Raw genomic sequence first — 57,671 nt, 5'->3', positions numbered from 1 at the left:
AGGAATTATGTCTGCATTGGTGTTGTCTGCTTTGTTAAATACGTCGCATATTGTCCTTGGATATTATAATAATTATCCGATACATATGTATAATCATAACAGACTAAAAAAGTATAGTGAGATAAGCGTCTATCAAGATGTAACAAATATTGATCTTAAAAAATTTGATGACAGATTTATAGACTGCGCACCATGGGTTTGTGATTATCAACAATGGTGGATAAAGAAATATTATTTACTGCCGATGCAGGTTGAAATTAAATATGAATAGTCATTTCTCTATTTTGGGATATGAGGCAGGGATACAAATTAAAGAAAGTAGTATAAAATACTTTTTAAAAACCTATTAACAAGGATAGCAGATTTTATGCCTGACCAATCCATTGTTCTATCCGTCGTCTGCCCCTTTTTTAACGAGGAAGAGGTGGTTGATTTTTTTATGGAAAAGATCCATCAGGTCCTTAATACCCTGGATTTGACTTATGAGATCGTTTGCGTTAATGACGGAAGCCTTGACCGAACTCTGGAAAAGCTGATTCTGGCAAAAAAATCTTATCCAAATCTGCGCATTCTTGATTTTTCCCGAAATTTTGGAAAAGAGGCGGCCCTGACTGCTGGGCTTGATCACGCAAGGGGAAAGGTGATTGTTCCCATTGATGCGGATCTACAGGATCCCCCGGAACTGATTATTGATTTCATTGAAAAGTGGCGGGAGGGGTATGAGGTCGTTGTGGGCAAAAGGGTGGACCGTTCCACTGACGGATTGTTGAAACGGATGACAGCCCAGCTTTATTATCGGTTTCACAACAAAATATCCAACCAGAAGATACCCGAGAATGTGGGTGACTTTCGACTCATCACTCGAAGGGTAGTGGAAGCCATTCAACAGATGCCCGAAAACCAACGGTTTATGAAGGGCATTTTTGCCTGGGTGGGCTTCAACACCTGTGTTGTGGCGTATAAACGCCAGAAACGAAGGGCCGGCAAAACAAGTTTCCATGGATGGGGACTCTGGAATTTTGCCCTTGACGGGATTACAAGTTTCAGTACGGTTCCCCTGCGGGTCTGGCTCTACATTGGTTCCCTGATCGCCCTGATTTCCCTTGTTTACGGTTCATACATCATTTTGCGGACCCTGGTGTTCGGGGTCGATCTTCCCGGTTACGCCTCTTTGCTGGTTTCCATTCTCTTTCTCGGCGGGGTTCAGCTCATGGGCATCGGCGTTCTGGGTGAATATCTTGGCCGGATTTACCTTGAGACAAAACATCGTCCCCAATATATTGTTGATAAAGAGTATTGATCCCATGGCAGTGTCCCTGTTTGCACCCTGTTTTAAAATTAAGCTTGTCAGGTATGGAGTCGTGGGTCTTGTTTCAACCGGAATCCACGTGTTGGTGGCTTCTCTCTTTATACGGTTTATCAACCCGTCCCTGTTGGTTTCCAACCTGGTTGGTTTTTTTGTGGCCTACCATTTTTCCTACTATTTCCAGTCAAAGTGGGTATTCAAAAGCAATATCTCCCTTGTGAAATCCCTGAGATACTTAGTCGTTCAGCTGTCGTCACTTCTTGTGGCGGTTTTATTTTCCCATCTGCTGGGAGATTTCAGCCTCTACCTGAAAGTTGTCCTTACGGCTTTTTTACTTCCCCTGATAACCTTTATTATACATCGGGCCTGGACATTTGCCGATCAAAAAGAGTCGGGGGTGAGATGAGTTGTTTAAAGTTTTTTTGAACTCCTAAAAAATGTACCAGCTTGAATTTAAGAATATGAGGTTTAGATCAGCTATCAGTTTCCTGAGAACATCGAAGTTCCTCAAGAGTTCAATTTGATAATGCAAAGGAATCATAATTATGTCTATTCGACAAAAAATAAGTAAAAAACACATCATATCTTTTTTAGGAGTCGGATTAATAATTTTTTTACAAAATTATTTTATAGTCATGTCACACGATGATTTTGGGTATGGTTCATTGTCGTATGGAGCAGAACATCCTGGGTTCCCCCATTTCAATTTTGAACATAATCAATATTCCCTTTTTGATATTTTAACCTATCTGAAATGGCACTATTTTGGATGGGGAGGAAGAGTAATATCCTATTTCTTTTTAATATCATTTTTAAAATTTGATTTAATTTTTTTTAAAATCACACAATCGATAATAGTATTTTCAGTATTAATTATGTTGGCCAGAATAAATAAGAAAGAAAAAGAACCTTTTGACGTTAAAATCTTAATCATATCAAGTTCAATGTATGGGTTAATCTCATTAGAGATAATGAGAGAAAGTGTCTTTTGGCCGTCCGCATCCGTAGGATATTTATGGACTAGCGTGTTAGCGATTTTTTTAATTCATTTCTGGCTCAAAGATGAGCCAGTCACTGTTATTAAAAAAGCAATATTTATTATATTGTTTTTCATCGGCGGATGCTCACAAGAACAGGTAGGTTTAGCTATAGTCAGTTTTATGTTAATGTCTACGATAGTTCAGTTGTTTATTAAAAAAAAAATACGTCTTGAAAATATTTTTTATGTTTTGTCGTCGATCATAGGATTTGTAATATTAATAATCTCACCAGGGAATAAACTTAGAATAAGCCACTCCTCATCTGGAGATTTTTTCAAAACACCATTTGTTGAAAGAACTATTACCCGATTAGGTCAACAGATAGATTTGTTATTTAATGAAAAAATGATATTGTTTATAGCAATATTTTTATTTTCATTGATGTTGATCTCACTAAAAAATACTAAATCACGTCAGGGGAACTCCCTCCTGAATTTAACAATGCCATTCGCTTATATGTTTTCAATAATAATGTATAGCTATGTTGTTTTACGTACAAATAGTGATATCCAAAAAGCTTTATTCTGTTTTTTGATAATAATGACAAGTTATACACTGTTTGTTGATTTGTTAGAAAACAAAAATCCCTGTTATATCTCATTGTTCGTTGGAATTTTGGCATCACATTTTAGTTTGATTGTAGCATTGCCAACCGGAAACAGAACATTATTTCCAACGATCATATTAATAATTGTATTTAGCATTTATGTATTACGGTTAGTTAACTATAACTTAAATAAAGGAATTATATCTGTATTGCTGTTGGCTGCTTTGCTAAATACTTCGTATATTGTACTTGGATACTATAATAATTATTCGATACATATGTATAATCATAATAAATTAAAAAAGTATAGTGAGATAAGTATCGATCAAGATATCATAAATATTAATCTGAAAAAATTTGATGTCAGATTTAGTGACAGCGCCCCATGGGTTTTTGTTTATCAAAAATGGTGGATAAAGAAATATTATTTACTGCCGTTGCAGGTTGAAATTAAATATGAATAGTCATTTTAGACAATCCCATAGTAGCGGTAAATGCTGCGAACATTGCCCTGCTTGACATTGCAGGGGGGATAACGTATAGAGGCCGCTATGGTTTTCAGTTCAATCACATTTATTTTTTATTTTTTACCGGTTTTTCTGCTGGGCTATTTTTTTACCCGGTACCGGAATGCTTTTCTGCTTCTGATCAGTCTTTTTTTTTACGCCTGGGGTGAAGTGGGGTATGTTTTTCTCATCCTGGGTTCAAGCATTGTCAACTACGGATTTGGCAGATGGATCGCAGCATCCCGGGACGGGCAGAAGAAGCGATTTCTCTTTGCGGGCATTTTTTTAAACCTGCTGGTGATTTGCGGATTTAAATACCTCACCTTTCTTACAACGACCCTCAATGCCCTGACCGGAATGATTGGATTTACCGGTATGCCCGTCTATTCAATTCATCTGCCCCTGGGTATTTCGTTTTTCACCTTCCAGGCCATGTCCTATCTGGTGGATGTCTACAGGGGGGATGCACCTGTGGAAAAAAATCCCTTTAACCTTATGCTCTATATTGCCATGTTCCCCCAACTGGTTGCAGGTCCCATCGTACGCTTCCAGAGTATTTATGCCAAGATTCATAAACGGGTTGTGACCCTTGACGCCTTTGTGGAGGGGATTGGTTATTTCATCATCGGCCTGGGGCAGAAGGTTTTGATTGCCAATACGGTTGCCTCCACAGCCGACAAAATTTTTGCTCTTCCCATGATCCAGCTTGATCAACCCCTTGCCTGGTTGGGGGCTGTCACCTATACCCTTCAAATTTACTATGATTTTGCGGGATACTCCAATATGGCCATCGGGCTGGGACTCATGGTTGGTTTCCGTTTTCCAGAGAATTTCAACTTTCCCTACGTTTCACGTTCCATCACCGAATTCTGGCGGCGTTGGCACATGACCCTTTCCCGCTGGTTCCGTGATTATCTTTATATCCCTCTTGGCGGCAACCAGAGGGGCGCAGCAAGAACCTATTTTAACCTTTTTGTTGTTTTTTTCCTCTGCGGCCTGTGGCATGGGGCCAGCTGGACATTTGTTGCCTGGGGTGTTTACCATGGTTGTTTTCTGATTGTTGAACGTATGGGGCTGTCCCGAATCCTGGGGCGAATGCCAAGGGGCCTGACCCACCTCTATGCCATGCTTGTGGTGGTGTTTGGTTGGGTCCTTTTCCGGGCGGAGAGTTTTTCCCAGGCAGGGATATTCATGCAGCGTATGGTGGGAATGGGAGCGCCTTCCCAGCATCAGTTCACCCTTGAATATTATTTGCAGACCGACGTTCTTCTGGCCCTTTTTATGGGGGTGGTCTTTTCCCTGCCCATCAAGGAGCTGATTCCTTTTTTCAGATTCGGTACAGCCGGGGAGTGCCATCGTGCTTTTTTCCTTTTGCGTTCCCTTTGTATGGTAACCTTTCAGGCGTTTCTGCTCTTTTTTTCCATTATGAGTCTTTCCTCCGGTTCGTATAACCCGTTTATTTATTTCAGGTTTTAATTCAAGGCATGGAAAAAATTCTCCACAGATATCTTAATATAACCGTTGTCCTTTTGTTCATGGCTGGAATTTGCCTGCCTCTTTTCACCCATCTTTATGGCCTGTTTGATACGGGTTATATTGAAACCGTTGAGAACAGGTACCCCCAGGTCAAGCCGTCCCTGCCCAGGAGTCTTGAGGCCCTTCACACCTATCCCCGGAAGATGACCGACTACATTAATGATCATTTCGGGTTCAGGGAGATGTTTATTCGCTGCCAGGGACTTTTTAACCATTTTTTGGGAATCACTTCGTCTGACCGGGTGATGATAGGCAAAGACGGCTGGCTTTTTTTAACGGATGAAGACATGGTTCCCCAGTATACCGGTGCCATGAATTTTTCCAGGGAGGATTTGGATAACTGGATCACAAAAATGGAAGAGAGGGGGGCCTGGCTCAAATTCAAGGGAATCCCCTTTTACGTGGTTATCCCTCCAAACAAGATGACGGTTTACCCGGAATTTCTACCGGATTATATCAATAAACTGCCGGTATTGACCCGCCTGGAACAGCTTGAAACCCAAGCCCCGGGATTTAAGAATTTTGTCTTTTGCAGCCTGCGGACCGGGATGATCCATGCCAGGAAAAATATGTCTGTTTATTATAAAACCGATTCCCACTGGAACTTTCACGGGGCTTTTTTTGCTTATCAGCAGATCATGGCTCTTTTAAAAAAGGATTTTCCCGATTTACATCCCCTGGGAGAGACGGATGTCGTATTGACGCCTGAGAAAAGCTTTGAGCAGGACCTTTCCAGAATTCTTCATCTGCCCGGAGCGTTTCCCGATACCAATGCAGATGGTTTTATTTTGAAGCAGCCGACCCGGGTAAAGAATCAAACCGTTCTGGACAAGGAAAAATCCTTTCCCAAAATTGTCCAAACCGGGCAAACGGGAAAACCAGTGGCCCTGGTTTTCAGGGATTCATACACCGATGCCATGGAACCTTTTTTGAACGAAACCTTTGGAACGGTGATCTATGCGGAATACCAGTGGATGGTTTTTGATAAACGACTTATTGAGGCTTATAAGCCGGATGTTGTGATTCACATCATGGTGGAACGTATGCTTCGATACAAACCTGACAATGCCTCCCTGGAGTCAACTGAAACAGGTTTTTCCATTAAAAAATGGGGGCCCCATCAGGTCAAGCAGGGTGAGCGATTCAACGTACAGTCAAACGGTCTTTCCGCCCTCTGGATGATCTGTGATGAGCTATCAGAAGACACGGTTATTGTTTGGAATAATACGCCTTTAAAGACCGATATCGATTTAACTGCCTTTTCCCTTGCTGCTGTTGTGCCGGATCAGTATTATGCAGCGCCCGGAAAATATCCGGTTTATCTGAAGAATACGCAAACCGGAGAGGTGACAGAACCGGTTTATTTTTATGTGACGCAATAAACTTGTCACACCAGGAAAAAAGTTCTGCGGAATGTGGCGATTCGGCCCGATTTCTATATAAAATAAGTCCGAATTTTATTTAAAACATTTCTTAAAAAATAAAAGGTCATGTACCGCACCTTGAAAAAGCGCGGGGATAGTATTTTCTTTTCAACCCCGCCGCTTCTGATGCGTGAGCCTGCCAGCCAGTGGCCTGTCAGATTCTTGGATTTATTTCCCCTTATAAACAAGAGCTTAATCGCCTGCACTTTATTGAACTTCGGCGCCAGGTCCTTACGGAAGGATTCCACCTGATCCGTGCAATAGGGAAATCGTCCCAGGTATTCGGCTTCTCCAGCGGTTGGATCGGTATAAAGGGTGTCCATCACCAGGGCGAGCCTGTGTTTGAGTGCGTACCTGTTTTCAATAGTGGCCCTGTGCAATTCCGGGTCCAGGTTTGAAAGGAATCTGAAAATCCCCTGGCGTAACGCATTTATCCAGGTCAACGTCTCTTGGCTGTAATTGAGAGTGTTAAAGACGGGTTTATACACGTCTTTTGACTCTGAAAAGGATACCGTTGATGCATGGTCGGCAGCCGTGAGAACCTCGAGTATGCAAAGCAGATTCAGCCCGATTTTGGTAAAGGGTGTTTCCCCCTTGTGATCAAAGAAATAGCAATCGGTTTTGCCGTACCTGGGTTTGAGTTTGCGGGTTAATCCAAAGTAAAAACCCGTGGGATCAGGCCGGTAACCGGTGCTGGAAATTATTTTTACCAATGACTCCTGGAGCCGTCCTGCCCACCCCATATCCACAATCCCGTAGGGGGTGTCTACTTCTAAAAGCCCTTCCTGCCTGAAGTATGCAAGGGTTTTTTTACGTGCGGATTCGGCCTGATGGCGTATGATATCTGAAAGCTCTGACGAGAGGATCAACTCTTTGAGCAAACGAATTTCCCTTGGCTTAAGCGGTCTTTCCAGGGGGACGGTCTTGCCGGTATAGCCCTGATAAATCAATTGAAGGATCTTGCCATCCAGACGTATGCGTTTTGAAAAGGCTTTTAAGGTTAGGAACGGCTGTTGATCGAGCAGCCACCCAAGCTCACGCTTGCCCAAGGCTGTTATGGAGGGAAGATGCCAGGATTGCCTGGAACCGTAGATGTATTTCAGTTCCAGGTCTGGAAAAAAAAATGGTTTTATCCGGGTGGCTATTTTAAACAGGACCTGGCCGTCCCGGGCGATAAAGTATAACCGTTTGAGCTTGTTTTGCTTTGCCTTGACCAGTATCTGGCTGACAAAGGCGTAGAGCAAGGGGCCTGCCACATTTGATCCGATATCGGCATACACCTTTTCACCCGGGGTAAGCCCTGGGGTTTGTAGGCGTGCCAGCCGGGTGGCACCGGCAAATTGTTGAAAGAAATACGAGGTGATTCCGGGATGAAAGCCACCACCACCCAGGGTCTCTTCATACCGGGTGTTGTCTGTCTGATTATAATAAAGGGTGGCCAGGCCGCATTGTTCGGCAGGAATAATATCAATGGCGTAGTTGTTGCCGATGTGGAGGATTTCCCCTGGTTTGCAATTTTCCCTTTCAAGGATGTATTTGAATAACTGGCCGCTGGCTTTAGTTCTGTTCAGATCGCTCGAGGCATAGATGGTGTCTTGGTCTTGGTAGACATTGATATGGCCTAGCAGCTTTTGGATATATTCGGAATTCAGGTACATATCCGTGGTAAAAATTATTTTTTTGGTCCTGGTTCTGGCTTTTTTAAGAAGCTCGACCATGGGGGCAATGGGCCGAATGGCATCCAGTTCCAGGGTAAACTCCATGGCCATCAAGGTGTCCTGGTCTGCGTCTGTCAGGGCGTTGTCGTCGCATATCACCTGGTAAATTTCCTTAAAATTTGCCTGGTTTTTTTGAAATCGTTTTTTGGCCGTTGCTTCTGCATTCATCCGAATTTGAACAAAACGGTTGATGAATTCCGGCCTAAAGGGTGACGTTTTCAACAGGTTTTTCTGTACCCCATAAAAAATGCCAAGGGGATGGACCACCCGTCGTGTTAAAAGTGTGTCAAAAATGTCAAAACTGATGATTTTGAATCCGTTCAAACGGGTATCCGGTATATTCATGTGATATCCAGCGCTTTCTTTTTGGGGTGTCTGTCTATTCCTCTTTTATAAAGATCAAGGTGGTTGTTAAAAAAACGGTCATAGCTGAATTTTTTTTCCACCTCTTTTCTGGCATTGGCACCCCATGTCTGGGAAACCTGTTTCTCCATTGCACGCTTCAGCCCGGAAGCCAGACCGTCCACATCCCTTTGTTCTACCATGAAACCGCTTTTTTCATGCTGAATCATCTCTGGAACCCCGCCGGTTCTAAACCCTACGGTGGGTGTGGCCGTGGCCATGGTTTCAAGGATCACAAGGGGCATGTTGTCTGCCAAAGAGCTGAATAAAAAAACATCAGCAGCGGAAAAAAGAATTGATTTCTCTGTGTCGCCCCTGACGTATCCAGTCACCATGCAACTAAAATCCTTAAATAATGCCTTTACTTCATCGTTGACGTTTCCCATCAAAATGAGAAAGGGGTTTGACTCTTTGATTTTTAACAGAGCCGCAAGGGCGTACTTGATTCCCTTGCGTGCATCCTCGAGAAAGGTGGCGATAATAATCACCACAAACCGGTCCGTTGGAATATTCAGTTTGGTCCTGGCAGCTATCTTATTAAACGGTTTATAGGCATTGGTGTTAATGCCGTTGGGTATGACAACGGGGTATTGGCCATTCAAGGAGGATTTGTCAACCATTCCGGCCATCCACCTGGAAGGGGTCACAATGGAAAGGTTGGAATTCCGGACCACCTTTTGTTTGATGGCCTGCATTGTGCCGGTCAGGTCGATGGGGGTATTGATGGGCCAGTTCCCAAGTTGGGGACAATGGGTACACCTGGATTTGAATCGCTCGCATCCCATGGGATAGAGGCATCCCCCGGTAAAGGGGGAGCAATCATGGAAAGTCCAGACGGTTGGCCTGAGCTTGGATATGATGGCCACGGTCAAGGGGGAGATGGCACCGCACAAATCATGAAAATGGACCAGGTCGTATTCAAGTATCCGTTTTTTGAACAAGAGGAATGTCAACTCCACCGGAACAATTTCCGGTAGGCCCATGTATCTGGACAGGGTGTGTATTCTTCTAAGGAGGAGGGCCGGAAGGGCCCGAGCCCCGTATAGCGGAAGTTTATTCCTGCCATCATGGGCGCCAATGGCAAAATAATGGTGGGCCTGGTGGCCTTTTTCATTAAAAAGAGTTGTTAATTCTTCTGCAACCAGGCTTGCTCCTCCACCGGCTCGATCTGCTTTGCTGATGTATGCTATTTTCAATGGTCTCTACTTTCGGGAATCTCAATGCGTTTTTTATAGTTAAAAAAGAACCCTTGAAGCCCGGAATAAAGAATTTTGAACTGCTGGGCAAAGGATTTTTTTAGCCGGTTCATGAGGATGATCCGCCGGACCAAAAACAGGAGGGCATCAAAAATGCCCAGGCCACTCTGGTAGGTTAAGTAGGCCACCTGGTTTCTGGCTTCATACAGAAATTTCCAGAGGTTCTGGTCGGTGATATCGGCATAATCAACCCCCTTGTTCTCAGGAAGTTGGTGAATGACCTGGCTGTCAGGTATGTAAAAGCCTGGAAAATGGGCCGTGATCCTGCCGCTGTATTCCCAGTCATCCAGCCAGATGAAAAATTCCTTGACCGGGTATCCCAGTCTCTGGATTGCTTTCCGGTTGATGAGCATGGAGACAAAAGAACAGCGGTCTATTTGAAAGCACCCATTGTGATCGGTCAGATACCAGTCCCAATAGACCTGGTTGGGCAGGGGGCTGTTCATGATGCATTTGTTGCCGTCTGTCCAGTTTACTCGGCTGGCCAGAAAACCGATCTCCTGTTCTTTTGCTTTGAATACCGGACAGGTGATGAGCCGTTCCAGGGCATCATCCTTTGGCAGGCTGTCATCGTCCATGATCCATATCCAATCGGCACCTTCTTCAAATGCCTGTTTGATGCCATGGTAGAATCCGCCTGCACCACCTGAATTTTCATCCAGAAGTCTGGGTCGGATGCGGTCGTTTTCCAGGTTTTTGAGGTAGGCCCGGGTTCCGTCCTTGCTCAGATTGTCCACCACGATGATTTCATCAACGGGCCGGGTCTGATTCAATACTGCCTGGATGGCCGTTTTTAATAATAAAAGTCGATTGTAGGTAACAATGACACAAATGATTTTCATGATATTTAAAAAAATCCTTTTCAGTTTCAATACCCTGCCTGGGGTATTGTCAAAAATGGGTTTGATTATCTTTGAAGTGGCCGAAACGGTTATAAAAGCCGAAAAAGTCGCCCTGTGTCATAATGGGAATCAATGGGGCGTCCTGAGGCGCATGTCACAATGGTTTAAAGAAAGATTCTGATTATAATGCGGGTCGTTTGTATTCAATCGTTTCTGCCATTTTTTTTTGTAAAGACGCACATCTTCCGGATAAATATCAGTTTGTTTTCTTTTTTCTGTCCGGTATTGGGTTTGGGGCACAAATAGATTTCTATACCCCTTTTCAAGGCATCCCATGGCAAAATCAAAGAGGGTATATATCCCCCCGTAGGCGTTGTCAAACCCCCCAAGCGCCTCCCAGATTTCTTTAGAAATGGCACAGCACCAGGGGTGGGTAAGGGATGTGTTCCGCATGATTGAAGCCGAGGCCAACAGGCCGGGCGTCTCAGACGGGAAGTCCATATAAAGACCCAGAGGAATGCCTTCCGGCCGGTTGATGAGGCCGGCATGGACAATTTTGTTATTCGATACAATTTTGCCGGTGATGCAGCCAATACCGGGAATTTGAAAGAAAGAGACCAGGGTGCTGTCCGTCTCTTCTTCCTCCCCTTGTATCCCCTCTCTTTTAATAAGAAAATAGGCTTTTCCTGAAGATTTGATCCGGTGGTTTAAAAATTCTGCAAGGTTTGGATGGCGGTTATAAATGATGGTGTCATGGGCTAATCTGTTTTTTAATCTTATCCCATAATTGCCCCGCCATGCATGTTCAAGTTCGTAGGCTTTCCCATTTATACCCCTGCGATCCAATGCATCCTGGACAGCCTTTACCCCTTTTTCAAAAATAAATGATTTTGCCTCCATGTCATAGGCGCATGAGGTTTCAGCCTGCCTGAAATTATAGAGCACCTTGGGGATATGAACCACACGATGGGTGACCTCGGCCAGGCGAAGCACAAAATCAAGGTCCTGGGAGCCTTCAAAATCTTTGCGGTAACCGCCAAGTTCCAGGAACAGGCTTCTTTTTGCCACCATCAGGTGAAACAGGTAATTTCCGGAAAGCAGGGTTTCGGGTGACCATGCAGGTTTGCTGATTCGGTCGTGCCTTTTGCCAGACGGTGAGATCAAATCCCTGTCGGAATAGATCAGATCCGGTCGGTCATGACCTGAAATTGTCCGGGCCGTTTCAAAAAGGGCATTCGGAGTGATACGGTCATCGTGGTCAAGGAAGGCGATATACTCTCCCGATGCCCGGCGGACACCCCTGTTGGTGGATTGACAGGTCCCCCTGTTCTTTCTATTTGTTAATACTTTGATCCGGGGGTCTTTTATTCGAGCGATTCGGGATAGACAGTTAAGGGTGCTCCGGTCATTGCTTGCATCGTCGACGAGTATCAATTCCCACTGTTGATAGGACTGGAACAGGGCGGATTCCACACATTCAATTAAAAGATTGCTGGGGGTGTTGTAAAGGGGGGTTACGATGGATATGAGCGGTTGATCTGGCCATTTTTTCGACAATCTATACTGTTCTTTCCAAGTAATGCTGGAGTTCTTCTCAAAATGTTCAAGCCAGTGACCGTAGTCAGGGTGTTGCGTTAGATGAAATCGTTCGAAATAGGCACTTCCAGGGACAGAGACCAATGGATAGAAAATTAGATTCCAGAGGCGCGCCATTCGTGGTTTGAACAGCGCTGCAACACGACGGACTTTGGGGACTCTTTGGACCAGTGTATGAAGAAGGCAAACAAGGTGATGATAAATCTTCCGGCTTCCTCTTGGTTGTCCCATCCATATCTTGGGGGCGGCACCTTTTATATTGTTTTCAGCTGCTAATTTAACTCTCACATTCCGCTCTTTGACTCTTGGGATTGATTTTCAATTCTCACTTCAATAATCTGCTGGGCGTTTTTAGTCAATGATATTGTCAGAATATCCCTTATTTATGTGGATTCTGGATTTACCTGGGGGCTTTTTTTAATGATCCCAGGGCTTAGGGCCATGGAAACAATAAAAGGTACCATCCAACTTGTCTTTTTACCTGTTTTCTGCGTTACGTCAATGCGCACATATTTCAATATGCTCCCATTGACGCGCCTTGAAACCAGGCAAAAATCCGGCGTTGGTCTGGCATATTTTAAAATTTCCATGACCCTTAAATCAATCATCAGTGTAAAATCCGGAGGGATACTTGGAAACATTGCTTGACCTGGTGTGGTTGGGGGAGTGGTCAAATATAAAAACCTTGATATTTTGTTGGGTGGTATACTATAAAGTGGCAGTTGTCAGTGAATTCAATCGTCCATCTGTGCTCACAGTGGGATGAAGAATATCAATCCGGGTGGGTGTTCAGGGTGGAGAGCTTTAGGCGTATGAAAATTTTAATTTTGGGGGGAGGACCCTGTGGACTCGGGGCTGCCTGGCGACTAAATGAAACCTGCCATGGGGATTATCTTCTTTGTGAGGCAAAGGAACAAATCGGTGGGCTTTCTGCTTCATTTCGGGATGATGAAGGCTTTGTCTGGGATATCGGCGGCCATGTATTGTTCAGCCACTATGGCTACTTTGATGCCGTCATGGATTCCCTTTTGGAAGAATCAGGCGGTTGGCTTGAGCACAACCGGGAAGCCTGGATCTGGATGCAGGATCGTTTTGTCTCCTATCCGTTGCAGAACAATATTCATCAACTTCCCCGAGACATTTATTGGGATTGCCTGAAGGGGATCATTGATATTCAAAACAGCGCCTTGGCTGAAAAACCCGATAATTTCGGGGCGTGGATTGATGCAACCTTTGGCAAGGGCCTGGCCCGATGGTTTTTGAATCCCTATAATTTTAAGGTCTGGGCGTGCACCCCGGATCAAATGGGCGTTTCATGGGTGGGAGAACGGGTTGCCCCTGTTGATTTGAAGCAGGTCCTCAAAAGTGCCCTGTTTCAGAATGAGGATACCACATGGGGACCCAATTCAAGGTTTAAGTTTCCCAGGTCCGGAGGAACGGGCGCCATTTGGAAGCGTTTGATGGAAAAACTGCCTAAAGATAAAATTCATTTGAATAAAAAAGCGATTGGGATTGATCCAAAAAAGAGACGTGTTCGATTCGAAAATGGTGAAAGTGAATCCTACGATATTTTAATAAATACAATGGCTTTGACTGATCTTTTAAAACTGATCGACCTTGACCAGCCCTTTGAAAAACCGTCTGAATTGCGTTATTCTTCCACCCATGTTGTGGGGCTTGCCCTTAAAGGATCACCTCCGGATGCGCTTGCTACCAAATGCTGGATCTATTTTCCCGAGGATAACAGTCCCTTTTACCGGGTAACCGTTTTCAGTAATTATTCGCCGAATAATGTTCCAGACAGTGACAACCAATGGTCGTTGATGTGCGAAGTGAGTGAAAGCCGTGACAAAAAGGTTGATCCTTCAACCATTGTGGCGGATGTCATTCAAGGCGCCTTAAATACAAAACTGATACCGGACCGTTCAATTCTTGATCATACCTGGTATCACCATGAAAAAAAGGGTTATCCGACCCCCACGCCAGGCAGGGACCCTGCGGTTACGCCCCTGCTCGTGCATCTCGAAGAGATGGGGATTTATTCCCGGGGCAGATTTGGTGCCTGGAAATATGAGGTCGGGAATATGGATCATTCTTTTATGCAGGGGGTCGAATGTGTCAATCATCTCACCTGTTCCGCAGAAGAGATGACCTTGTGGTATCCGAATGCTGTAAACAGCGCCCACCCTTCTGGAAGAAAGGTATGATGACATGATGTCGCCCCGGTTAAGTATTGTTTTTTTAAATTTTAATCGATTGGAAGAAACACGGCATACCCTGGAGCGGATCTGGCAGTTTTGTGAAAATCGGGATGATATCGAAATAATCGGTGTTGATAATGCTTCCAGCGATGGCACCCGGGAATATCTCAGGTCATGGTCCGATCGAATCCAGGTGATTGAACTCGAAGAGAATACTGGCATTGTCGGCCTGAATAAAGGGTTTGAACAGGCATGTGGGGACTATATTTTTGTTCTGGACGACGATTCCTACCCCGTGGACAGTGCTTGCCTGGACCGATTGATTGATTGTCTGGATACACACAAAGATATCGGGCTTGTGGCATGCCGAATTGAAACCCCCCTGGAAGTTCCTGTTCGTTCATGGCATCTTCCGTTGACAGACATTCCCCAGGAGTCAATGGCTTTTGTGGGGTGTGGGTTTGCCGTGCGAAGGGTGTTGTTTAAACGTGTTGGCTGGTTCCCAGAAAGTTTTTTCCTCTATCAGAATGAAATGGAAGTGGCGTTTCAAGTTGCAGGTTCGGGATGGCACATCCACTATGCTCCTGGATGCCGGGTGGTGCATCGTGAGGCGCCTAAGGGACGTACAGGCTGGCGCCAGGTTTTTTTTCCCACTCGAAATACGATTTGGCTGATACGAAAATATGCATCCCCTCCCTTTTCCGTTTATTTTATTCTTTCCCGCATGGCTATTGGACTGTTCCGCGCTTTGCAGGCAGGGGAATTCGCCTGTTTGGTTAAGGCCGTGAATCAAGGTCTTAAGGCAAATATCGTTCGGGAAAAACCGTCTTCTGACATGGATAAACGGTTTAAGACGTTTTGGCTGCAGAACAGTTTAATTCACCAGCTGTTTTACCTGTTTAAGGATCCACAAAAAAGTGTAAAAAAATATGATTGATCTCTCAGTTTCCATTGTGTCCCACAACAGCAGGAGTGACCTGGAATTGCTGATGCCCTCTTTGAAAAAGGCTTTAACAGGAATTTCCAGTGAGGTTCTTCTGGTGGATAATTGTTCCAGCGACGGTGCTGCTGATTTTGTTCGGTCGAACTATCCAGAGGTGATTCTTACGGAGAATTCAGTTCCCTGTGGATATGGGGCGAATCACAACAAGAATTTGAAACAGGTACGGGGGAAATATGTTCTTTTCATGAATTCAGACATGGTTATAATGCCCCCAGCGCTGACCTTGCTGTGTGATTTCATGGACAGGAACACGCATGTGGGACTATGCTGTCCCAATGTGTTGAACCCGGATGGCTCCTTGCAATACCTTAACAAGAATTATCCCAATCTCTTTGACCTGATGATTCGCCGGTTTGTTCCCGGGGCAGCGAAGTCGGTTTTTAAGAGGCGAATGGATGCCTATGAATTAAGGGAATCAGGATACAGGCGGTCTGTTCTGGTGCCATTTGTTTCAGGGTGCTTCATGTTTTGCAGAACAGGGGTGATACAACAGGTCAATGGATTTGACGAACGGTATTTCCTTTATTTTGAAGATGTGGACCTGTGCCGGAAAGTCCAGAAAATTGCCTTGACCATGAGTTGCCCCCAGGCACGGGTTGTTCACCGCTGGGAGCGTTCAGCCCATAAGGAGTTAAAGTGGTTTATTGTTTTTGTTCAGAGCGCTGTGCGGTATTTTAATAAATGGGGGTACCAATTCTTTTGAAGCAGGTGCTTGTCACAGGGGCAACAGGAATGGTTGGTCGATCCCTTGTCAATGCCCTTCTGAAAAAAGGGTATTGTGTCCGGGCACTGGTACGGAAAAAAGTGGATGAAGACATTCTGCCCGCCCGGGTTGAACAGGTTACAGGGGATATCACAGATGCTGCAAGTGTCTGTTCTGCAATGGCAGGGGTCTGTTTTGTATTTCATCTTGCCGCCCGCCTCCACGTGAATAATCCATCGCCAGATCAGAAGGAGCAGTACCAGGGTGTTAATGTGACTGGTACGTTAAATGTGATTGAGGCCGCAAGTTCTGCAAGGGTTGACCGCATTATCTTTTTCAGCACCATTTCAGTCTATGGGGCTGGTAAAAACAACCAGGCTGTGGATGAAGGATCGGAAACAATGCCAGATACCCTGTATGCCCGTACAAAATTAAAGGCAGAACAACTGATTGATCAGTTCTGTGCAGACCGTTCAGGTGCGCCCGAGGTGACTATTCTGCGCCTTGCCTCTGTCTATGGTGCAGGGGTGAAAGGCAATTACAGGTTGATGATCAACGCCGTGCAAAAGGGGGGATTCATCTTCTTGGGTAATGGGAATAATTGCCGAACCCTTGTCCATGAAGAGGATGTTGCCGCGGCAGCAATTCTTGCTGCCGAACACCCGATGGCTAGAGGCAAAATCTACAATGTGACGGATGGCACCACACATACGGTCAAAGCCATTGTAGGGGCCATTGCACGAGCCCTTGAAAGACAACCTCTGGAACTCCATGTCCATGAAACAATTATCCGGGCAATATTAAACCTGCTGGAATTGTCGTTGTTTCAAGGGTTGCCAGGGGTCGAAAAAATAGGATATATGATTAATAAAATGAATGAGCATGTTGCCGTCCGAGGAGAAAAAATCCAGCAGGATCTCGGGTTTGTTCCCCAATGGGGGCTGGACCGTGGAATGAAGCAAGCGTTGAAAGAGGGTCGGAGTAAACCGTGATATTCCTGTATGTGCTATCTTTATTATTCGGAGTCGCAGGTGCAGCTCTTTTTTTTCATAAAGGGGCTGCCGGGGGATTCCTGGACAACCCGAACCATCGTAGTTCCCATCGGGTTACCACCCCCAAGGGGGCCGGTCTGGGCTTTCTTGTTTCATTTGTTGCAGTCGCCTGGTGGCTGGAAACGGATCCGCTCTTCTGGCTTCCTTTGGCCCTGGTTTCGTTCATGGGGTTTGTTGATGACAGGATGGGGTTGCCTGCGCTGCCCAGGCTGGTCATCCAATTGATCGCAGGATCTGTCCTTGTTTTTGGTGTCTGTACTTGCTATATAACCTGGTGGAGTATACCGGCATGGGCTCTTTTTATGGCTGGAACAGCCAATTGCTATAATTTCATGGACGGGATAGACGGCATAGCCGCTTTGACCGCTGTTGCTGGGTTTTCAATGGTTGCATATTATCTTCACCTTGTGGGGGCTTTTGATGATTATGTCAGGGTAAGTCTTTGTACAGGGGCCGCATGCCTGGGGTTCCTTCCCTATAACCTCCCAAAGGCAAGGGTGTTTATGGGAGATACTGGAAGTCTTTTAATTGGTTTTTTATTTGGAGCGATCGTGTGCAGATTTTCTTTAAACGTCCATGAGTTTTTGATTCTGGTTTCGTTTATATTCCCCTTTTACTGTGATGAGTTGATTACAATGGCTTTGAGGCTGAAACAAAGAGAAAATTTGCTTGAACCCCACCGGCAGCACATCTATCAGATCCTTGCAAATGAAGGCGGTTTTTCCCACCTTAGCGTGGCAATCTTTTATGTGACAATTCAGATAATTGTTGGCTTTTTGATGATAATTATGCATAAGCAACCTGCAGTGGTTCTCTTTTTTTTGTTAACCCTGTTGTTTTTGTTTTTTGGGGTTTTGAGTTATTCGATTCGAAAAAAATATTATGAAAAATTCTGAATCTCCCAGCTTTCATAGAAATCTGATTATCGTTTTTTTGGTGGACGCCTTCCTTGCTGTTTGCGCAATCGTTCTGGCCTACATGATTCGGTTTGAATTCAACGTACCCGATATCATGAAGTCAGGGTTGGTACAGAGTGTCGCCCTGGTACTCGTGGTGAAGATGCCTGTTTTTTATGCCTTTAACATGTACCGGGGGATGTGGCGGTATACCAGCGGTTCCGATGTTGTCAACGTTATCAAAGCCTCTATTTTATCCTCCCTTCTGATAATGGCATTAGTCTTATTTGTTAAAAATTTCGGAGGGTTTTCCCGGTCTGTATTTGCCATAGATCTTTGCCTGACGATTTTTCTGCTGTCCGGGTTCAGGCTCTGCGTTAAAAAATATTTCGAGATAAGCGCTGGCAATCGGTTTTCCATGCTGACCACCATTGGAACCATTATCAAAGATATCTTTTTCCGGGAGAATGGCGCAACCAAATTATTAATCATTGGCGCTGGAAGTTGTGGTGAGAGAATTGTTCGGGAAATTATTAAAAATTCCATGCTTAAATATAAAGTCGTTGGTTTCCTAGATGATAATCCTAAAAAAATAGGAAAAACAATCCATGGGATTACCGTTCTGAATGTCATAGACTCCCTGGAAAAAGTGGCAAAAAAAGTTGAAGCAACTGAAGTTCTCATCGCCATCCCAACTGCCGAAGCATTTCATATGAGAAGAATTATTGACATCTGTAAGGACAGTGGCCTGAAATTTAAGATTATTCCGGACATGGGTGAATTAATTAACGGGAATGTGTCTGTGAGTGCCATAAGAGATCTTTCATTCAGGGATCTTCTGGGCAGGGAACCCGTGCGATTGGATCAAGGTCGAATTGGCGAGTACCTTGAAAACCAGGTTATACTTATAACGGGTGCCGGTGGTTCGATTGGGTCGGAACTTTGCAGGCAGATATGCCGATTTAACCCTGCAACGTTGGTCCTTTACGATAATGCCGAAACCCCGCTTTATGAAATTGACCATGAATTAAAAAATTATTTCAAACAGGTTAACATTGTTCCCGTACTGGGAGATATACGGGATCGATTTCAGTTTTCAAAGGCTTTGGAGGCCTATTCACCGGTTTCTGTTTTCCATGCTGCAGCCTATAAGCATGTTCCCATGTTGGAGATCCACCCATGGGAGGCTGTATTGAATAATATCATGGGAACAGTAAATGTGGCTGAATGCTGCAAAAGGTTGAATGTGCAGAGGTTTGTTCTCATGTCAACGGATAAAGCAGTCCGACCTTCAAGTGTCATGGGGGCCTCGAAACGCATTTCTGAGATTTTCGTTCAGAACCAGAGTACCTCTTTCGACCATCAAACAAAATTCATGATCGTTCGGTTTGGAAATGTTGCCGGAAGCGCCGGAAGTGTCGTTCCCCTTTTTAAAAAGCAGATCCGGTCAGGCGGTCCGGTTACCGTAACCCACCCAGATGTCACCCGTTTTTTTATGACCATTCCCGAAGCGTGCCAGCTTATTTTGCAGGCAGGTGCCATGGGGAAAGGTGGTGAAATATTTATCCTTGATATGGGCCGGCCTGTCAAAATAGCGGATATGGCGGCCGACATGATACGTCTCAGCGGTTACCAGCCCGGCAAGGACATCGCAATAAAGTATATCGGCCTAAGGCCTGGAGAAAAAATGTTTGAAGAACTTGTTGCGGAAAACGAGGTAACGCTGCCGACAGAGCATGATAAAATAACGGTTTTGAACGGTTCTGGGTATAATATGATAAAATTAAACGGAAAAATTGACCAATTAGAGCAATTTGCCCTTGAACAGAATTGTGAGATGATATTTTCCCTTTTTGAAGAAATTCTTCCGGGGTATCGCCCCTATGTGGAGAATGAATCTGCCTTTCCCCCAAATTAGGGGCAACCCAAATGGAATAAGTAAAATAATGAAAATAATGATTACAGGAGCCGCAGGATTTATCGGTTTTTTCTTGGGTAAAAAACTCCTGGAAAATGGTCACACGGTGTTTGGGGTGGACAATCTCAACGATTATTACGAGGTCGCCTTGAAAAAGGGACGGCTGGAGATTTTAAACCGTTTTGATAGCTTTTCATTTGAACGGCTGGATATTTCCGATAGAAGCGGGGTTGAACGATTGTTTGGTGCCAACCGCTTTGACGTGGTGGTCAATCTTGCGGCCCAGGCAGGGGTGCGTTACAGCATAGACAACCCCCATGCCTATGTGGATTCAAATCTTGTGGGGTTTGCTAATATCCTTGAGGGGTGCCGCCACGGCCGGGTGGGGCACCTGGTTTACGCCTCCTCAAGTTCAGTCTATGGCCAGAACAAAAAAATGCCTTTTTCCGTCACAGATTCGGTGGATCATCCGGTGTCTTTGTATGCTGCCACAAAAAAATCCAACGAACTCATGGCCCATGCCTATGCCCATCTCTATGGGATTCCCATGACGGGATTGCGGTTTTTCACGGTGTATGGTCCCTGGGGCCGTCCGGACATGGCCTACTTTAAGTTCACCCGGGCCATTCTTGCCGGAGAGCCCATTGATGTGTATAACCACGGCAACATGCGCCGGGATTTTACCTATATTGATGATATTGTCAAGGGCGTGGTGAAAGTGATGGAAAAACCGCCGGTGCCGGGAGAGTCCCTGGCCGACAGTGGCACCTCTGCCCCATACCGGCTCTACAATATTGGAAACAACCAACCCGTGGAACTGGGTCATTTTATCGAGGTCCTGGAAAAACATCTTGGGCAAAAGGCTGTAAAAAACATGCTCCCCATGCAGCCGGGAGACGTACCTGAAACCTATGCCGATATTGAAACCCTTGTACGGGATACAGGGTTTACCCCCGAGACATCCATTGACGAGGGCCTGGGTCGTTTTGTTCAGTGGTATCGAAAATTTTATAGGATATTTGAATGAAAATTACAATGATTGGAACCGGATATGTCGGGCTTGTCTCAGGGGCCTGTTTCTCTGAAATGGGAAGCCGTGTGACCTGCGTTGATGTGGATGAAAAAAAGATTGAAAATCTCAAACAGGGTATTCTGCCCATCTATGAACCCGGACTTGAGGCCATGGTTGTTCAGAACCATGCAGAAGGTCTGCTGGATTTTTCAACCTCCCTTGCCCGGGCCATGAAAACGTCGAGCATCTATTTTATTGCCGTTGGCACCCCCCAGGGTGAGGATGGGTCAGCTGATTTAACCTATGTGATCACGGTCGCCGCTGAAATTGGAAAAAACCTGGATAAATACGCTGTGATCGTTGATAAATCAACGGTTCCCGTGGGTACGGCTGACAAGGTTCGAGCCACCATTCAAAAAGAGCTTGATCTCAGGGGAGTTGATATCGGTTTTGACGTGGTGAGCAACCCTGAGTTTTTAAAGGAGGGGGCCGCCTTAAATGATTTCATGAAGCCTGACAGGATCATTGTCGGGGCAGATACTGAAAGTGCCCGCAAGGTTATGAAACGGCTCTATGCACCCTTTTCAAGAAACCGGGACAAGGTTATTTTCATGAGCGTCAGGGATGCTGAGATGACCAAATATGCGGCCAATTCCATGCTTGCCACCAAAATTTCCTTTATGAACGAGGTGGCCAACATCTGTGAGCGCCTTGGTGTGGATGTGGAGAATGTAAGAAAGGGGATTGGGTCCGACGCAAGGATCGGGTACTCGTTTATCTATCCCGGATGCGGTTATGGGGGGTCGTGTTTTCCTAAGGATGTCAAGGCGTTGATCCGGACCAGTGCGGAAAATGGTTTTGAACCTGACCTCTTAAATGCCGTGGAGCGAAGAAATGAACTTCAGAAGCTGTGGCTGTTCCAGAAGATCATCCATCGTTTGGGTGAGGATCTGACCGGGCGATCATTTGCCGTGTGGGGGCTTTCGTTTAAACCGGGGACAGACGACATGAGGGAAGCCTCTTCCGTGGTTCTTATTAATAAACTCATTGAGGCCGGTGCAGTGGTCCGTGCCTATGATCCCGTGGCCATGGCTGAAGCGGGCCGGGTGTTTCCCCATGCATGGTTTGACGATGGGCGCCTCGTTCTGGTTGACCAGTCCTATGAGGCCCTTGACGGTGTAGATGCCATGGTGCTTGTGACGGAATGGAAAACATTTCGTCAGCCTGATTTCAATGACATGAAGGCCCGCATGGCAAAACCGCTGATTTTTGACGGACGAAATCAGTATGACCCTGAAGAGGTAAGGGATTTGGGGTTTGAATATTTTGGTATTGGGCGGTAATTTTTTCTCTTGACATTTTTTACAGGGGTGCCAGAATAAGGGATAATCTTTCCTGGCCTCGCCTGTTACAGATTCATCGGTTGTGATTACCAGTCAACTATTCCAAATGGTTGAAACGCTTATTCGGATTGACGCTGTTTGTTCGACCTTTCAGGTAAATCTTTCCTTTTGGGAAGTCGAATCAATACTGTTAATGCCTTATGATAAGATGGTGGGAGGAACCTATGGATCAAAAGAAAAAATGTCTGACGTTGTTTGTTGCTGTCCTTGTATTGCTGTTTTTTATTACCATTCCGGCAATAGGGGCAGCGGAAAAGGTCAATATCAACACCGCAACCGAAAAAGAGCTGTGCACCCTTAAGCGGGTGGGCCCCCAGTATGCCCGAAGAATTATTGAGTACCGCACAAAGGTGGGTGCGTTTAAAACGCCCCAGGATATTTTACTGATAAAGGGGATAGGCCCCCAAACCTTTGAGGAGAACAAGGCTGTCATTGTGGTCAAGGATGACAAATAAGACAAAAGTCAAGGTTCGATTTCCCAAAAGGTTTACCACCCTACTTGAAACTAATTGTTATTGTATTATTATTAAAAACCATACTGGCTTGTCAGTGTGGTTTTTTTTGATTATATAGTGACTGTTCAAACACTATAGGACCGGCATGGCCAGTGCATGCTATCTGCTCTGGGCACAAGAAAAGTTCAAACACCTCTGTTTGCAATGCTTCGGTGGGTGTCTCATTTAAAAAAGGGCGGAACAGACAACAGAACCATAGGAGACTATAAAATTTGGATATGTCAAAGAAGTTTGCACAACGATCGTTCCTGGTGATCATTGGTTTCATGGCCGTATTGATGCTGGGTGTGGATGCAGGTGTCTATTTCGGAGTGGAAAAACTGCTGCACCTTTTAGCCTCTGATTCCTGGGACGGGGTCAGGCTCCTGAAACTGGTGTCGATCAATTTCTTTCCCTGGTTTGTACCCGTGTCCGGGGCTGTTTTTTTGTTGTTTACCCTTATACTCTGGCTAATGGTCAAAGGCAGTGCTGCATCTGTTTTCAAGGAGAAGACAGTTGCGCAGCCCCTTAAACGAGAGGGGAAAAAAGATGCTGCAGATCTCAGGATTGAGCAGGAACGGCGCCGGCGGGTTTTTCTCCACCTTCTTTCCGTTTTGCAGAGGGAAGGGCGCTTGCTTGATTTTTTTGACGAGGATTTGTCCCTTTACGAGGACGAAGAGATAGGGGCTGCCGTCAGGAGTATCCAGGAGGATTGCAAGAAAACCATCGCCAAATATCTTGCACTTAAGCCCGTGATTGACAAGGCCGAGGGAGAAGAGATCGTGGTCGAACAGGGGTTTGATCCCGATGCCATCAAGCTTACGGGAAACGTGACTGGCAATCCGCCGTTTAAGGGTCTGTTGAGGCATAGGGGCTGGAAGGCTGGTAAAAGAGAGATTCCAAAGCTTTCCGATGTGCTTGACGCCGCCATAATCGTACCGGCAGAGGTTGAGATCAATTAGAACAGAGGTTTAGTGGTTGACCGAAAACCCGTGTTTGGACGAAAAATTTCCCATATGCAAGATGCAAAAAATTCTGAAATCCGAGCGTACTAATGTACGTGAGGCCAATCTTATAATTTGCCAGCGTTTTGAAGCAACGCCGCAGATGGGTGAGTTTTTGTTTAAACACTATTTAGAGAAGACGGAGTGATCTTGTGAAAAAAGCCCGTTACATTGTCGGTATTGATCTTGGAACAACCAACAGCGTTGTAGCCTACACTGATGCCCTGACAACCGATGCCTCTGAGATAACGGTTTTTAAAGTTTCCCAGCTGACAGGATCCGGGGTAGTTGAATCCAGGGAAGCCCTCCCATCGTTTTTATATCTGCTTGAAACCCATGAGGTGTCAGAATCCTCCCATGCCCTTCCCTGGGGACGTCAGGAAAAGATAATGGCAGGCGTTTATGCCAGGGAAAGGGGGAGTGAGGTTCCCCAGAAGCTTGTCAGTTCTTCCAAATCATGGCTGTGCAATGCCCAGGTGGACAGAGAGGCCCCCATTCTTCCCTGGGAAGGTACGGCCAAGGTGGATAAGATTTCCCCGGTCCAGGCGTCAAGCCACATTCTTACCCATATTCGCAAGGCATGGAACTTTGAGATGGCCGCCGAAGATCCTGATCTGGTGCTTGAAAATCAGGAGATATACCTCACTGTTCCTGCCTCGTTTGATGCGGTTGCAAGGGAGCTTACCGTCAAGGCTGCCCATCTGGCGGGTTTGACCGACGTCACCCTGATTGAAGAGCCCCAGGCGGCCTTTTATTCCTGGATCGACAGGTCCAAAGAGAAATGGCGGGACAAGGTGGAAAAAGGAGACCTTGTGCTTGTGTGCGATGTGGGCGGTGGAACCAGTGATTTCAGCCTCATTGAGGTCCAGGAAGAAGACGGTAACCTCTGTCTTGAACGCCTTGCCGTTGGCGAACACCTCCTTGTGGGGGGGGATAATATCGATCTTGCCCTGGCCTATTCCCTTGCTGCAAAGTTGCAACAACAGGGAAAGAAACTGGATCCCTGGCAGATGAGGGGGCTTGTCCACTCCTGCAGATCAGCCAAGGAATCGCTGTTTTCCGGAGACGATACCTGGGGAAAGTATCCTGTGACGATTCTTGGACGGGGCTCGGGTCTGATCAAGGGAACCATCAAGGCAGCGCTTGAATACGAGGATGTGGAAAAGATCGTTCTCGCAGGATTTTTTCCTGAAACAGTACTTGACCAGGAGCCTTCCGTTTCAAGCATGGCCGGGATAAGGGAGTTTGGGCTGAACTACGAGGCAGATCCCGGAATTACCCGTCACCTTGCAAAATTTATATCCAACCACAGGGATGAACACGGCCAGGTGCGACTTCCAACGGCAGTTGTGTTCAATGGCGGGGTGATGAAATCGCAGGCCCTCAGAAATCGGGTAATGAAGATTCTCTCCTCATGGGCCGTGAATGGTCAAGCGGGTGGTATCCGGGAGATCGACACCGGGGATTTTGATTTAAGTGTTGCCAGGGGAGCCGCCTATTATGGCCGGGCTGCAAAGGGTGACGGCATTCGAATCAGGGGCGGGCTTGGCAGTTCCTACTATCTGGCGGTCGAAGCGGCCATGCCGGCTGTTCCAGGCGTTGTTCTTCCCACCCGAGCGCTTTGCATTGCGCCGTTTGGCATGGAAGAGGGAACAGGGGCTGAGAACAGGACAAGACTCTTCAACTTGATTGTGGGTGAGACGGTTCGGTTTAACATCATGACCTCCACCACGCGAAACAAAGACCAGCTCGGGGAGATCGTTGATAACTGGGAGTACGAAGATATTCGCGATCTGACCACCATTGAGACCCGTCTTGAGGGGGACGAAGATAACGCCGTTATCCCCGTGACCTTTGAGGTGCGTCTCACCGAGGTCGGCACCCTTGAGTTTTGGGCCTGTGCCCGGGACGGCAATCAGCGGTGGAAACTTGAGCTCAATGTACGGCCAAAATAGAGGAGTTGAGTTTGGATTTTCAGGATAAACATTTTGTCGTTGGCATAGATCTTGGCACAACCAATTGCGCTGTCTCCTATGTGGATCTCACCGCTCTGGATGGTGACGGCGGCAAAAATCCCATAAAAACCTTTAACGTGCCCCAGCTCACGGGCAGCGGAGAGTTCTCTGCCATTTCGGTTCTGCCGTCCTTTCTCTATATCCCGGGCGAGTATGATGTATCGGAAAATGCGCTGAAGCATCCCTGGAAAACTGAGGATGACAGGTTTGTCGGCACCTTTGCCCGGGATCACGGCTCAATGGTGCCCGCTCGCCTTGTCTCGTCTGCCAAAAGCTGGCTCTGTCACGCCCGGGCCGACCGGGAGGCTAAAATTCTTCCCTGGGGGGCAGAGGGGGTTGATAAGGTGTCGCCGGTTACGGCAACGGCCCTTTATCTGCGGCACATTAAAAAGGCGTGGAACCACGGTAAAAAGGATGAGGACCTTTTCCTTGAAAATCAGTTTGTCGTGATCACTGTTCCTGCCTCGTTTGATGAGGCGGCAAGGGAGTTCACCCTCAAGGCCGCCCGAGAGGCAGGATTTGGAACCAGTGTCACCCTGCTTGAAGAACCCCTTGCCGCATTTTACGCATGGCTTGTTTTCCATGAAAATGATTGGAACAAACACGTCCAGCCAGGAGAGCTTATCCTGGTGTGTGATGTGGGAGGTGGCACCACTGATTTTACCCTGATCACGCTTTCGGCGTCCGAGGGAACGCCTCGGTTTGAACGCCTTGCCGTGGGCGATCATCTCATCCTTGGCGGTGACAATATTGACCTTGCCCTTGCAAATCTTGTGGCCTCAAAGTTCAAGCGGCGTGACTCCCTGACCCAGGATCGCTGGAAAACCCTCTGCCATAAGTGCAGGCAAGCCAAGGAAAAAATTCTGGAGCAGGGTGAAAATTCTGTCAGGATCACCCTCAAAGGCCAGGGCCGCTCGGTGATTGCAGGAACTCTTGCAGCAGATCTTACCCGGGAGGATCTTGAAACCATCCTGTGCCAGGGCTTTTTCCCGGATGTCGACCCCGGTGAAACAGCCCAGAAACCCCCTGGCAAGGCCATTGCTGAGTTCGGTCTTCCCTATGAGCAGGAGCCTGCCATAACAAGGCACATCGGCTGGTTCCTGGAAAAGCATCGCACCGAGGTGAAGCAGCTCCTTGGAAAAGAGCCCATGCCCGACCATATCCTCTTTAACGGCGGCTCCCTGAAGCCCTCCCTTCTCCAGGAGAGGATCAGAACCGCCATCCGCCACTGGTTTGGTTCCCAGGATTCTGCGCTTCCCGCATTGCTTGAAAACAATCATCCAGACCTTTCCGTTGCCATTGGCGCCTCCTACTACGGACTTGTGAAGCAGGGGACAGGTGTCAGGGTGGGCAGCGGCAGTCCCAGGAGTTATTATATCGGGGTTGCCACCGCCCGGGACCAGGCAAATTCTGAAACGCCAAAGGCCCTGTGTGTTGTGGAACGGGGGCTGGATGAAGGATCTGTAATCAAGTTGCCCCAGATGGCCTTTGAGGTGTTGACCAACCAGCCGGTCACCTTTGACATGTTCAGTTCAAGTTTTCGGTCCGGGGATATAAGCGGTGACATTGTGGATGTTGATGATACCCTGTCCCCAATGATGCCCATGCAGACCATTGTCAAGTTTGGCAAAAAGGGTGAACAGAGAAGCGTGCCCGTCACCATAGAACCAGAATATACGGAGATGGGTTCCCTTGCTGTCTGGTGCCGTTCAAGTATTTCCAACCATCGGTGGAAACTTGAATTTCAGCTAAGGGACGAGGTTCTGCCCCTGGCCGGTTCGGAAACCGAGGTGCTTGAATCCTCCCTTATCGAAGCGTCGTGCGCCATGATCGACACCGCCTTTTCAAGTGAATCAGATCAACGAGAGATTACAGGGCTTGTTAAGACACTTGAGGGTAAAATCGAGACCCAGAAAAACGCATGGCCCCTGTCCCTGTTGCGGACCATGGCAGACCACCTCATCCAGCGATCCGATGCCAGACGGTTGAGCCCTGAACATGAGGTTCGCTGGTTGAATTTGACGGGATTCTGCATTCGTCCCGGTTTTGGTGATGCCTTTGATGGGGAAAGGATGCGTAAGCTCTGGAAAATTTATCTCGCCGGTCCCATATTTCCAAAGGTAAAACAGAATGTCAGCGAATGGTGGATCTTTTGTCGAAGAATAGCAGGGGGAATGAATGCAGGACAGCAGCGCCAGTTCTTCCAGGACGTCACCCCCCTTCTGCTTGGGGGTAACGGTTTAAAGAAAAAGGTGTCCCCCCAGGAGTTGACTGAAATCTGGATGGCTGCGGCAAATATGGAGCGATTGCTTGTAAAGGATAAGGTTTCCCTTGGCCGGGCCATCTGTGCCCTGCTCAATCCGGGCAAATCCCCTGCACAGCTCTTCTGGGCCTTGTCGCGCATTGGTGCAAGGGAACTTCTCTACGGTTCGGTTGACAGGGTTGTCCCTCCCAGAGAGGCCGCTGTATGGATAAGAAAGATGATTAAAAAACAGAAGAGGAGGGACCTTCCCCTTGCAAAGGCCCTGGCACAGATTGCAAGAAAGACAGGAGACCGGACAAGGGATCTTGACTCTGAAACAATTGCTCCGCTTGTGGAGTGGTTTGATCTCACCAAGACCCAGAAATGTTCGGCCATTGTCAGGGAGAAAGTAGAGATCAAGGCAGTTGAGACATCGGCTATTTTTGGAGAGAGCCTTCCCCAGGGCCTTGTGCTGAAGTAATATATATTTATTTAGATTGTGTTAAAATAATGTTTGACATTCGTTAGGGATGGAGATATATTGTTTGAGTCTTTGGGGGACACCGTTCCTGCAAAGACATTTTGAGTTGAAAATTATTTTTTGATCTTTGAAAACTGGTTAGTGACAAAAGAGACGAAGCGTGTCTTTTGAGTGCTGTGAAAGCACACAAAAGATATTCAAAGAATTTAACTGGAGAGTTTGATTCTGGCTCAGAATGAACGCTGGCGGCGTGCTTAACACATGCAAGTCGAACGAGAAAGGGATTGCTTGCAATCCTGAGTAGAGTGGCGCACGGGTGAGTAACACGTGGATAATCTACCTTTGAATCCGGGATAACTGTTCGAAAGAATCGCTAATACCGGATGAAGTCAGTCTTTCTTTGGAAGGATTGATGAAAGACAGCCTCTTCTTGAAAGCTGTTGTTTGAAGATGAGTCCGCGCACCATTAGTTTGTTGGTGGGGTAACGGCCTACCAAGACGATTATGGTTAGCTGGTCTGAGAGGATGATCAGCCACACTGGAACTGACACACGGTCCAGACTCCTACGGGAGGCAGCAGTGAGGAATTTTGCGCAATGGGGGCAACCCTGACGCAGCAACGCCGCGTGAGTGAAGAAGGCCTTTGGGTCGTAAAGCTCTGTCAATGGGGAAGAAGTTACTTCATATTAATAGTATGTGGTATTGACGGTACCCATGAAGGAAGCACCGGCTAACTCCGTGCCAGCAGCCGCGGTAATACGGGGGGTGCAAGCGTTATTCGGAATTATTGGGCGTAAAGGGCACGCAGGCGGTCTTGCCAGTCAGATGTGAAAGCCCGGGGCTCAACCCTGGAAGTGCATTTGAAACTACAAGACTTGAGTACGGTAGAGGAAAGGGGAATTCCTGGTGTAGAGGTGAAATTCGTAGATATCAGGAGGAACACCGGTGGCGAAGGCGCCTTTCTGGACCGAAACTGACGCTGAGGTGCGAAGGCGTGGGTAGCGAACAGGATTAGATACCCTGGTAGTCCACGCAGTAAACGTTGTATACTAGGTGTAGCGGGTATTGACCCCTGCTGTGCCGGAGCTAACGCATTAAGTATACCGCCTGGGAAGTACGGTCGCAAGACTAAAACTCAAAGAAATTGACGGGGGCCCGCACAAGCGGTGGAGCATGTGGTTTAATTCGACGCAACGCGCAGAACCTTACCCAGACTTGACATCCTGAGAATCTGTTAGAGATATTAGAGTGCCTTCGGGAACTCAGAGACAGGTGCTGCATGGCTGTCGTCAGCTCGTGTCGTGAGATGTTCGGTTAAGTCCGGCAACGAGCGCAACCCCTATCTTCAGTTGCCAGCGCGTAATGGCGGGAACTCTGAAGAGACTGCCCCGGTTAACGGGGAGGAAGGTGGGGATGACGTCAAGTCCTCATGGCCCTTATGTCTGGGGCTACACACGTGCTACAATGGTATGTACAACGGGCAGCGAACCTGCGAAGGTGAGCGAATCCCTTAAAGCATATCCCAGTCCGGATTGGAGTCTGCAACTCGACTCCATGAAGTTGGAATCGCTAGTAATCGTGGATCAGCACGCCACGGTGAATACGTTCCCGGGCCTTGTACACACCGCCCGTCACACCATGAGAGTTGATTGTACCCGACGTCATTGGGCCAACCCTTCGGGGGGGCAGGTGCCTAAGGTATGGTTGATAATTAGGGTGAAGTCGTAACAAGGTAGCCGTTGGGGAACCAGCGGCTGGATCACCTCCTTTCTAAGGAAAGAAATACAATACAGAAGACATGCAAGTCTTCGTCACTAACCGGTTTTGAGGGATCAATTTAATTGATTCTTTGTTCTTTGACAATCTGTTGAAAGTTAAAATGAAACAACATAACCCAGAGGAATGGTCGCGTTCAGACAATGTCTGGACAAGGGATTCCAATGGTGTTGTATCGTATAACAAACAGGAATAGAAGCTTTTGTAATTTTTTTTACGAAGGTGAAAATTTCTGTGACGTTGTATCTGTATATTTGCATTAAAGCGTTTAAACTTAATTTGTGGTTTTATAGTGGCTAAGCTATAAAGGGCAAACGGTGGATGCCTTGGTGCCGGGAGGCGATGAAAGACGTGGAAAGCTGCGATAAGCTTCGGGGAGTTGCTTAACAAACTTTGATCCGGAGATTTCTGAATGGGGAAACCTGTCATGGTAAATACTGTGACATGTTCAGGTGAATACATAGCCTGATCAAGCCAACGGGGAGAACTGAAACATCTTAGTACCCCCAGGAAGAGAAAGTAAAAACGATTTTCCTAGTAGCGGCGAGCGAACGGGAAACAGCCCAAACCTGCCATGTGTGATAGCCCGAAGGCGTTGCATGTCAGGGGTCGTGGGATCTGAATTGTACCTGTTTCGGAAGGTGCGGAGAGTTACAAAGGTGATTTGTAGTCGAACGGACTGGAAAGTCCGGCCATAGCAGGTGACAGCCCTGTAGGCGAAATGAATCACTCTCTCTTTTCAGACACCCAAGTACTGCGGAACACGAGAAATTCTGTGGGAATTTGTGAGGACCATCTCATAAGGCTAAATACTACCCGGCAACCGATAGTGAACCAGTACCGTGAGGGAAAGGTGAAAAGTACCCCTGTGAGGGGAGTGAAATAGTACCTGAAACCGTTTGCCTACAAGCAGTGGGGGCTATGGCATTAGCCATAGTGACCGCGTGCCTTTTGCATAATGAGTCAGCGAGTTACTTAATGTAGCAAGGTTAAGCCGTGAGGTGTAGCCGCAGGGAAACCGAGTCTTAACAGGGCGCCAAGTTGCATTGAGTAGACCCGAAACCAGGTGATCTAGCCATGGCCAGGTTGAAGCGCGAGTAAAATCGCGTGGAGGACCGAACCCATATAGGTTAAAAACTATTGGGATGAGCTGTGGTTAGGGGTGAAAGGCCAAACAAACCTGGAAATAGCTGGTTCTCTCCGAAATATATTTAGGTATAGCCTCACATGTTTCTCATCGGGGGTAGAGCACTGGATGGGCTAGGGGTCTCACCAGATTACCAAACCTAACCAAACTCCGAATACCGATGATGTAAAGTGTGGGAGTCAGCCCGCGGGAGCTAAGTTCCGCGGACGAGAGGGAAACAACCCAGACCGCCAGCTAAGGTCCCCAAGTCTATGTTAAGTGGGGAAGGATGTGGAAATGCCCAGACAATCAGGAGGTTGGCTTAGAAGCAGCCATCCTTTAAAGAAAGCGTAATAGCTCACTGATCGAGTGGTTCTGCGCCGAAAATGTAACGGGGCTCAAACATAGCACCGAAGCTGCGGATAGAAATTTATTTCTATGGTAGGAGAGCGTTGTGTAAGTATTGAAGCGTGACTGTAAGGTCATGTGGAGTTTACACAAGAGACCATGCTGACATGAGTAGCGATAAAGGGGGTGAGAAACCCCCTCGCCGATAGCCCAAGGATTCCTGAGTAAAGCTAATCTTCTCAGGGTTAGTCGATCCCTAAGCCGAGGCCGAAAGGCGTAGGCGATGGAAAACAGGTTAATATTCCTGTACCACCGAGTTATCGTTTGAGAGAAGGGGGGACGCAGGAGGGCAAGTCATCCGTCTGCTGGAATAGGCGGTTCAAGCTGGTAGGCTTAAGGAGCAGGCAAATCCGTTCCTTTTTAAGGCCGAGAAGCGATGAGGAGGGATCTGATCCCATAAACTGACTGCACCCATGCTGCCAAGAAAAGCCTCTATCGAGATAACAGGTGATCGTACCAAAACCGACACAGGTAGGCAGGGAGAGTATCCCGAGGCGCTTGAGAGAACCCTGGTTAAGGAACTCGGCAAAATGATACCGTAACTTCGGGATAAGGTATGCCCCCCCGTGTTAGAAGACTTGCTCTTCAAAGCGTGGGAGGGTCGCAGAGAAACGGCGGTAGCGACTGTTTACTAAAAACATAGGACTCTGCAAAGTCGTAAGACGAGGTATAGGGTCTGACGCCTGCCCGGTGCCGGAAGGTTAAGGGGATTTGTTAGCGCAAGCGAAGCTTTGAACCGAAGCCCCGGTAAACGGCGGCCGTAACTATAACGGTCCTAAGGTAGCGAAATTCCTTGTCGGGTAAGTTCCGACCTGCACGAATGGCGTAACGACTTCCGCACTGTCTCAACCAGGGACTCAGCGAAATTGGAATGGCGGTGAAGATACCGTCTACCCGCGAAAAGACGGAAAGACCCCGGCACCTTTACTACAGCTTGACATTGGATTTTGGTACATGATGTGCAGGATAGGTGGGAGACTTTGAAGCGGGCACGCAAGTGTTCGTGGAGTTACCCTTGAAATACCACCCTTCATGTACTATGGTTCTAACGTGGGTCCCTTACCGGGATTACGGACAGTGTCTGGCGGGTAGTTTGACTGGGGCGGTCGCCTCCCAAAGAGTAACGGAGGCGCGCGAAGGTTCCCTCAGGCTGATTGGAAACCAGCTTAAGAGTGTAAAGGCATAAGGGAGCTTGACTGCGAGAGAGACATTTCGAGCAGGTAGGAAACTAGGTCTTAGTGATCCGGCGGTTCTGTATGGAAGGGCCGTCGCTCAACGGATAAAAGGTACGCCGGGGATAACAGGCTTATCGCCCCCAAGAGTTCACATCGACGGGGCGGTTTGGCACCTCGATGTCGGCTCATCACATCCTGGGGCTGGAGCAGGTCCCAAGGGTTTGGCTGTTCGCCAATTAAAGTGGTACGTGAGCTGGGTTTAAAACGTCGTGAGACAGTTTGGTCCCTATCTTTCGTGGGCGTAGGATATTTGAGGAGATCTGTTCCTAGTACGAGAGGACCGGAATGGACGAACCAATGGTGTTCCTGTTGTCGTGCCAACGGCATTGCAGGGTAGCTAAGTTCGGAACGGATAACCGCTGAAAGCATCTAAGCGGGAAGCCAACTTCAAGATTAGATATCCCATCACATAAAGTGACTAAAGACCCCTTGAAGACTACAAGGTTGATAGGCCGGGTGTGTAAGCACAGTAATGTGTTCAGCTAACCGGTACTAACAGGTCGTGAGGCTTAGCCACTAACTACAAACCCTTTTAGGTTTGAACGCTTTAATGCAGATATTCGGAATTCATTCGTAGATACTTTCAGCAGATTAGGGTCAGATTTGAAATCTGTCCCGTATATTGCCAAGTTTAATCCGGTGGCAATGGCAGAGGTGCCACACCCGTTCCCTTCTCGAACACGGAAGTTAAGACCTCTAGCGCCGATGGTACTGCAGGGGAGGCCCTGTGGGAGAGTAGGACGCCGCCGGGTTATTTTTATATAAGTCCTGATCATCATTTATAATGGTCAGGACTTTTTTTGTTTGGAAAAAGGCCTCTGCCTTTTTGGGGTTTCCTCCGTGGATGACTTCTGTGCTTTGTCTGTGCCAGTTGTGGATGAATAAGGCAACTAACCCTTCGATCAAGTCGGTTCTTCTTATTAGGAAATCAGCCATTAAACAAAAGATTTGGCGTTAAAAAAATTTGCCTGATAATTTTACATAAAAAAAATTGTATTATCGCGAAAGAGTTTAAAAAGATAATTCTGTAAACATAACGAATAAGGATAGATTGTGTGGGGACGAACCACAATCTTATCCATTGGTTGGACAAGCCCTGCTATATAAAACTCAATTATTAAGTATAAGCTGAAACATAATTTTCTTAAGCTTGCAAGGACAGGTCTTCTTCAATTGGAAATTCTACTTTAAATGTTGACCCTTGATCGGGGATGCTTTCAACAAGAACCTTTCCCCCCTGTCCTTCTGTATATGCTTTGACAATCGCAAGTCCCACCCCGGAGCCATTGCTTTTAATTTTTTCTTTATTACTGGCCTGATAAAATCGATCAAATACATTCGCGAGTTCTTCCGGGTTGATCCCGATTCCCGAGTCTTTAATTGCAACCTGGACCCTCCCATCGCTCAGGCCTATGCTCACATTGATATTACCATTCTCCCGGGTGTATTTAATTGCATTGCTGATTAAATTGCTGATAATAATTGACACTTTTTCCCTATCAACCAGGACCTTTGGAACAGCAACAACCTCCAACTCCATGTGTATGTTCTTTGAGGCGGCAACAAGTTTTGCCTCATCCACCACAGTCGCAACGATTTTATGGATATCAGACACTGTTATATTGTATTGCATTGCACCGGTTTCGATTTTTGCAAGGTCAAGGTATTGCATGCTGAAATCTGCTATTTTATTGATGCCCCTTTTAATGGCTGCAAGCATTCGAAGTCGGCTCTCCTTAACCGATCCGGATATCAATAAAACATCATGGGCAGATTGTATTGCCTGAAGAGGGGTTTTCAGTTCATGGGAAATTTGTTGCATCATTTGCGCTTTTAATTGATTTGTTTCATTGATTTTGCTGCTCATATTATTGATGGCGGAGGCGAGCAGTGTAATTTCATCATGGGAAGACACAAGAATTTTTTTGAAATTGCCCTGGGCAATCTGTTCAGTTCCCCGGATTAGCTGGCCAATGGGGCGGGTAATGGTACGGGCAATGATTAAGGCGATTGTCACAGCTGTAAAGAGAGTCCCTGCGATTAATAAAAAGGCGATTTTGACAGAGCGGGTTATTGTCGACTCAATTCGGGTTATTTCTTTTCCAATGGAGAAATGGCTATCCCGGATAAGGAGATCAAGGGAATCAAGCATTAATCTCGTATTCTTCAGCCGTATCTGCTTTTGGTTTTCATTGTGGGCACTTGGTTCGCTGTTTTCTTGTTGCATGCTGGCAACAATGGAAGCATGCGCTTTTTGCAGATTCTCTATCAATAATAGGTCTTCACTGGAGGGCAGGGTTTCAAACAATAATTTTATATTTTTTCCGACTTCTTGACTGGTTTCAACAAACAAGGAAAAATAGGCATCATCGTTTGAAATCAGGTACTTTTCCGCATATTCGATTTCATTCTGAACAGCGGGATGCAGTTGCCTTGCAAGTTCCTGGGTCCTGACATTTGAGGAGAGAATATTTTTTGCGCCATTGGCTACAGCATTCAACTCAAATAGAACATAGGCATTGGAGAGGGCCAATATCGCTATAATGGCAGCAAAACCCATCATCAGTTTTATGTATATGCTCAGTTTCATTATATCGATCTCCTCAAGGATGGTCGCAAAATCGATTTATAATTGCCTACATCTCACCGGATGTCAACCGACAGACATCCTTTTTGTCGTCGATAGATTATCCCAATGGGACATGGCCAGAAGTCAAAATCGAATTGCTTAAGATACCATGGATGCCAATATCCCCCATTGAGGAAGCTGGATAAAAAGGAAGGCCTGGTCTCCCTGGAGGAAGAACGCCGTCAGGGCCATGTTTGCCCGCAGAACCACCTTTCAGGAGGTTCTGTGGGGCGCCGCCGGGAAGCAGGCGGCCATGACTGCTGCCATAGAGCTCAGCGGCATTGTATCAGCTTTTTACATCTGGCTGAGGCTTATAGCCCAGGGGAAGACGGGTGGTTGATAATTGTGGGTGGGGATGTGCCTGGTGAAGTCGATGATCTTGAATCGGATTCGATTGTCGTGATGGGGCATGTCATGTACCCGGTGGAATTAAAACGAAATTGCCAACATGTTTTTTTTCGAGGAACTCGCGTTGCGCATCTGCTATGCGTTCGAGGGGAAATGTCTTTGCTACAAGCGGCCGCAACTCGTCGCGCTCAATGTAGGAAATAAGATTTGGGAAAATAGGTTCGTCCCATGCAGTGCAGCCAACCAGCGTTAAATCCTTTAGATAGAAGGTACGCATGTCGAGTGTCACTAGGGGACCACCGATGGCTCCGGAGGACACGTATCTTCCACCTCGCTTCAGTGCCTTTAACCGGCTTCCGAAGGCTGGTCCTGCAACGTTGTCAATAACGACATCCACAGCGTTTTCGCCAAGACTGTCAACGACATCATCATCACGATCAATAACACGATCAGCACCCAGGGAAAGAACCTGTACCATCTTTGCTTTGGCCGCAATCGCCGTCACAGTGGCGCCCCGTCGTTTCACCAGTTGCACGACCGCTGAGCCGACACCTCCGGACGCTCCTGCAACCAAAATATGCTCCCCCTTGCACACCTTGCCACGGTGAACCATATTTTCAGCAGTTCCGTAGGCACAAGGGATCGTTCCAAGCTCAGCATCGCTCCAGTTGCAGTTCACGGCGAACACCTCTGCTGCGGGAACTTTGACAAACTGAGCAAAGGCACCGTCGAAATCAGACCCCATCCAGATGTTGTCCATCGACCCAAAGCCTGACCGACGCATGCATGCTCGTACGAGTACGCGTGAACCGATGGTGCTTTTATCCCCGCCAGGGGCAACGGCAACAATACGACCACAGCAATCTGTGCCCTGGATGAAGGGGAAAGGTGTTGCCTCGTTCCATCCCCCATCTGCCTTTTCTGTAACCAGCTCTTCCTCGGCAGTTGCAGTCTTCTCTGTACCTGTTGTAACCGAGGAAGAGTACCAGCCAATGCGTGTATTTATTTCAGTGTTGTTGACCCCGGCGGCTAGAACTTGCAGTAAAACTTCGCCTGGCCCAAGTTTTGGAAGGTTTACCACACGGCACTGGAGTTTGTCGTATCCGCCATTGCCGGTGGTGACAACAGCCTTCATGACTTTATTAAAATCTTTTGGATCAAATCGATCCTGTTTTGGATTCATATCCCACTTAAATTTCATGCCGAATTTTCCTTTTATTTCGGAGAAACACTCAGGTGTGTACGGTCAGTCACTCCTAGTGAGAACGATAAGCTCTATTCTGAGTGCCCAGGAAAGGGGGAAGAAAAGGCCTTCCCCCTTCGGAGATCTGTGGCGTAATTCTATTTGATCAGATTTTTACTCTTGAGCCAATCCATGGCCACATCGTGAACTGGTTTGTGGTCTATGTCCACGGCCATATTGAGCTGCTGCATCACTTCCGAGGTCAGGTTCTCCGCAAGTGGTTTTAATATGGCTGGTATTTCTGGATATGTATCAAGGATCTCTTTCCTGACAACGGGTACGGGATTGTACACAGGGAAGAAAGACTTGTCGTCTTCAAGGTTCACAAAGCCGAAGGCCGCGATTCTGCCATCGGTGGTAAAACCCATTGCAGAATTGACCAGACCATCTTTCAATGCCTGGTAGGTAAGACCCACAGACATTTTTTTGACCTGGTTGCTAGGGAGCCTGAAATTATACCTTTTCATGATGCCTTTAAATCCGTCAGGGCGTTCCCAGAATTCCGAATCCAGGGCGAATATCAGTTTGTCCGGATTTTTAGTGACGTAGACTCCCAGGTCGGAGATACTTTTGATTTCGAGCTTTTCCGCTTCTGCCTTGTTCATCATCAGGCTATAGGTATTGTTGAACCTGACAGGATCAAGCCAGACAAGATCCTTTTCGGAGTCGGCTTGTTTGACCCAGTCGTAAACCTTTTCAGGAACGGTCATTATTTCTGTATCTTTTTGCTTGTAATACAGCGTGTATGCCGTGCCCGTATACTCATAATAGAGGTCAAACTGGGCATTCTCCAGTGATTTTCTGGCGATCACAGACCCGACCCCTGTCTTGAGTGTAACATCAAACCCTGCCTGTTCGAGAAGAATGCCGGCAAGTTCCGGAAGAAGGAGCTGCTCTGTATAGTCTTTACCGCCCACTATCAGGCTTTTATCCTTGGCAAAGACACTGCCTGGTAAAAGTAACGTTAAAATAAGTATTGCCGGAAAAACAAGTTTAAATATCTTTTTCATAATACCTCCTCTTGGTCTCTTGACTGAATGCCAGAGAATTATAAATTTTAAGGATTTGAACAAAGAAGATGTTGCATTGTATTTATTCAAGTCCCTGGTTGATCGTTCATTTTTGTGCAGAAAATTAAAAGACCCACACCTTTACTACTTGGAAAGGCGCAGACCCTTTGAGATCAGAGCTATTCCTAATAGCTCAGACAGAAAATCCGCAAAAAGTGCCAGTAGCGTAACCGGAATGGCGCCGGCCAGCAGCTTGTCCGTCTGCATCAGATTTATTCCTGTGAATATAAGGTCTCCCAAACCGCCTGCCCCAATGACATAGGCGAGGGCGGCGGTGCCGATATTAATTATCAGGGCGACCCTGAATCCCGTTAAAATCACCTTCATGGCATTGGGTATCTCCACCTCCATGAGAATCCTCATGGGAGGCATTCCCATGCCTTTTCCGGCATCTATCAGTTCCGGGGGTACTGCGGTAATCCCGGCAAGGGTATTTCTCGCGATTGGAAGTATGGAATAGATGGTCAGTGCGAATACTGCCGGCTTTAAGCCGAGCCCCAGGAAACTCATGGCCAGCGCTAGAACGGCAAGGGAGGGGATGGTTTGTCCTAGTCCGATAATATACATGCATAGCCCGGTGTACTTGCGAAATCGTTGCCTGGTAAGCACAATTCCTGCTGTTACTCCTATGATCGTGGCAAAAATCATACTTAAGGACACCATGTGCAGATGCTGGAGGAACAATTCCATGATAACGGGATATTCGTAAGGATCAGAGAGTAATTCTATAAGTCCCGTTCGTTCAAACGTCACACCCGCAATCAGTATGATAACCGCAATGAGAATTCTGTATGATTTTGTAAATAGTCTATTCATCGTGAAAGCTTCCTTTGTACCTTGATACCTTCTGGCGTTGTAATCCTTTCCAGCAGGGCCATCCCACCGTCTACGATTATCGCCAGAAGAGAAACAAGTATGGCGCCGCTCAGTATCATCTCTGGATATACCCGGGCAATACCCTGCTGGATGTAAACCCCCAGTCCTCCTGCTCCGATGTAGGTGGCAATAGCTGCAACACCTATATTCATAACGGCAGCCGTCCTCAATCCCGCAATAATTAATGGAATGGCCAGCGGGATTTCCACCTCTCGCAAAAGTTTCCACTTACTCATGCCCATCCCCCTGCCTGCGTCCACCAATGCAGAAGGAACATTCTTTATAAAGGGTGTTGAAATCGACACCTCAATTTTCGATATAAATGTTATTATTTCAAATATTTATATTGAAAAAACCTCTGTTTAAGAGTATAGTTTTCGACAACATCACTCATCGAAACAACACAAAAAAACAGAGGTCTTATGCACACAAAAAATATCAGGGCTTTGGTCAAAAAGCAATTGAAATATAATCATCCTCACTGGAAGAATATGAAAAGGAAAGCGAAAAAAAGGCTGATCAAACAAGTGATGGATGAAGTAATAAATGGCTATGATTTTTCTCAAACGGTGACCCTTCCCATAGAAGAACTTACAGGCATTGAAGGTCAAACGCCCACAAAAGGAATCAAAACTATTGAGGAAATGGCTAAATATGTCAGCAACTTCCACAACGATAAACTTTTTGATTTCGATAAAAAAAGAAAGCCGTTTCCGGAGATAATTGATAAAGAACTGAAATTTATTGATGACCTTTTTGATGATGCAATTATCAACAGTCTTATAGCGCCTGAAGGTTATTCTCCTTGCCATAGGTATGTTCAGCCATATCAGCTTTTTCGTATGGAAATTTTGAAGGTTATAAAATATCCCGAAATCAGTTACAGGAAGTTTTGTACCGACGAGTATTTTGGCAGAGAAAGAAAACAAAACAGAAGATTTGTGAGATTGCCTTTAAACACAAAAGAGCAGATTCATCATACAGAGTTGAGCCACTTCAGGAGCCGTTTATCTTTTACAAATTTGATGAATATCCTTGTTTATATCCTTCACCATTTATATCAATCTGGTTGTTTGGCAAATTCAGTCATACATGCGATTGATTCTACTGAGCTTCCCTCGGAAATCAATTATCCACTGTGTACAGTTGAGGTTGAGGGAAAGAAAATACGCATTTATTCGGATATAGACGCTGATTGCGGCAGGCGAAGAAAGAAACGAGATAAATCACAGTACGTTATTGGTTACCGCATGCATACGCTTTCTGCAATCAATCCTTTAACCGGTCACTGTTTTCCATTGGTTTCTCTTATCGGAGCAGCCAATCATCATGATAGCCTGTTTTTAACGCCAGTGATTAAACTTGCCCAGGCATTGGGCATTGATATGAAGTTGATCACAGCTGACCAAGCCTACCACGATAGTAATGGGTCTGTTCTTGAGAAGACCGGGGTTTATGTCGTAGCACCCCCGTCTGAAAAGGCAAAATTGCCTGACAATGTTTTGGATTTTCCAGTGAGGGTAACTTGCAACGACTTTTGTGATATTCCAATGAAAATTATGGGGTGCTCAGGAAACGGTCATGAATTTGGCTGTACGGCCGCCCCTGGAGAATGCATATACGAATCAAATTGTCCAAAATATCGAACCATTGCATTTGACAATGGGTATTTTCAACCGATACCAACTTTTCATGAGGAGGCTCAAAGGGCAATAGATATTCGCAAAAATTGTGAGCGACCATTTAATCTTATAAAAAAAAGAGAAGGCCTTGAACAGACGAGGGTAAGGAGTCAGCATGGGGTTGTTGCTCGTTCAACATTTACAACAATCGCAACATTACTGATAGAAATGGCTGATACAAGACGGAAAAGGTGCAAAAAGCAAGATGGACAACTGGATTTATTCAAGGTTGCTGGATAAACCTCGTACACGTACCTGGAAATTTGAAAGATTTTTAAACCGGTTTGCTGGCTTGCCCTGTTATTGTCTGATGTTTTTCAAATGTAACTCTGACAATGCTTTTGCAAGGGGAAAAGAACAAAAATAGTTCGCGTTACGATCCGCGTGGGCAAAAAAATAAAAAAATTCCGATCAAAAAGACAAGGTGTCTTGATAATGTGTTAAAAACAGAACCGGTTTCAACACCCTTTTATAGCGGTATAGGTATTTCTGATAATAGGGAGCTGACTGTAAAGAACCAGGGCAATAACAGCAGGAACTTTTCCCAGGCCCATATTAACTATTGCAAGGATGGGTAGCATCATTCCAAACAGGGCAAGGGAGGGGATGGTCATAAGTATGTTGGCACCGTTCAGGACCCTGGAAGCAAGCTGCTCTTGCTTGGTAATGACGATACCCAGGGTCACGCCTATTGGTGTGGCTATAAGGAGTGCTATCCCCACAATCCATATATGCTCCCAAGTGAGATACAGAACTTGGCTGAAGTTCTCCATTATGAATCGCAGTGTACTCATGACGCTACCTCGGTTTCCTCATGTTCTGCTTCATCGGCGTAACTTGCTTTTACTGCTTTTTGTATGTCGTTGTAGGTTACCGTCCCGGAAAAGTTTTTATCTCCGTCTATAACACAGATGGTTGCGGTGTCGTGCATAAGCATAAAGGAGAGCACGTCCCTCAGTGGGGTTTTTTCCCTCAGGAGAAGTGGATTTGGTTCCACCACGTCTCGTACCCAACCTTGTTCATACTTGAGATCTTTCTGCGTAACAAAGCCAATCGGTTTGTTTCCATCGAGCACAATGCCATAGCGAGATTTCTTTGTGGTCAGAAAATCCAAGGCTTCCGCGGAACGGTCGGATCCCTGGATGATGTTCTTTGGCTTTCGGTTGATAATATCACTTACCCGCATGAGGCCAAGGACTTTCAGTGCCCTGTCGGCACCCACGAAGTCGGAGACAAATTTGTTTTTGGGCTGGGTCAGAATAATCTCTGGTGTGTCGTACTGTACCAGACGTCCCTTCTCAAAGATGGCAATGCGATCACCCATCTTTATCGCTTCGTGTATGTCATGGGAGACAAAGGCCACGGTTTTCTTCAGCTTTGTCTGAAGCTTGAGGAACTCATCTTGAATCTCTTCTCTGTTTATGGGGTCTATCGCGCCGAAGGGCTCATCCATGAGAAGTATTTTTGGGTCTGCGGCTAGTCCCCGGGCGACCCCCACTCGCTGTTGCTGTCCCCCGGAGAGTTCTGCTGGGTAACGGTCCCTGTACAGATCAGGATCCAGGTTTGTCATTTCAAGCAGCTCATCAATGCGCTTACTGATACGTTCTTCGTCCCACTTTAGAAGTTTGGGAACAACCGCGATGTTTTCGGCGATGGTTTTGTTCGGGAAGAGTCCGATGGCCTGAATGACATAGCCCAGGCGCTGTCTGAGCTGGACAACATCGAGTTCCATGATATTCTGATCTTCTATGGTTATATTCCCTCTGGTGAGTGTCTCCAGGCGGTTGGTAAGACGCAGGGTAGTCGTTTTGCCGCATCCCGAGGGGCCGAGAAACACCACGACCTCGCCCTTGGGAATGGTGAAGCTTATATTATCAAGGGCGGTAACGGTATTGGTTCCCTTACCAAATATTTTTGTTACAGATTCATACGTTATCATTTAATGCCTCTTTGTCTTTTCAATTGTTCTCCTCTGTTTCAGGGTAATAACATAACCGGCATGGCCGGAGCATGGTTTTTGCCTTGGCCACAACGCACGATTCACGCCGCTGATTGCAATGCTTCAGTGGGCGTTTTATATGATTTTTATAGCGATCCTACATTTTCATACCATAGGACAGGGGGATGCTTTTTGTCAAGGAAGGCAGATGGCCTGTATATTGCAACCTCCGAAATCAAACCTGATTATACTACACTCTGGTCAAAAAAATAGCAAGGAGCTACCCGTAAACGCACGAATTCCTTTTTAAATGAATGCAACTACGATGGTGATAGAGATCGTTATATGCTCATTCAGGAGAAACGTTCGTCAGTCATAATGGCCTCTAACCCATGCTGAAGCATTTCAACGCATTTTTTTTCTGTTATGCCCAGTCGATACCGGTTGCTGATGTCGACCACATCGTTTTCAACCCCTGTCTTTTCTCCATGGGTCCCCCGGATCTGGAGGAGATATCTCGCTGCTGCTTCATGGATTGCCTGTCCCCGTGTCTTAAAGCCGGATAACCGGACATGGACGCCGGCCCGCATTCCTGTCCCAAGATTGGAGGGGCAGGATGTGAGAAATCCCAGGTGGGGATCACAGGCAAATGTTAAACTTTGTTCAAGGTCTGCCATGGCCCTTGCAAGGCGGTTGTATGTCTTTTCAATACCCTGTGAAGGGGTCTTCTGGGGGCGATCCATTGAAATGATTCTTAAATGGTCTTCCTCATTGATCCATACGGCAAATTTATGATCATTGGATACAAAAATTCCCCTTGAAGCGGGCCAGGACCTGTTGATTCCTGCCGCCTCCATGAACCGATCCCCGCGTCCAAACAGTAGATGTTCGTGTTCAAACGTCATTCTTTGAGTTTTGGTTAACTCACCCAGGGGGAAATATCTTCCCTTGAGGTCTCCTTCGAATTTTAAAAGTGCATCAACCGCAAGTTGTTCAACCCTGGAGCGATCAGCGTTGCCGACATGGGGGGGGAATGGAATGTCTGCTATATTTCTTGCAATGCGAATTCTGTAGGAAAGAATTTTATGGTTAAAAGGTGGTGGGGGGGCATCGTCCATGGGGCTCAGATCGGATGGATGGATGCCGTCAATTGAAACCCCGTGGCAGGTCTCAATTACAGGTCTGAAAATTTTGGCAAACGTTTGGTAGGATTCTCCATCACCAGCGTAGATTCCAACGGATGAATCCGGGTTCTTAAGGCCAGATTCAACGGCTCGTTCCAGGGTAAATCCGCTCTTTGTCTGGAGGCTCTTAAGCTCATTGAAAAGTTCCGGGGTCAAGTGTTGCTTCATAAGAGAGGGGGCTTGCATGGGTGTCACAGCCGTTCTACCGAAAGGACGATCGCTGGCAGGAGACCCCACGGGCGAGCAGCGTTCTCACCGTGTCAAGCAGCTTGCACTGATCATGGCATTCGGGAATGCGTTTATTTTCCTTGCAGGTGAGGCAGGGGCTTTTTTTGAGATATCCCAGTTCAAAGTCAAACACATCCCTTTTTTTGGGATTAGTATCCATTACATTTCTTCCTTCAAAGGCGTTAATTCAACATACGCTTTAATCCTTTGGCAACATAGCAGTCCTGGCAGTATCCTGTCAATAAAGCAATGTCCTTTGCAGGGGATACTGACTGTTCCATGCCTGGACAATACTTTAAAATGGGTTCACCCCCAGGCTTTTGTTCCACTGAGATTTTTTGTTGTTACTTATTAAAAACAATGATAGGTGTTCTCTATAAATATCAACATTCTTGTTTTGATGCACAAATTTCAGGGAGACATCCAATGACTACAGAATCCAGGTTTGCAGAATTAAAGGAAAGGGAACGGGAAGCAAGGAAACAAATTATCATTGAATCTGCGCTGTCTCTTTTTTTAAAAAGACCTTTTTACGATGTGGGCATGCGGGATGTAGCAGATGAGGCAGGTGTCTCTCCGGCGACCCTTTATCGATATTTTCCAAGCCAGGAGGATCTGTTTATCGAGGCGTTTCTCCAGGATATCTCTGCGGTGAGCAAACAGTTCAAAGCCCTGGTTAAGGGTGATGAACCTGCCACCATTGAAGATTTTGCCGTGACCTTTGTCGAGCATCTTTTTGAGAATGAATCGACTTTCCAGATGATGACCTATCTCATGCTCAAAGATAATCTTGCAAATCCTGCCATGGGTAAGTTTGACTCGGTCACCAAGGTCTTTTTTGATGGTTTTGCCGATTTCCTTGAGCGTCTCGGCGTTAAGGAGAATGCAAGGATTTACTCCCATTCATTTATTGCCTCCATCACCGGAATTATCATGACCTTTAGAAATCATCCGTTCAAGAAAAAAGATCTGGTCCGGGCGCATATCTTGAAACTGACCCGGGCTACGGCTGATATGTATACCAAGCAACTTTTGAATTAATCGATTGTTTAACCCCCATTCTGTTTTTTTCCTGATAGCCCAAGCCTGCCTTGACACCTGCGTCAACTGTTAATATATTAGCCTCGAAATTATACAACAGCATCAATTGCCTATACTGCCGGGGAACTATGGAGCAACTTAAAAAAGAGATTCAAGAACAGCATCAGCTTATCAACAGAATACGACAGGAAATAGCAAAAGAGTTGGTCGGTCAGACAGACCTTGTGGACGGGCTTCTGGCCGGAATTTTATCCAGCGGTCATATTCTCATTGAGGGTGTTCCTGGACTTGCCAAGACAAGTGCCGTCAAAGCCCTTGCCTCAACCATACAGGCTAGGTTCAAGCGTATTCAGTTTACCCCAGACCTTTTACCGGCTGATCTCATTGGTACCGAGATTTATCGACCCAAAACCGGGGATTTTGTCACAAGAAAGGGACCGCTGTTCAATAACATCATCCTTGCCGACGAGATCAACAGGGCACCGTCAAAGGTGCAGTCGGCCCTTTTGGAGGCCATGCAGGAGAACCAGGTGACCATCGGCGACACCACCTATGTGCTTCCAAAGCCTTTTCTGGTTCTTGCCACCCAGAATCCCATTGAACAGGAGGGGACCTATCCGCTTCCAGAGGCCCAGGTGGATCGTTTCATGCTTAAAATTATCATCGACTATCCTGACCGAAGCCAGGAACTTGATATTCTCAATAAATCCGGTTTCAGTGTCAAGGATCCGGTTGAAGCGGTTATGGATACGGCCCGGATTGAACAGATGGCGGGTCTGGTCCGGCAGATATACGTTGATGATAAGCTGAAAGAGTACATTGTCGACCTTGTCCTTGCCACCCGGCAACCCCAGAAATATGGGATGAAGATTGCCGAATATGTTCAATTCGGGGCCTCGCCCAGGGCCACGATATTTCTGGCCCAGGCGGCCCGGGTAAGGGCTTTTCTCCAGGGAAGGGCCTATGTGACTCCCCAGGATATTAAAATTGCTGCGCCAGACGTTTTGCGCCATAGAATCATTCTTTCGTTTGAGGCCGAAGCTGAAGATGTCACAACCGACGAAATCATAAAAACAGTGTTTGATTTTGTTGAGGTGCCCTAGGTTTTATGATTCCCGGCGAGATAATAAAAAAGATAAAGCGGGTTCACATCAAGAGCCGACGCTCGGTCAATACGGCCATGGCTGGGCAGTATCGATCTGTTTTCAGGGGGTCGGGCATCGAGTTTGAGGAGGTAAGGGAGTACACGCCCGGAGACGAGATCAAGTCCATTGACTGGAAGGTGTCGGCAAGGCTTGGCCGCCCGTTTATCAAGCTGTACAGGGAAGAGCGGGAAAGTGTGGTTATGCTTGTCATTGACATGAGTGCCTCCCAGGGGTTTGGGACCTTTTCCGGCCTTAAACTTGAAAAGGCTGCTGAAGTGGCCTCGGTTCTTGCCTTTTCCGCCATTAAAAACAACGATAAGGTGGGCGTTATCTTTTTTACAGACCAGGTGGAGAAGTATATCCCCCCAAAAAAGGGCACGGGCCATGTGTGGCGTCTGATCAAGGAGATATTTACCTTTGTTCCCCAGGGCCGGGGTACTGATATTTCTGCAGCCCTGGATTTTCTCGCCCGGGTGTCAAGGAAAAGAACCACCACCTTCATGATCTCTGATCTTCTGGACGTAAACTTTGACAAGCGCCTCAGGTGTGTTGTTCCGCGCCATGAACTGATTGCGATTCTCCTCTGCGATGACGGCGATTTTGAACTTCCGGGCCAGGGAATTGTGACCCTCTCCTGCTTTGAAACCGGAAATATGGTTCTCCTGGACGCATCAAACAAGGCGACTCGGACCTTGTACCGGGACCGGAAATATGCCCGTTATAATATCATTCTTGAGACGCTCAAGAAAAACAAGGTTGACTGTATTGAGCTCAAAACCGATGCCCCTGTGTCAGATACCCTTCAACGCTACTTCAGGCGCAGGGAAAGGCGGATAAGATAGATGCAGGATATCCATGATATCAGACCCCCGGTTCAGGTGGGGATGGACCCGTTTTTCCTGAAGGTTGCGCTGATTGCCCTGGCCTTGATGCTTCTGGTGTGTGTGGCCCTGTTGGTTTACCGATACCTCAGGCGAAAAAAGTCGGGACCCGGCACGAACCTGCTGATGCTTCCCATGCCCCTTCCTCCCCTGGAAACGGCCCTGAGCGAGTTGGGCTGCCTGGATGATCTCATGGTGACCCACCCAAGGTATTACTACTTCCGGCTTACTGAAATTATCAAACGGTTCATTGGCAAAGCGTTTAAAATCAAGGCTTTGGAGATGAACACCCAGGAGCTGACCTCAGCCCTCAGGGAGGTTGGTCTTGACAGGGGACTGTTCGCTGACACCCGGGAGTTCCTGCTCTGTGCAGATATGATTAAGTATGCAGGCCAGGTGCCTTCGTCCCCAATGATGAAGGGGCATCTTGCCTTTGTCAGAACCTTCGTCACCCGGGTTGGGGAAAAAAACGAGGAAACGACCGTGGAGGAAAAAGATGTTTAGGTTTGCCTCCCCGGGGTTTTTGTCCCTCATGCTCTTTGTCCCCCTGGTCATTGTGTTCCGTTCAAAACGATCAAACCCGGTCAGCATCAAAATATCAGATCTCTCCATGTTCAAGGAGTCGTTGACAACCCCTGCACTGATGGTTTCAAAGCTGCTGCCCCTGATCAAGTACTGTGCCCTTGTCCTTTTAATCATTGCCCTGGCGCGGCCCCAATGGGGTACCAGAAAGATGAACGTCAAGACAGAGGGAATAAACATCATACTGGCCCTGGATCTTTCCAAGAGCATGGCGGCCCTTGATTTCAAGCTGGACGGCGCCATTGTTAATCGACTTGATGCGGTTAAAAATGTTGTCAAGGATTTTATCATGAAACGCAGTGGTGACAGGATCGGCATGGTGGTGTTTGGGTCCGAGGCCTTTACCCAGATGCCCTTAACCCGGGATTACGATACCATTGCTTTTGTTCTGTCACGCCTTAAAATTGGTGCAGCAGGGCCGAGCACGGCCATTGGGGATGCCATGGGTATTTCCCTTAAACGCCTTGAAGACGTCAAGAGTAAATCCAACATCGTTATTCTGCTCACCGACGGCAAGAGCAACAGCGGTGAGATCACCCCGGGGGCCGCCGCTGACATTGCAAGAGAACGTGGAGTAAAGGTTTATACCATCGGGGTCGGGCAGCGGGGTAAGGCACCTTTTCTGGTGAATGATCCATTGTTTGGCCAGCGGTATGTCTACCAGATGGTGGACATGGACCATGAAGCTTTGAAGGAAATAGCCGACAAGACCGGGGGAGCTTTTTTTGCAGCGGCTGATACGGATTCTTTGAAAAAAATCTACGACATGATCGATTCCCTTGAAAAGACCGAGGTTGAGGTCAAAACCTTTGCTGAGTATGATGATCTCTACTTCTGGTTTGCAGGGGCCGGTCTGGCACTACTCTCTTGTTTTGTTGTTCTTTCAAATACTAGATTATTGAGGATTCCATAAAATTTAAGATGAAGCTTTCCAATCCCCATATGCTCTATCTTGTCTGGCTCGTTGTTTTGCTTGTCGGGGTCATGGTTTACGGCAACCTGAAAAGGGCCAGGATCCTGGCCCGGTTTGCTGCACCCAAAGCCCTTGAAACCATTGCCCCCGGCATAAACCCTGGAATTCGATGGGCCCGGATCGTTTTGATCACCCTTGTCCTTTTCTGCCTTGTGGGTGCCCTGAGCGGCCCCCTTGCGGGGTTCAGGTGGCAGACGGTTGAACAAAAGGGGGTTGACATCATGATCTGCCTTGACTGTTCCAGGAGCATGCTGGCCCAGGATATCAAGCCCACCCGGCTCGAACGGGCAAAGCGGGAGATCATTGATCTCATGGGGATGATCCAGTCCGACAGGGCAGGGCTTGTGGCCTTTGCCGGCCGAGCCATCCTTCAATGCCCCTTGACCCTTGACCACAGTGCCTTTAATCTTTTTTTGAACGCCCTTGAACCCGATTATCTTCCCGTGGGCGGAACGGATCTTGGCGGCGCCATTGAAACTGCCCTCAACGGGTTTGAAAAGGAGGTAGAGTCTGAAAAGGCCATTATTCTCATCACCGACGGGGAGAACACCACTGGTGATTCCATTGAAATGGCAAAAAAAGCGGCTGATCAGGGGGTTAAAATTTTCTGTATCGGTGTTGGCAGCCCGGAAGGGGCTCCGGTTCCAGACAGTGCCGGCGGGTTTAAAAAGGACCGGTCAGGCAAGATCATCATTTCACGGGTGGACGAGCCAGCCCTTAAAAAAATAGCTGCCATGACCCAGGGCGTTTATGTCCGTTCCGTTGCAGGGGACATGGATCTTGACCGGATCTACGATCAGGAGATTCTGGGAAGAATGGAAAAAAAGACCCTCAAGAGCGGCAGGCAAAAGGTGTGGGAGAACAGATTTCAATGGCTGCTCATCCCTGGGATTCTTCTGCTCATGATAGAAATGATGCTCGAAAACAACCGCAGGGGGATCTTTTTTTCGGCCGTTCTTGTTCCAGCCTTTTTTATCCTTAATTCCGGTGTCTGCCATGCCGATGCGTCAGCAAGCGTTAAAAACGGGATTAAAGCCTATGATGCAGGCGATTATGACCAGGCGGAAAAACATTTTATCGATGCCCAGCTGGATCGGCCGGACATGGCTGAACTTTATTACAATATCGGCGGGGCTGCCTATAAAAAGGGAGATTTTGATGCTGCTGTTAAAAATTTCACCCGGGCACGCCAGACCGATGACCCTGGCCTTAAACCCAAGGCTATTTACAATCTTGGCAATGCCCTGTATCGTTCAGGCAACCTGAAGGCCGCCATAAAGGCCTATGAGGAGCTTGTCTCCCTTTCACCGGAAGACAAGGAGGCCAGGGAGAATCTTGAATTTGTAAAGAAAAAACTTGAAGAGCAGCAGAACAAGGACCAGCAGAACAAGGACCAGCAGAACAGAGATCAACAGAACAAGGATCAGCAGAAAAAGGATCAGCAAAGCCAAGACCAGAAAAATAAGGATCAAAGGAACAAGGAACAGCAGAGTCAAGATCAACAGAACCAAGACCCGCAAGATCAGGGTCAGCAAGATCCGGGACAGAAGAAAGAACCTCCCAAGGATCAGGACCGCAAACCCGATGGTTCACCATCCCAGGAAAAAGGGCAGGTGAAAGAGGACCAAAGCCCTGGACAACAAGACATTCAATCCCGTGAACGGATGCTTAACCGTCTCAAGGATAAACCAGGACGGGCCATGATGCCGGCTTACGGCGGTGGCACGGTGACCAAGGACTGGTAAAAAAATGTTTCAAATAATTGCTCAAACCCAATATGGAATCAGGATTAAAAAGTTCGTTCTTTGTGTCCTATTGCTGGTGGCCATTCCGGCCCGGGTGTTCGGTTTTTCAGTCGAAGCCCAGGTTGATGCAAACCAGATCTCCCAGGATCGTTCCCTGACCCTCAACGTGATTGTCAAGGGCGGTGACGCCCTTGTGGATACTTCGGTTATCAAGGGGTTTAAAGTGGTGCCAAGGGGGACCAGTACCAGCGTGAGCATCATTAACGGAGCATATTCTAGGAGCGTGACCCATCAATACCTGCTCACGGCGGAACAGCCTGGCACCTTGACCATTCCTCCCCTGCCGGTGACCCTTGACGGGGAGATCGCCTACACCGATGAAATCCGGGTTGAGGTTGTCAAGGGCCAGGTGACCCAGACCGCTTCCAGGGATGTTTTTGCACGTTCAACCCTTTCGCGTACAACCCTGGTGCCCGGTCAGCAGGCAATTTATACTTTCAGACTCTACAGCGCCGTGCAGGTAGCAAATCCCCGTCTTGCCCATCCGGAGTTCAAGGGGTTTTCCGTCAAGCAGGCCCCTGACCAGGAAAGTTTTAACGAGACCGTGAACGGCCGTTCCTACACGGTCACGGAACTGACTTATGTCCTTGTTGCGGAAAAACCGGGAACCCTTGAAATCGAACCCTCAATTGTGACCTGTGACATACCGGTTGCCGGTCAGAACAGCCCGTTTAATGATCCATTTTTTGGTAATCGCCTCTTTTCCATGGGCCGCCATGAAACCCGGCGGTTTGCAACAGATTCGTTCCAGGTAACGGTCAAGCCCATGCCGGTTCCTGGAAAAGGGGTGAATTTTTCAGGGCTTGTGGGCCATTTCAGCCTTGGGGCCGGACTTGACCGCACATCTGTGCGAGCAGGGGATTCGGTCACCCTGACGGTGACAGTTTCTGGAACGGGAAACGTCATGGATGCCCCAATCCCGGTGGTGAACCTGCCCGACTCGTTCAAGGTTTACGAGGATGTTCCCCAGGAGAAAATCACCCTTACCCAGGAGGGATATAAGGGGGACAAGACATTTAAGCAGGCAATCGTTCCCGTGGCACCGGGAGAATTTTCCATTGAACCGGTTACGCTCACATATTTTAATATTGACACACAAGATTATGAGACCCTTTCAACCCCTGGATTTTCCCTTACCGTTGAGTCTGCTGCCCCAGGGGACACCCCTGTAACCCAGGCGTCCGCAAAAAAAGCCGAAGAAGAGGTTAAAAAACAGGCGGTTGAATTCATTGGCGACGATATCCTTGCCCTGAAGGAGGGAGCCGGGGTGCTCGTTGCCCAAAGATCCCTTTCTTTAAATCGCTTTGTCCTGCTTCTTGCACTGCCGCTTGTTTTACTGCTCGTTTTCCGGGTCGCAAATAATTTCTTCAAAAAAGAGGAATCCTTTGCCTCTCTCATGGAACGAAAGGCAAGGCAAGCTCTTAAAACCGCCGGGACAAAGAATTTGCCGGATCAAGACTTTCTTCGTAATCTTTATATGGCCCTGGTTGCAAAGGTGCGTTCCAGGGGCAAACTGCCTGGAGAGACCATAACTGCCGGGGAAATTTCACAGATCCTGTCAGGTGCAGGTTGCAATGACAGGCAGATACAAGCGGCCATAGCCATGCTCCACGACATTGAATCGGCCCGGTATGGTGGTGCGTTGTTTGATTCAAATCTGAAAAAAAATCTCCTCCAGCGGGTCAAACAACTTGCCCTTTGCATTGTCTGCCTGGGCTTTTTTGCTGCTGTGCCCGGGCCGGGCCGGGCCGATGATTCCGGGACCCTTTTTCTACAGGGGGTTAACCTGTATAAGGCCGGGCAGTTTCAAGAAGCAGCCGTCGCATTTGAAAAAGTTGCTGCCAATGGTATTAAAAATGGCCAGTTATACTACAATATCGGCAACGCCTGTTTAAAGGCAGGAGACCTTGGCCATGCCATCCTCTGGTATGAGCGGGCCGTGAAACTGACGCCCCGGGATCCGGACCTTAGATACAACCTTGACCATGCAAGGGGCCTTGTCACGGATGTTGCGCCAGAACGAAATATTGATATCCTGTCGCTCATTTTTTTCTGGGACAATTATCTGCCTATAGGAACGGTCGCCTATGGTGCTGTTTTTTTGTGGTTCTGTTTTGTTGTCCATATAGGGGTTCGCATGTTTCGGAGAAAAAGGGTGTTTACCCTTGTTGGTTCGATCCTTTGTGTTTTATCGGTTGTGGTCGTTGCAACGGCATTTTTTAACTATTATCACCAATATGCACAGTCCCAGGCCATCATCCTTGCCGATGGGGCCCCGGTACGATCAGGATATTCGGACGAGGCGACCGAACTTTTTATTCTCCACGCCGGAACAAAGGTGCGGGTGGAACGGGCAGAAAAGGCGTTTCTGAGAATTTCATTTTCAAAGGATAAGGTGGGCTGGGTTAAGGCCTCTTTGGCCGGCATTATATAGTGTTTGAACGAAAACTCACCCCTTTGCTGCGTTGTTTCACAAAGTTAGCAAATTATAAATCGGGCCTCACGTACTACAGTACGCTTCGGTAAGTTAGGGAAAAAAGGAATACAATGAATACAGGTGTCGACATCAATGGGGTTCAGCTTGAAAACCCTGTGATCACAGCCTCGGGGACATTTGGATATGGGGCAGAGTATAAGGATTTGATCGACCTTAATGCCCTTGGTGGCATTGTGGTAAAGGGAGTGTCGTTAAAGCCCTCCACGGGAAATCCCATGCCAAGGGTGGTTGAAACCCCGGGCGGTCTTTTAAACGCCGTGGGTCTTGAAAATGTGGGAATTGAAGGTTTTATCCGAGACAAACTCCCCTTTCTCCAGAAGCTCACCTGCCCCGTATTTGCCAACATCTACGGAAAAACCGCTGAAGAGTATGCACAGCTTGCCGCAATCATAGACAATCTTCCTGGAATAACAGGCGTTGAGGTAAATATCTCCTGCCCCAATGTTTCGGCCGGGGGCGCAGCCTTTGGTGTTGATCCAGAAGCTGCTCTGGAGGTGGTCCAGGGGGTCAGGCAATCAACCTCAAAGCATGTCATGGTAAAGCTCAGTCCCAATGTGACAGATATTACAACCATCGCCCTTGCCGTAGAAAGGGGCGGGGCTGACTCGATTTCCCTGATAAATACCTTGACCGGGCTTGCAATTGACGCTGAAACTGCAAGTCCCATGCTTGCAAATATAACGGGCGGGCTTTCAGGGCCTGCCATTAAACCTGTGGCCTTGAGAATGGTATGGCAGGTGGCAAAGGTGGTAAAGGTGCCGGTCATCGGTATCGGGGGGATCATGACGGCAAAAGATGCCCTGGAGTTTATCATTGCCGGAGCAACTGCCGTCCAGGTGGGAACGGCCACCCTGGCTGATCCCGACGCCCCGTTAAGAATCGTAAAGGGAATCAGACAATTCATGCAGAGAAAAAAGATTGCGCGACTTTCCCAGATCAGGGGAACGCTCAGGGTTTAACCGATAACCACAGGGGGATACCATGTTTGAAATTGATCGTACCGTTCTGCTGCTTATTGATGTCCAGGGCAGACTTGCCGAGATGATGTATGAAAGAAATGAACTTTTTACCAGCCTTAAAAATTTGTTAAAGGGGATGGAAATTCTTGATATTCCAGTGGTCTGGATGGAACAGCTGCCTGACAAGCTTGGCAGTACAACCCCTGAAATCGCGGAAATCATGGCGGGCAGTACCCCCATTGCAAAGCACAGCTTCAGCTGTCTTCTCAACCCTGAATTCACCCGGCGGTTTGAAACCCTCGGCCGCAACCAGGTGCTCCTCACTGGCATCGAGTCCCATATTTGCGTATACCAGACAGGGCGGGATCTCATTCAGAAAGGATGTGAGGTTCAGATCGTAACCGATTGCGTCTCTTCACGTACTAAAGCCAACAAGGATCTGGGCATCCAGCGTATCCGGGATGCAGGCGGTGTTGCAACCAGCTGTGAGATGATTCTTTTTGAGCTGATGAAGGAAGCCCAGGGTGAGGCATTCAAGAAAATTGTAAAGCTGATAAAATAACCGGCACGGCCGGAGCGAGGTATGACTCTGGCCTCAACGAATTTTGAAACACCTTCATTGATAATGCTTTGGTGAGTGTTTCATATAACCCACATGTCCTGGCGGACACAACGAAGCATGAAACACGATGATACAGGGCTGGCAATAGTACCATTCCGCCCTCTTTGGTTACCCTGACCGGAACGGTAAACGTCGGGGGGGTTTTTGCCCTTCCAGACTAAAGCGCAGGAACTGCGGGCTAAAGTCCTCAAACAGTCTGCGCTTCTTAACGCCTGGAAGGGCAAAAATCCTAACCCCTTTGGTTTACAATGTTCCGGTCAGGGAAACCAAAGAGGGCTCTAAAGTCGAGACTTTCACAATGATGTTTCGACAAGAGTTTCTTATAAACCCACATGTCCTGGCAGACACAACGAAGCATGAAACTCGACAGTAGTAGGCAGGCGGGAACGGGTGTTGCCCTGAACGGATTAAATGGCAACGGTGGACACGAGGTCCAAGGAGTTGCCATTTCCCTCGGAGCAGGCCATGGACGGCCTGCGAGAATAAGAGAAGGGTAACACCCGTTTCCGCCTGCCGGTCGAAACGAGTTTCATATAAAAAACGTCCGGCATCAGATCATGCGCTGATATTTATCCCTGTTCCCCTGGAAGGCGTTTCTGATGCCATGTTGGCATAGGCTGTTGCAGCGGTACCGGTGCCGTGGGCAGTTGCAGTGCCATCCTTTGCACTGGCGCTGCTCTGGGCCGTCACCAGGGCCATGATTTCAGCAGCTGCCTTTGCTGCAAGTGCTGTGGCACTGGCAGCAACTTTTCGATCCTGGGCCGATGGGGATGCCGGTGCCAGGGCTGCGGCCTTAATTCTTTGCATTTTTTGGGCTGTGGCCCTTGGATCGCCTGGAATGGCCGAGGTGTCGATGGAGACTTCGCCTGCAACGGCATAGTTTACGCCGTCTGGACCCCGTTGGTATTCGAGCTTTGCCCCTGAGGTGATATATTGGCCACCTGCTGCAATGTGGGCCATTTCATGGGCTCTAACCTCGGTATCTGCTTTCTTTAATTCCTGGATGAGCTTTAGATCCCTTTCCGTAAGGGCTTGGGTGCTGGCTGGTGATGTTTCCCCGGATTGGGATTGCTGTTCTTCCTGTTCCCTGCTGGCGGAGGAAGCAGGGGTGGCACCCTCTGCTGACTTTTCTCCCCCCATGGAAGAGGGCGGAAAAGATTGAACAAAACCATTTGTGGGAACGCCCTGGGAAGGGGTAATGGCTGCCATGGTTCAACTCCTGAAACCGGATAAATAAACAATACCCATAATATTAGGATAATATAAGAGGGGTAACCTTTTTTTCAAGGGAAAAAAAGGAATAGCTTTTTATTCCATGGGTGGTTCCACAACCAGAACGCTGGATGCAAGCTCTTCAGACACCCGCTGTTCAAGACCGTCGTCTTCCAGCCTGATCCGTCGAAGTTCAGACGGTTTGGACCCCCTGGGAAGCTGACCCAGGTTGCAGATGGGCTCTCCCGGGCTGATGGCCGGCAGGCTTGTCATGCCCATCACAACCGAGTTAAACGGGGCATGAACAGTCTCTTGTTCCTGGCCAAGAATGGTCGTGTTGGTAGCAAGGGGTGCCCCCTTTTCGATGATGTCGCCGGGCTTTACGTGGAACTGCAAAAAACCACCCTGCTCGGCTCGTATCCATTTTGATTTGTTGATAATTATCTGATAATCGGGGGATTCAAGATTTCCGTCGGTCATGTCCAGGCTTCGAAGGACATTTTTTATGCCCCGCACGATTGTTTCTACAATGCCTGGTTCAACCTTGAGCACCTCGCCGCCCTCCATGATAATGGTCGGGCATCCGGCAAGGCAGGCCTCCCTGCGAAACGATCCCCGGGGACCCTTTGTGTTGAGGATGATTTCAGTACCAAAGGCTTTGGCAAGCTTTTTAACCGGGGCCTGGGTCAGGTCACCCCTGACGTTGGGATAGTTTGTGCGCCGGGTTGAGGCCGTGTGCAGGTCAATGCCGTAATCGCATCTGGACACAATCTCTTCAAAAATAGTGCTTGCCAGGCGGCTTGCAAGGCTTCCCTTGGGGGACCCTGGAAACGACCGGTTTAAATCCCGACGATCCGGCAGATACCTTGAATGGCGGTCAAAGGCCAGCAGGTTGAGCACCGGAACAAGGATCAGGGCACCCCGGTCCAGGTGGAAACTTTCGTCCTGGATCAGGTGGCGAACGGCACCGGTGCCGTTGATTTCATCCCCGTGCAGGGCTGCGGTGACAAAAACTACCGGGCCGTCTTTTTCAGCACGCCGAATGTGTATGGGGATCTCAACGGGCAGGCCGGTGTAGCTTTCGCTCATGGCAAGGGTGACGTTGTGGGCGGAACCCGGAAGGATCTGTGTGTCAAACCATTGGTCAATGGATCTTTTATTTTGCGAAAGTGTCATGGTCGGTTAGTCTTCCTCTGCTTCCTGTGGAAAAATGGAGGGAGGGGTTGATTTCCCCTCTTTGAAAACTTCGTCAGCCACGGGTAAAACCGGCAGATCCTTGACCTTTGGACGGCGTTTGCGGCGGACCTTTGCCGGAATAAGATCCCGCATCAGGTCAAGCTTGCCAAAGCACAGGAGCCGGTCACCGGCCTGGAGTTGGCGATTGGATCGGGGGTTTGGAATGACGGTAGTTCCCCGGTAACGGGTCAGAACGGTGATGTCCTTGTCCCGGAGTCGGGATTCCTGGATGGTTTTGCCGATGTATTCCGAGCCCACGGGGATGTAAATTTCTGCTACCCCATACCCCTGGCTTACGGTGAGGCGCTGGCGAAGGTCTATTTCGGGAAAATCGATCTGGGCTGCAATATAGTCGATAATGGCGCCTGCAATGTCAA

General features: G+C 47.5%; 47 protein-coding genes and 3 rRNA genes (2 of these 50 running past the window's edge). 34 read left to right on the top strand and 16 right to left on the bottom strand.

The window, feature by feature from the left end; translation table 11 throughout:
* From HRM2_RS14780 to HRM2_RS14755, 6 genes are all read left to right on the top strand, one after another.
* A protein-coding gene (locus tag HRM2_RS14780; protein ID WP_041273292.1) for a DUF6056 family protein crosses the window boundary here: on the top strand, positions 1–271 show its final stretch. The gene continues 1,235 nt to the left of window position 1, outside the view; 271 of the gene's 1,506 nt are visible here — the last part of the coding sequence; the start codon falls outside the window, past its left edge; it ends in the stop codon at positions 269–271.
* Between the two features lie 96 nt (positions 272–367).
* Positions 368–1,300, top strand: coding sequence for a glycosyltransferase family 2 protein (locus HRM2_RS14775; protein WP_015904836.1), 933 nt, complete (start codon positions 368–370; stop codon positions 1,298–1,300).
* Positions 1,284–1,712 (top strand): GtrA family protein, encoded by a 429-nt coding sequence (locus tag HRM2_RS14770; RefSeq protein WP_232364037.1) that lies wholly within the window; start codon positions 1,284–1,286, stop codon positions 1,710–1,712. The genes HRM2_RS14775 and HRM2_RS14770 overlap by 17 nt, the downstream gene beginning before the upstream one ends.
* 139 nt (positions 1,713–1,851) lie before the next feature.
* Complete coding sequence (locus HRM2_RS14765) at positions 1,852–3,357, top strand: DUF6056 family protein (protein WP_015904834.1); 1,506 nt, start codon at positions 1,852–1,854, stop codon at positions 3,355–3,357.
* An 87-nt stretch (positions 3,358–3,444) separates the two neighbouring features.
* On the top strand, positions 3,445–4,875 hold the full coding sequence (locus HRM2_RS14760) for an MBOAT family O-acyltransferase (RefSeq protein ID WP_015904833.1): 1,431 nt from the start codon (positions 3,445–3,447) through the stop codon (positions 4,873–4,875).
* An 8-nt stretch (positions 4,876–4,883) separates the two neighbouring features.
* Positions 4,884–6,317: an alginate O-acetyltransferase AlgX-related protein gene (locus HRM2_RS14755; protein WP_015904832.1), complete on the top strand. Its 1,434-nt coding sequence runs from the start codon at positions 4,884–4,886 to the stop codon at positions 6,315–6,317.
* A 53-nt stretch (positions 6,318–6,370) separates the two neighbouring features.
* Here the strand turns inward: HRM2_RS14755 and HRM2_RS14750 are convergent, their stop codons facing one another.
* The 4 genes from HRM2_RS14750 to HRM2_RS14735 all read right to left on the bottom strand — a co-directional run bounded on the left by HRM2_RS14750 (position 6,371) and on the right by HRM2_RS14735 (position 12,134).
* The gene (locus HRM2_RS14750) at positions 6,371–8,422 is read right to left on the bottom strand and encodes an HAD family hydrolase (RefSeq protein ID WP_015904831.1); all 2,052 of its coding nucleotides are present in this window, start codon (positions 8,420–8,422) and stop codon (positions 6,371–6,373) included.
* Entirely contained in the window at positions 8,419–9,675 is a 1,257-nt protein-coding gene (locus HRM2_RS14745) for a glycosyltransferase (RefSeq protein WP_015904830.1), read from the bottom strand. Before HRM2_RS14745 ends, HRM2_RS14750 begins: the two co-directional genes overlap by 4 nt.
* Positions 9,672–10,577: a glycosyltransferase family 2 protein gene (locus HRM2_RS14740; protein WP_015904829.1), complete on the bottom strand. Its 906-nt coding sequence runs from the start codon at positions 10,575–10,577 to the stop codon at positions 9,672–9,674. Before HRM2_RS14740 ends, HRM2_RS14745 begins: the two co-directional genes overlap by 4 nt.
* A gap of 129 nt (positions 10,578–10,706) precedes the next feature.
* Positions 10,707–12,134, bottom strand: a complete 1,428-nt coding sequence (locus HRM2_RS14735) for a glycosyltransferase (RefSeq protein ID WP_041273290.1) — start codon at positions 12,132–12,134, stop codon at positions 10,707–10,709.
* 480 nt (positions 12,135–12,614) lie between these two features.
* On the opposite strand from HRM2_RS14735, the gene HRM2_RS14730 reads away from it, so the two are divergent.
* The 16 genes from HRM2_RS14730 (at position 12,615) to rrf (ending at position 33,894) form a co-directional block, all read left to right on the top strand.
* Positions 12,615–12,821, top strand: coding sequence for a hypothetical protein (locus HRM2_RS14730; RefSeq protein ID WP_232364036.1), 207 nt, complete (start codon positions 12,615–12,617; stop codon positions 12,819–12,821).
* Positions 12,822–12,985: 164 nt separating this feature from the next.
* Positions 12,986–14,380: a protoporphyrinogen/coproporphyrinogen oxidase gene (locus HRM2_RS14725; protein ID WP_015904826.1), complete on the top strand. Its 1,395-nt coding sequence runs from the start codon at positions 12,986–12,988 to the stop codon at positions 14,378–14,380.
* A gap of 4 nt (positions 14,381–14,384) precedes the next feature.
* Positions 14,385–15,311, top strand: coding sequence for a glycosyltransferase family 2 protein (locus tag HRM2_RS14720; RefSeq protein ID WP_015904825.1), 927 nt, complete (start codon positions 14,385–14,387; stop codon positions 15,309–15,311).
* Entirely contained in the window at positions 15,304–16,080 is a 777-nt protein-coding gene (locus tag HRM2_RS14715) for a glycosyltransferase family 2 protein (RefSeq protein WP_015904824.1), read from the top strand. The genes HRM2_RS14720 and HRM2_RS14715 overlap by 8 nt, the downstream gene beginning before the upstream one ends.
* Entirely contained in the window at positions 16,059–17,072 is a 1,014-nt protein-coding gene (locus HRM2_RS14710; protein ID WP_015904823.1) for an NAD-dependent epimerase/dehydratase family protein, read from the top strand. Before HRM2_RS14715 ends, HRM2_RS14710 begins: the two co-directional genes overlap by 22 nt.
* On the top strand, positions 17,069–18,028 hold the full coding sequence (locus HRM2_RS14705) for an MraY family glycosyltransferase (RefSeq protein ID WP_041273289.1): 960 nt from the start codon (positions 17,069–17,071) through the stop codon (positions 18,026–18,028). Before HRM2_RS14710 ends, HRM2_RS14705 begins: the two co-directional genes overlap by 4 nt.
* Complete coding sequence (locus HRM2_RS14700) at positions 18,015–19,946, top strand: polysaccharide biosynthesis protein (RefSeq protein ID WP_015904821.1); 1,932 nt, start codon at positions 18,015–18,017, stop codon at positions 19,944–19,946. Before HRM2_RS14705 ends, HRM2_RS14700 begins: the two co-directional genes overlap by 14 nt.
* A gap of 28 nt (positions 19,947–19,974) precedes the next feature.
* Positions 19,975–20,973: an NAD-dependent epimerase gene (locus HRM2_RS14695; RefSeq protein ID WP_187149256.1), complete on the top strand. Its 999-nt coding sequence runs from the start codon at positions 19,975–19,977 to the stop codon at positions 20,971–20,973.
* The gene (locus HRM2_RS14690) at positions 20,970–22,301 is read left to right on the top strand and encodes a UDP-glucose dehydrogenase family protein (protein WP_015904819.1); all 1,332 of its coding nucleotides are present in this window, start codon (positions 20,970–20,972) and stop codon (positions 22,299–22,301) included. Before HRM2_RS14695 ends, HRM2_RS14690 begins: the two co-directional genes overlap by 4 nt.
* Positions 22,302–22,525: 224 nt before the next feature.
* Positions 22,526–22,816 carry a ComEA family DNA-binding protein gene (locus tag HRM2_RS14685; protein ID WP_015904818.1) on the top strand — a complete coding sequence of 97 codons (291 nt, stop codon included), beginning with the start codon at positions 22,526–22,528 and terminating at the stop codon, positions 22,814–22,816.
* Positions 22,817–23,094: 278 nt separating this feature from the next.
* Positions 23,095–23,817, top strand: coding sequence for a DUF2760 domain-containing protein (locus HRM2_RS14680; RefSeq protein WP_232364292.1), 723 nt, complete (start codon positions 23,095–23,097; stop codon positions 23,815–23,817).
* Positions 23,818–24,011: 194 nt separating this feature from the next.
* Positions 24,012–25,814, top strand: coding sequence for an Hsp70 family protein (locus HRM2_RS14675; RefSeq protein ID WP_015904815.1), 1,803 nt, complete (start codon positions 24,012–24,014; stop codon positions 25,812–25,814).
* 11 nt (positions 25,815–25,825) lie between these two features.
* A complete protein-coding gene (locus HRM2_RS14670; RefSeq protein WP_015904814.1) occupies positions 25,826–28,597 on the top strand; it encodes an Hsp70 family protein in 2,772 nt (923 codons plus the stop codon).
* Positions 28,598–28,804: 207 nt separating this feature from the next.
* Positions 28,805–30,367, top strand: a 16S ribosomal RNA gene (locus tag HRM2_RS14665).
* Between the two features lie 300 nt (positions 30,368–30,667).
* Positions 30,668–33,659: ribosomal RNA gene (locus tag HRM2_RS14660) — 23S ribosomal RNA — on the top strand.
* A 118-nt stretch (positions 33,660–33,777) separates the two neighbouring features.
* Positions 33,778–33,894: ribosomal RNA gene (gene rrf, locus HRM2_RS14655) — 5S ribosomal RNA — on the top strand.
* Together the 16S, 23S and 5S rRNA genes form the textbook arrangement of a ribosomal RNA operon.
* A 392-nt stretch (positions 33,895–34,286) precedes the next feature.
* On the opposite strand, the gene HRM2_RS14650 is transcribed toward rrf, so the two are convergent.
* Positions 34,287–35,732 (bottom strand): sensor histidine kinase, encoded by a 1,446-nt coding sequence (locus HRM2_RS14650; RefSeq protein ID WP_015904813.1) that lies wholly within the window; start codon positions 35,730–35,732, stop codon positions 34,287–34,289.
* A gap of 229 nt (positions 35,733–35,961) precedes the next feature.
* On the opposite strand from HRM2_RS14650, the gene HRM2_RS27120 reads away from it, so the two are divergent.
* On the top strand, positions 35,962–36,111 hold the full coding sequence (locus HRM2_RS27120; RefSeq protein WP_187149255.1) for a hypothetical protein: 150 nt from the start codon (positions 35,962–35,964) through the stop codon (positions 36,109–36,111).
* A gap of 72 nt (positions 36,112–36,183) precedes the next feature.
* Here the strand turns inward: HRM2_RS27120 and HRM2_RS14645 are convergent, their stop codons facing one another.
* The 4 genes from HRM2_RS14645 to HRM2_RS14630 all read right to left on the bottom strand — a co-directional run bounded on the left by HRM2_RS14645 (position 36,184) and on the right by HRM2_RS14630 (position 39,613).
* On the bottom strand, positions 36,184–37,320 hold the full coding sequence (locus tag HRM2_RS14645) for an alcohol dehydrogenase family protein (RefSeq protein WP_015904812.1): 1,137 nt from the start codon (positions 37,318–37,320) through the stop codon (positions 36,184–36,186).
* A gap of 140 nt (positions 37,321–37,460) precedes the next feature.
* Positions 37,461–38,372, bottom strand: a complete 912-nt coding sequence (locus HRM2_RS14640) for an ABC transporter substrate-binding protein (RefSeq protein WP_015904811.1) — start codon at positions 38,370–38,372, stop codon at positions 37,461–37,463.
* Positions 38,373–38,516: 144 nt separating this feature from the next.
* Entirely contained in the window at positions 38,517–39,248 is a 732-nt protein-coding gene (locus HRM2_RS14635) for an ABC transporter permease (protein ID WP_015904810.1), read from the bottom strand.
* Positions 39,245–39,613: an ABC transporter permease gene (locus HRM2_RS14630; protein ID WP_015904809.1), complete on the bottom strand. Its 369-nt coding sequence runs from the start codon at positions 39,611–39,613 to the stop codon at positions 39,245–39,247. The genes HRM2_RS14635 and HRM2_RS14630 overlap by 4 nt, the downstream gene beginning before the upstream one ends.
* 186 nt (positions 39,614–39,799) lie before the next feature.
* Here HRM2_RS14630 and HRM2_RS14625 point away from each other — a divergent pair, with 186 nt between their 5' ends.
* Positions 39,800–41,230 carry a transposase gene (locus HRM2_RS14625; protein WP_232364034.1) on the top strand — a complete coding sequence of 477 codons (1,431 nt, stop codon included), beginning with the start codon at positions 39,800–39,802 and terminating at the stop codon, positions 41,228–41,230.
* A gap of 218 nt (positions 41,231–41,448) precedes the next feature.
* Here HRM2_RS14625 and HRM2_RS14620 read toward each other — a convergent pair whose 3' ends face one another.
* From HRM2_RS14620 to HRM2_RS14605, 4 genes are all read right to left on the bottom strand, one after another.
* Positions 41,449–41,712, bottom strand: coding sequence for a hypothetical protein (locus HRM2_RS14620; RefSeq protein WP_148214635.1), 264 nt, complete (start codon positions 41,710–41,712; stop codon positions 41,449–41,451).
* Positions 41,713–41,780: 68 nt separating this feature from the next.
* Positions 41,781–42,929 (bottom strand): ABC transporter ATP-binding protein, encoded by a 1,149-nt coding sequence (locus tag HRM2_RS14615; protein ID WP_015904806.1) that lies wholly within the window; start codon positions 42,927–42,929, stop codon positions 41,781–41,783.
* 353 nt (positions 42,930–43,282) lie between these two features.
* Positions 43,283–44,281 (bottom strand): phosphagen kinase, encoded by a 999-nt coding sequence (locus tag HRM2_RS14610; protein ID WP_187149254.1) that lies wholly within the window; start codon positions 44,279–44,281, stop codon positions 43,283–43,285.
* 34 nt (positions 44,282–44,315) lie between these two features.
* The gene (locus tag HRM2_RS14605) at positions 44,316–44,501 is read right to left on the bottom strand and encodes a hypothetical protein (protein WP_041273287.1); all 186 of its coding nucleotides are present in this window, start codon (positions 44,499–44,501) and stop codon (positions 44,316–44,318) included.
* Between the two features lie 266 nt (positions 44,502–44,767).
* Between HRM2_RS14605 and HRM2_RS25350 the strand changes: the two genes are divergently transcribed.
* The 10 genes from HRM2_RS25350 (at position 44,768) to HRM2_RS27725 (ending at position 55,343) form a co-directional block, all read left to right on the top strand.
* On the top strand, positions 44,768–45,382 hold the full coding sequence (locus HRM2_RS25350; protein ID WP_015904803.1) for a TetR/AcrR family transcriptional regulator: 615 nt from the start codon (positions 44,768–44,770) through the stop codon (positions 45,380–45,382).
* Positions 45,383–45,510: 128 nt separating this feature from the next.
* Positions 45,511–46,485, top strand: coding sequence for an AAA family ATPase (locus HRM2_RS14595; protein ID WP_015904802.1), 975 nt, complete (start codon positions 45,511–45,513; stop codon positions 46,483–46,485).
* A 5-nt stretch (positions 46,486–46,490) separates the two neighbouring features.
* The gene (locus tag HRM2_RS14590) at positions 46,491–47,369 is read left to right on the top strand and encodes a DUF58 domain-containing protein (RefSeq protein ID WP_015904801.1); all 879 of its coding nucleotides are present in this window, start codon (positions 46,491–46,493) and stop codon (positions 47,367–47,369) included.
* Positions 47,370–47,912, top strand: a complete 543-nt coding sequence (locus HRM2_RS14585; RefSeq protein ID WP_015904800.1) for a hypothetical protein — start codon at positions 47,370–47,372, stop codon at positions 47,910–47,912.
* On the top strand, positions 47,905–48,903 hold the full coding sequence (locus HRM2_RS14580; protein WP_015904799.1) for a vWA domain-containing protein: 999 nt from the start codon (positions 47,905–47,907) through the stop codon (positions 48,901–48,903). Before HRM2_RS14585 ends, HRM2_RS14580 begins: the two co-directional genes overlap by 8 nt.
* 8 nt (positions 48,904–48,911) lie before the next feature.
* Positions 48,912–50,708, top strand: coding sequence for a VWA domain-containing protein (locus HRM2_RS14575; protein WP_015904798.1), 1,797 nt, complete (start codon positions 48,912–48,914; stop codon positions 50,706–50,708).
* A 4-nt stretch (positions 50,709–50,712) separates the two neighbouring features.
* Positions 50,713–53,202, top strand: a complete 2,490-nt coding sequence (locus HRM2_RS14570; RefSeq protein ID WP_015904797.1) for a BatD family protein — start codon at positions 50,713–50,715, stop codon at positions 53,200–53,202.
* Positions 53,203–53,315: 113 nt separating this feature from the next.
* Positions 53,316–54,224: a dihydroorotate dehydrogenase gene (locus HRM2_RS14565; protein ID WP_015904796.1), complete on the top strand. Its 909-nt coding sequence runs from the start codon at positions 53,316–53,318 to the stop codon at positions 54,222–54,224.
* Positions 54,225–54,246: 22 nt separating this feature from the next.
* Entirely contained in the window at positions 54,247–54,786 is a 540-nt protein-coding gene (locus HRM2_RS14560; RefSeq protein WP_015904795.1) for an isochorismatase family protein, read from the top strand.
* A gap of 416 nt (positions 54,787–55,202) precedes the next feature.
* Positions 55,203–55,343: a hypothetical protein gene (locus HRM2_RS27725; protein ID WP_232364033.1), complete on the top strand. Its 141-nt coding sequence runs from the start codon at positions 55,203–55,205 to the stop codon at positions 55,341–55,343.
* Between the two features lie 58 nt (positions 55,344–55,401).
* Here HRM2_RS27725 and HRM2_RS14555 read toward each other — a convergent pair whose 3' ends face one another.
* From HRM2_RS14555 to HRM2_RS14545, 3 genes are all read right to left on the bottom strand, one after another.
* Positions 55,402–56,055, bottom strand: coding sequence for a putative metalloprotease CJM1_0395 family protein (locus HRM2_RS14555; RefSeq protein WP_015904794.1), 654 nt, complete (start codon positions 56,053–56,055; stop codon positions 55,402–55,404).
* Between the two features lie 99 nt (positions 56,056–56,154).
* Positions 56,155–57,234 (bottom strand): succinylglutamate desuccinylase/aspartoacylase family protein, encoded by a 1,080-nt coding sequence (locus tag HRM2_RS14550; protein WP_015904793.1) that lies wholly within the window; start codon positions 57,232–57,234, stop codon positions 56,155–56,157.
* Between the two features lie 6 nt (positions 57,235–57,240).
* Positions 57,241–57,671, bottom strand: partial view of a RimK family alpha-L-glutamate ligase gene (locus tag HRM2_RS14545; protein ID WP_015904792.1) — the 3' portion only. The gene runs 826 nt beyond the window's last position; the window shows 431 of its 1,257 coding nt (coding positions 827–1,257); its start codon lies off the right edge, out of view; the stop codon is at positions 57,241–57,243.

It is taken from the genome of Desulforapulum autotrophicum HRM2 (assembly GCF_000020365.1).
GTDB classification, from domain to species: Bacteria; Desulfobacterota; Desulfobacteria; order Desulfobacterales; family Desulfobacteraceae; genus Desulforapulum; species Desulforapulum autotrophicum.
Note: the sequence above shows the minus strand (reverse complement) of the source record. Positions and strands in the feature narration are given on the sequence as shown.

What these genes read in the sequence shown, in the direction of transcription:
- HRM2_RS14560 (WP_015904795.1), top strand. Translation starts at nt 54,247, where the DNA reads ATGTTTGAAATTGATCGTACCGTTCTGCTGCTTATTGATGTCCAGGGC.
- HRM2_RS27725 (WP_232364033.1), top strand. Translation starts at nt 55,203, where the DNA reads ATGAAACTCGACAGTAGTAGGCAGGCGGGAACGGGTGTTGCCCTGAAC.
- HRM2_RS14755 (WP_015904832.1), top strand. Translation starts at nt 4,884, where the DNA reads ATGGAAAAAATTCTCCACAGATATCTTAATATAACCGTTGTCCTTTTG.
- HRM2_RS14625 (WP_232364034.1), top strand. Translation starts at nt 39,800, where the DNA reads ATGAAAAGGAAAGCGAAAAAAAGGCTGATCAAACAAGTGATGGATGAA.
- HRM2_RS14585 (WP_015904800.1), top strand. Translation starts at nt 47,370, where the DNA reads ATGCAGGATATCCATGATATCAGACCCCCGGTTCAGGTGGGGATGGAC.
- HRM2_RS14590 (WP_015904801.1), top strand. Translation starts at nt 46,491, where the DNA reads ATGATTCCCGGCGAGATAATAAAAAAGATAAAGCGGGTTCACATCAAG.
- HRM2_RS14615 (WP_015904806.1), bottom strand. Translation starts at nt 42,929, where the DNA reads ATGATAACGTATGAATCTGTAACAAAAATATTTGGTAAGGGAACCAAT.
- HRM2_RS14720 (WP_015904825.1), top strand. Translation starts at nt 14,385, where the DNA reads ATGATGTCGCCCCGGTTAAGTATTGTTTTTTTAAATTTTAATCGATTG.
- HRM2_RS14575 (WP_015904798.1), top strand. Translation starts at nt 48,912, where the DNA reads ATGAAGCTTTCCAATCCCCATATGCTCTATCTTGTCTGGCTCGTTGTT.
- HRM2_RS25350 (WP_015904803.1), top strand. Translation starts at nt 44,768, where the DNA reads ATGACTACAGAATCCAGGTTTGCAGAATTAAAGGAAAGGGAACGGGAA.
- HRM2_RS14725 (WP_015904826.1), top strand. Translation starts at nt 12,986, where the DNA reads ATGAAAATTTTAATTTTGGGGGGAGGACCCTGTGGACTCGGGGCTGCC.
- HRM2_RS14640 (WP_015904811.1), bottom strand. Translation starts at nt 38,372, where the DNA reads ATGAAAAAGATATTTAAACTTGTTTTTCCGGCAATACTTATTTTAACG.
- HRM2_RS14570 (WP_015904797.1), top strand. Translation starts at nt 50,713, where the DNA reads ATGTTTCAAATAATTGCTCAAACCCAATATGGAATCAGGATTAAAAAG.
- HRM2_RS14740 (WP_015904829.1), bottom strand. Translation starts at nt 10,577, where the DNA reads ATGAAAATCATTTGTGTCATTGTTACCTACAATCGACTTTTATTATTA.
- HRM2_RS14555 (WP_015904794.1), bottom strand. Translation starts at nt 56,055, where the DNA reads ATGGCAGCCATTACCCCTTCCCAGGGCGTTCCCACAAATGGTTTTGTT.
- HRM2_RS14695 (WP_187149256.1), top strand. Translation starts at nt 19,975, where the DNA reads ATGAAAATAATGATTACAGGAGCCGCAGGATTTATCGGTTTTTTCTTG.
- HRM2_RS14690 (WP_015904819.1), top strand. Translation starts at nt 20,970, where the DNA reads ATGAAAATTACAATGATTGGAACCGGATATGTCGGGCTTGTCTCAGGG.
- HRM2_RS14760 (WP_015904833.1), top strand. Translation starts at nt 3,445, where the DNA reads ATGGTTTTCAGTTCAATCACATTTATTTTTTATTTTTTACCGGTTTTT.
- HRM2_RS14685 (WP_015904818.1), top strand. Translation starts at nt 22,526, where the DNA reads ATGGATCAAAAGAAAAAATGTCTGACGTTGTTTGTTGCTGTCCTTGTA.
- HRM2_RS14550 (WP_015904793.1), bottom strand. Translation starts at nt 57,234, where the DNA reads ATGACACTTTCGCAAAATAAAAGATCCATTGACCAATGGTTTGACACA.
- HRM2_RS14650 (WP_015904813.1), bottom strand. Translation starts at nt 35,732, where the DNA reads ATGAAACTGAGCATATACATAAAACTGATGATGGGTTTTGCTGCCATT.
- HRM2_RS14765 (WP_015904834.1), top strand. Translation starts at nt 1,852, where the DNA reads ATGTCTATTCGACAAAAAATAAGTAAAAAACACATCATATCTTTTTTA.
- HRM2_RS14715 (WP_015904824.1), top strand. Translation starts at nt 15,304, where the DNA reads ATGATTGATCTCTCAGTTTCCATTGTGTCCCACAACAGCAGGAGTGAC.
- HRM2_RS14645 (WP_015904812.1), bottom strand. Translation starts at nt 37,320, where the DNA reads ATGAAATTTAAGTGGGATATGAATCCAAAACAGGATCGATTTGATCCA.
- HRM2_RS14700 (WP_015904821.1), top strand. Translation starts at nt 18,015, where the DNA reads ATGAAAAATTCTGAATCTCCCAGCTTTCATAGAAATCTGATTATCGTT.
- HRM2_RS14565 (WP_015904796.1), top strand. Translation starts at nt 53,316, where the DNA reads ATGAATACAGGTGTCGACATCAATGGGGTTCAGCTTGAAAACCCTGTG.
- HRM2_RS14595 (WP_015904802.1), top strand. Translation starts at nt 45,511, where the DNA reads ATGGAGCAACTTAAAAAAGAGATTCAAGAACAGCATCAGCTTATCAAC.
- HRM2_RS14635 (WP_015904810.1), bottom strand. Translation starts at nt 39,248, where the DNA reads ATGAATAGACTATTTACAAAATCATACAGAATTCTCATTGCGGTTATC.
- HRM2_RS27120 (WP_187149255.1), top strand. Translation starts at nt 35,962, where the DNA reads ATGTTTGCCCGCAGAACCACCTTTCAGGAGGTTCTGTGGGGCGCCGCC.
- HRM2_RS14680 (WP_232364292.1), top strand. Translation starts at nt 23,095, where the DNA reads ATGTCAAAGAAGTTTGCACAACGATCGTTCCTGGTGATCATTGGTTTC.
- HRM2_RS14605 (WP_041273287.1), bottom strand. Translation starts at nt 44,501, where the DNA reads ATGGATACTAATCCCAAAAAAAGGGATGTGTTTGACTTTGAACTGGGA.
- HRM2_RS14610 (WP_187149254.1), bottom strand. Translation starts at nt 44,281, where the DNA reads ATGAAGCAACACTTGACCCCGGAACTTTTCAATGAGCTTAAGAGCCTC.
- HRM2_RS14775 (WP_015904836.1), top strand. Translation starts at nt 368, where the DNA reads ATGCCTGACCAATCCATTGTTCTATCCGTCGTCTGCCCCTTTTTTAAC.
- HRM2_RS14730 (WP_232364036.1), top strand. Translation starts at nt 12,615, where the DNA reads ATGGAAACAATAAAAGGTACCATCCAACTTGTCTTTTTACCTGTTTTC.
- HRM2_RS14580 (WP_015904799.1), top strand. Translation starts at nt 47,905, where the DNA reads ATGTTTAGGTTTGCCTCCCCGGGGTTTTTGTCCCTCATGCTCTTTGTC.
- HRM2_RS14750 (WP_015904831.1), bottom strand. Translation starts at nt 8,422, where the DNA reads ATGAATATACCGGATACCCGTTTGAACGGATTCAAAATCATCAGTTTT.
- HRM2_RS14710 (WP_015904823.1), top strand. Translation starts at nt 16,059, where the DNA reads ATGGGGGTACCAATTCTTTTGAAGCAGGTGCTTGTCACAGGGGCAACA.